Consider the following 53,701-nt stretch of genomic DNA (forward strand, 5'->3'; position numbering starts at 1 on the left):
GCGGCCGCGGGCGCCGACCAGGGCGGCGGCGTCGGGCAGGGACAGGACTCCGGCGGCGTACGCGGCCGCGATCTCGCCGATGGAGTGGCCGACGAGCACGTCCGGGCGTACGCCCCAGCGGTCCAGCAGCGCGAGCAGCGCCACCTCGATCGCGAAGACGGCCGGCTGGGCGTACTCGGTGCGGGCGAGCAGCTCGGGGTCGGCCAGGGCGTCGGCGAGCGGGGTGTCCAGCTGGATGTCGAGGTACCAGGCGGCCTCGTCGAAGGCGCGCGCGAAGACCGGTTCGGTCGCGTACAGCGTGCGGCCCATGTCGACGCGCTGGGAGCCCTGGCCGGTGAACAGGAACGCGACCTCACCGGGGCCGGCGGCGGCGGTGAGGTCGAGGTTCCGCAGTCCCTGCTCGGCCGAGGCCCGGTCGGTGGCCAGGACCACCGCGCGGTGGGTGAAGTGCGTGCGGGTGGTGGCCAGGGAGAAGCCGAGGTCGGGCAGGTCCGCGTCGAGGTGGCCGAGCAGCTTGGTGGCCTGGGCGCGCAAGCCCTCCGGGGTGCGGGCGGAGATCGGCAGCAGGGTGATGCCGGCCCGCGCCGGCGCCGCGGGGATCGGGGCGGCGGCGGGGGCCTGCTCCAGGATCAGGTGGGCGTTCGTGCCGCTCATCCCGAACGAGGACACGGCGGCGCGCCGGGGGCGCCCGGTCTCCGGCCACGCCTGTTCCGCGGTGAGCAGCGACACCGCCCCGGAGTCCCAGTCCACGTGTGGGGACGGGGCGTCGACGTGCAGCGTGCGCGGGAGCACGCCCTCGCGCAGCGCGAAGATCATCTTGATGACGCCGCCGACACCGGCGGCGGCCTGCGCGTGCCCGATGTTGGACTTGAGCGAGCCGAGCCACAGCGGCTGCTCCCGGTCCTGCCCGTACGTGGCCAGCAGCGCCTGCGCCTCGATCGGGTCGCCGAGAGTGGTGCCGGTGCCGTGCGCCTCCACGGCGTCCACTTCAGCGGTGTTCAGGCCGGCGTTGGCCAGCGCCTGCCGGATGACCCGCTGCTGGGCCGGGCCGTTCGGGGCGGTGAGCCCGTTGGAGGCGCCGTCCTGGTTGACCGCGGAGCCGCGGATGACCGCGAAGATCGTGCGCCCGGCGGCCTGGGCGGTGGAGAGCCGCTCCACGAGCAGCATGCCCACGCCCTCGGCCCACGCGGTGCCGTCGGCCGCGGCCGCGAACGGTTTGCAGCGTCCGTCGGGGGCGAGGCCGCGCTGGCGGGAGAAAGCCAGGAAGGAGGCCGGGCTGGCCATCACGGCGACGCCGCCGGCGAGCGCCATCGTGCACTCGCCCTGGCGCAGCGCCTGCGCGGCCAGGTGCAGCGCGACCAGCGACGACGAGCAGGCGGTGTCGACGGTCAGCGCGGGTCCCTGCAGACCGAGCGCGTAGGACACCCGGCCGGATGCCACGCTGGCGGCGTTGCCGGTGAGCAGGTATCCCTCGAGGCCGTCGGTGGCGTCCTGCAGACGCGGGCCGTACTCCTGGGTCTCGGCGCCGACGAAGACACCCACCCGCTGCTCCCGCAGCGACGAGGGGACGACGCCGGCCCGTTCGAGGGCCTCCCACGAGGTCTCCAGCACGAGCCGCTGCTGGGCGTCCATGGCGAGCGCCTCGCGCGGGTTGATGCCGAAGAAGTCCGCGTCGAAGCGGCCGGCGTCGTAGAGGAAGCCGCCCTCGCGGGTGTAGCTGGTGCCGGGCTGGTCCGGGTCGGTCGAGTAGAGCGTGTCGAGGTTCCAGCCGCGGTCGGCCGGGAACTCGCCGATGGCGTCGGTGCCGTCGGCGACCAGGCGCCACAGGCCCTCGGGAGTGTCGGCGCCGCCGGGGAATCGGCAGGCCATGCCGACGATCGCGATCGGCTCGTCGAACTGGCCCGGGGTGATCGCGGTGGCCGGTTCGGGGGCCAGGCCGAGCAGTTCGGCGTGCAGGTGGCGGGCGAGGGCGGCCGGCGTCGGGTAGTCGAAGGCCAGGGTGACCGGAAGGGCCAAGCCGGTCGCCGCGGTCAGGCGGCTGTGCAGTTCGACGGCGGTCAGCGAGTCGAAGCCGGCTTCGAAGAAGGTGTCCTGGGCGGCGACCGGTTCGCCGGCCGGGCGGCGCAGGGCGGCCGCCGCGAGCTCGGTGACCAATGCGGTGAGGAAACGGTGCGCCTCCGGCGTCCGCATGCCGGCCAGGCGTTCCCGCAAACCGGTTCCGGCCGTCCCGAATTCCTCGGACGAACTCATCATCACGCGCCCACCATTCGGCGAAAGAACAGCAATAGCCCAAACTATTTCGGCAGGCTAGGGCCGTTCCGTTGCGCGTCGATCCCCTAAGCGACCCCTAGCAATTCGTCGAGCATTCCGGGGGTGGCCGCGCTCGCCAGGGCGAGGCCGTCGGCGACCGCGACGTCACGGATCTTGTAGCCGCCCCGGCCGGCGCCGACCATGGCGACGAACGTGGCGATGCCGGCGCGCCGCTGGAAGACCGACTGGTCGATGCTCCAGCCGAGGATGCCGGCCCGGTCGAGCAGCACGGTGCGGCGGTTGTACGTTCCGTACCGGGTGACCAGGTACTTCCCGTGCAGGCCGGATCCCAGGTTCCGGTACGCGTCGACCGCCCCGGCGATGGCCAGCGGCACCAGGACGGCGGCCGAGATCCAGGCGATGTGCAACAGCACGTCGGTGACCAGCGCGCCGAGCAGCACGAGTGGCGCCTCGAGCAGCAGCACACCGCCGAGACCCCAGGACAGCCGCCGGCGCAGGGCGGCCCGGGGTGCCCCGGTGAGCTCCAGGCCGTACAGCAAATCGGGTTTTTCTGGCAAGATGCCCGCAGCGACCCGGAACGCCTCGGATCTCGGCGCCGGTGGCAGCAGCGCGCTGCGGTTCGAGGTGGATCTGTCCTCGGACGTGCCGAGTCCGATGGCGATCGCGTTGAGCCGGGCGCCGCGGGCCCATCGCAGCGGTTGCGGCTCGCTGATCTGCACTCCGCGCAGCCGCGCCCGGTCGAGCCAGACCGACCGGGTGCTGAACAGACCGCGGCGCATGTCGATCGCGTCGCCGGCCACCTCGAGGCGGTAGCCCCACCAGCCCTCGACGAAGGTGCTCAGTGAGGTGATCGCGCCGAGACCGAGAACGATCAGCACGGGCAGCACGATCGCCGCCCACAGCGGCATCCCGGTCAGGCCGGACCAGATGTCCCGCAGGAATCCCACGTCGGCCGGGTTGATCCGGAGGGAGTCGAGGAGCCGGAAGAAGCCGCCCACGACCACGCCGACGCCGGCCACACCCCAGACGCTGAGCGGGGCGTAGCACAACCAGCGCCACGTCAGCACGGCCAGCGCGGTGTCGGGCGCCGCGTCGCCGGGGTCGAGCAGGCGGCGCAACGACTCGGCCCGTGCGACGCCGACCCCGTCGAGGACGACCTCGCGGCGGCCGGCGCCGGCCTGCGCGCCCGGGTTGATCCGGACGACACGCAGCCCGAGCAGCTGGTGGATCGGGGTGGCGGTGAGGTCGACGCTGCGGATCCGGTCGCGCGGCACGGTGCGGTGGCGGCGCAGCAGCAGGCCGGAGCGCAGCTCGACCCGGTCGCCGTCGAGCCGGAACCGGGTGGTGGCCAGCCGGACGGCGAACACGGCGGCGATGACGACGAAGGTGAGGACGATCGCGCCCAGCGTGATGACCGCGGCCAGGTCCAGGTCACCGCCGGTGAGCAGCAGCGTGAGCAGGGTGGAGCCCAGGGGTGGGAGCAGCCAGGTGAGGCTGACCGCGACCATCCGCGGCTCCAGGCGCTCCCAGGTCACTGGCCGTCCCCGGGAACGGCCTGGGCCCGGGTCGCGAGGGTCTGCGCGAGCTCGGCGGCCAGCGCGCGGTCCAGGCCCTGGATGTGGACCGGCCCGGCCGCCGACGCGGTGGTCACGACGAGGCCGGCCAGCCCGAACAGGCGCTGGATCGGCCCGCTGGCCGTGTCGACGGTCTGGATGCGCGCCATCGGCGTGATCCGCCGGCGCTGCCACCACCAGCCCGACAGGGCGTGCACGGCGTCGTCGGTGACCTCCCAGCGGTGCACGCGGTAGCGCCACCATGGCATGACCACGACGTACGCGAGCGCCAGCGCGCCGGTGATCGCCAGGCTCAGCCCCAGCCAGGTTCGTGCCGGCGCGATCAGCGCGGTCAGCAGCGCCAGGACGGCGACCGGGGGTGTCGCCACCACCCAAGCCTGCACGATCCACCAGCGCACCGCACGGCGGTCGAGCCGGTTCCGGGGGGCTTTCACGCCAGCGAGCATAAAGGCTTCCCGACAACTGGGGTATCCGAGTCGTCTAGGGGTTGTCGCCCTTTCGGGAGCCCGGTAGTCATTCCCGCAGCCGGTTGCTCGAATTCGCGAGAGGCGAACCGTCGGTGAATGCTTCGGAAACAATGCGAATCGCATGCTGGCAGCCCGAATGGGTCGCCGGCATTTCGCACCACGACCAATTTCTGGGACAGCTGGAGCAGATAGCGGCGGCCGCGGCGGGCGACGGCGCGAGCCTGCTCGTGACGCCGGAGATGTCGGCGACCGGATATCACCTGGCCCGGGGCCAGATGGCGGAGCTGGCCGAGCCCGCCGACGGCCCGCTGACCGCGGCGGTCGCGCGGATCGCGGCCCGGCACCGGCTGGCGGTCGTCTACGGCTGGCCGGAACGTGACGGAAGGGCCGTCTACAACAGCGTCCAGCTGGTCGGCGCGGACGGCACGGTGGCGGCCCGGTACCGCAAGACGCATCTGTACGGCGAGTTCGACAGGTCGTCGTTCGCGCCCGGTGACGACCTGCTGGTGCAGGCGAAGGTCGGTGCGTTCACGGTCGGCCTGATCGTCTGTTACGACGTCGAGTTCCCCGAGACCGTGCGGGCCCACGCCCTGGCCGGCACCGAGCTGCTCGTGGTGCCGACCGCCCTGGTCCGGCCGTGGGAGTTCGTGGCCCGCACGATCGTGCCGGCGCGTGCGTTCGAGAGTCAGCTGTTCCTGGCGTACGTCAACTGGCACAGCCCCAGCGCGGACGGGTACTGCGGGCTGAGCACGGTGGCCGGACCGGACGGCCGCGCCTGGTCCCGGCCGAGCGGCCCGCTGCTGATCGCCGACCTCGACCGGGGCGCGCTCGCCGCTGCCCGGCAGGCCACGCCCTACCTGGCCGACCGCCGTCCCGAGCTGTACGGCGGTGTGCGGTGACCACCCTGTACGACGCCCCGCCGGTCACCATGCTCGGGCCGGACTTCCCGTTCGGCTACGACCGCTGGCTGTCCCACCCCGCGGGGCTGGGGCAGGTGCCATCGGACATGCACGGCACCCCGGTGGCGGTGGTCGGTGGCGGGATCTCCGGGCTGGTCGCCGCGTACGAGCTGATGCGCCTGGGCCTGCGGCCGGTGGTGTTCGAGGCCGAGCAGCTCGGCGGGCGGATGCGCACGGCCCGTTTCCCCGGCCATCCGGACACCGTGGCCGAACTGGGCGCGATGCGATTCCCCGCGTCGTCGACAGCGCTGCTGCACTACGTCGAGCTGCTCGGGCTGCCGACGCGCCCGTTCCCCAACCCGCTGGCGCGGGCGACGCCGCACACCGTGGTGGACGTCAACGGGTCGCGCCATGTCACGCGTACCGGTGACGACCTGCCCTCGGTCTACCACGAGGTGAGCGAGGCCTGGCAGAAGACCTTGGAGGAGGGCGCGGACCTGGCCGCCATGGACGCCGCGATCCGGCACCGGGACGTCGCGACCATCAAGGCGCTGTGGAACCGGCTGGTCCCGATCCTCGACGACCAGTCGTTCTACGGGTTCCTGGCGTCGTCGCCGTCGTTCGCCTCGTTCCGGCACCGGGAGTTGTTCGGCCAGGTCGGCTTCGGCTCCGGCGGCTGGGACACCGATTTCCCGAACTCGATGCTGGAGATCCTGCGGGTCGTCTACACCGGGGCCGACGACGATCACCACGCGCTGGCCGGTGGCGCCCAGCGGCTGCCGATGGGGCTCTGGGAGCACTCTCCCGCCGCGATGGCGCACTGGCCGCGTGGCACGTCGCTGGCCACGCTGCACCCGGACGGCCCGCGCCCGGCGGTCACCCGGTTGTCGCGGGCACGCGGCTGGATCCGGGTGGAGACGGACGGCGCTGCCGGTGAGTTCACCGCCGCGGTGCTGACGCCGCAGGTGCGGTTGCTGACCTCGCGGATCGACACCGACGAGAGCCTGTTGCCGACCGAGGTGTGGACGGCGATCGAGCGTACCCACTACATGGGCGGGTCGAAGCTGTTCGCCCTGGTGGACCGGCCGTTCTGGCACGACCTCGACCCAGCGACCGGTCGCCCGGTGATGGGCATGACGCTGACCGACCGTACGCCGCGCGGTGTCTACCTGTTCGACGAGGGCCCGTCACGCCCGGGCGTGATGTGCCTGTCGTACACGTGGAACGACGACTCGCTGAAGGTGTCGGCGCTACCGCCGGCCGAGCGTCTCGAGGTGATGCTGCGCCACCTGCGCCGCATCTATCCCGGCGTGGACATCGCCGGCCGCATCATCGCCGCCCCGATCGCCGTGACGTGGGAGAACGAGCCGCACTTCATGGGCGCGTTCAAGGCGAACCTGCCGGGGCACTACCGCTATCAGCGCCGGTTGTTCACCCACTTCATGCAGGACGCTCTTCCCCGTGACCGGCGTGGGGTGTTCCTGGCCGGCGACGACGTCTCGTGGACCGGCGGGTTCGCCGAGGGAGCGGTCACGACCGCGCTCAATGCGATCTGGGGAGTGGTGCACCACCTGGGTGGCCGTTCCCATCCGGACAACCCGGGCCCGGGTGACGTCTTCGCCGAGCTGGCGCCGATCGACCTGCCGTATCAGTGACCACGCTCAGCGTGTCACGCCGCGGAGGGCGGATGCCGCATGGTGGCCAGGCGCCGCTGCACCCGCTGCACGGCGGCCCGCATGACGGGCGATCTCGTGGCGTGTGCCGCGGCGTGGGGAGAGTCCGGTCCGTGGCGGTCGAGCATGTCGGCGACACGTTGCTCGACGTTCATGGTGACCCCGTTCGGCCCGACCGTCTGGTCGGCGTACAGCAGAGCGTCCGACACCGGCGACTGCTCGTCCGGGAACGTCTGCATCTCCTCGGCCAGTCCGCGGGCCTCGGCCACGCATCGGGCTGCCGAGTGATGGGCGACCAGCCCGGCGATCCGTGCCGGCCAGCCGGCCGCGGCGAGGTGACGCGCTCCGTCGAGGGGGTGGAAGCCGGTCTGGTGCAGTGCCGGGGCGTAGCCGATGTCGTGCAGCCAGGCCGCGATCAGCAGGACCTCACCGTCAGCGGCGGAGAGGACCGTTCCCCGGACCTCCTCGGCCCGTCGTGCCACCCCGATCGTGTGCCGCCAGCGCTCGGGCAGACCCGCCAGCAGTGTCTGGGCGAGATCACGGGCACGATGGACGTCTCCGACAGGTCCAAGAACACGAGTCACAGCGCACAAGGTAACCGCGCCATCACCCCGGCGGGTGAACGTGTGGTGAAGAGCGGTGCCACTCCCCCGGTCTCGCGTCGGCGGAGAAACCGCAGCAGCTTACGGCCAGGCCACGAAGGTAACGGCTATCGCGGCCACGGCGACCCCACCGCACAACATCAGGCCGATGGTGGTCAACCGACGATGCCGTGGCGCATCGGCGGCGATCGGCTGCTCCAGCGCGAGCCAGGTCGTGCCGCCAAGTCGCTCTGGAGATAGCCCGCAACGCGGAACGGCTCATGGACCTGATCCACGCCAGCCACTCCCCCGCTCCCGGATCATCACGCCGCCATCCCTCCGGGCTCAGCGGCGGGGCTTGACCAGGGCGCGCCGCAGGTCGCACATCTCGACGTCGAAGTTGTCGGCGGTCGTACGCAGCCGGGAGAACATCGCGTCGGGGCCGGCGATCCAGATCTTGTCGACGCCGTGCTCGCGCAGCGCGGCGACGGTCTCGGGCCAGCGGATCGGCTGGACGAAGCCGTCGAGCAGACTTTCCCGCAGCTCCGGCACCCCCGTGATCAGCGAACCGTCCAGGTACGACACGATCGGCAGCCGGGGCGCCGTGATCGGATACCGCTCGTACACCGTCGCCATCGCCGCGCGGACATCGGTGAACAGCGACGAGTGCGCGGGCGGCCTCATCGTGTAGAGCGAGTACCCCCCGGCCTCGCCGATCGCGGCCTTGAACGACTCCAGCTCGGTGGCTCGCAGCGACACCATGTGGAAGTCCGCGTCGAGCCGGCCGGAGATGTCGTGCCAGCTCAGCGAATCCAGCAGGGCGGGCAGCCGGTCCGGTGGGATCCGGGTGAACGAGTGGGTGACGACGTCCTGGTGCGCGGTGGCGAAGCAGGCCCGCTCGGTCCGGGCGATCTCGTCGACCAGGCGCACGGTGTCCTGGAACGACAACGCGCCGCTGTAGGCGAGCACGGAACGCTCGCCGAAGCTGGGGCCCACGCAGAACGACGGCGTGGCGCCGAGGCGCTCGGTGGCCCACTCGGCCAGGGCTAGGCACGCCACGAACACGGCCACCTGCACCGGCTCGGCGTAGTCGTCGTCGGCCGGGGCGTCGGCGAGCGCGTCGGCCAGGTGGTATCCCAGGGCGTCGTTCGCCTCGGCGAGGCGGCGCCGGGCGTACGGATGAATCATCAGGAAGGTTCCGAGGTCACGCCGCCGGATCGGTGACAGGGCGGGGAAGACGATCGCCGAGCTCACACAGTCACCGCGAGTTTCTCCAGGGCCTTGCGGTCGGGCTTGCCGTTGCGGTTGAGCGGCAGGCGCTCCACCACGACGACGCGGTTGGGTTGCTCGTAGGTGGGCAGGACCGCGCAGATCCGCTCGCGCCAGTGGGCCGCGTCGGCGCCGCTCTCGTCCTCCACGAAGAACACCAGCGAGCTGCCGCGGCGGTCGTCCGGCACCGCGATGACCTTGGCCGAGCAGGCGGCCTGGCCGGCGACCCGTGCCTCGATCAGCTCCGGATAGAGCGTGTAGCCGTTGCGGTGCACCGCGAGCTTGCGGCCGATGACGAACAGGTTGCCGTCCTTGTCGAGCTTGCCGAAGTCGCCGGTGCGCCGCCAGCCGCGCGCCGCCGGGGCGATCCCGCCGTCGGCGTCGAGGTAACCCTCCATGAGGTCGGGCGAGTCGACCTCGATCTCGCCGATCTCGTCCGCGCTGAGCACCACGCCCTCGTCGTCGACGATGCGCACGCCCATGCCCCGTACCGGCCGGCCGGTCGCCACCGGGTTGTCCTCGGTGGCGAACGCGACGTTGCCCAGCTCGGTGCTGCCGTAGCTGTCCAGCAGCGGTTTGCCGCACATCGCGACGTACCTGTCGACCAGGGCGGGCTCCAGCGGCGCGGCGCCGCTGCAGAACAGCCGGACGGTGCGCAGCTCGCCCATCGGATCCGGTCGCCGGTTGACGATGTTGGCGATGCTGCGGTAGGTCGAGGGCGTCGCGTCGAGGACGGTCGCACCGGTCTGCGCGGCCATCCGCAGGGCCCGGTCGGTCCGCCGGTAGGGGGCGATGACCAGCGAGCACCGCACCAGCCAGGCGATCATGACCATGGACAGCCCGTACTGGTGGGAGAACGGCAGCAGCGGCAGCAGCACGTCGCCGGAGCGGTGGCCGATCTGCTCGGCGTTGCGCTCGAGGTTCTCCAGGAAACGGGCGCCGGTCTTGACCACGCCCTTGGGCACGCCGGTGGAGCCGGACGACCACATGATCAGTCCGTCCGGCCGGGCGCGCCAGGTGTCCAGGTCCAGCGGTCCGCGCAGATCCGGCGCGGGCTGGGCGGCGGCCGCGGCCAGCAGCTCGTACAGGTAGACGATCTGCCCGTCGCGCGGTGGCACGGAGTCGTCGTCGACGACGCTCAGCGCGGCTCCGGTGAGCTGCTGGATGCGGGTGGTCTCGTCGGCTTTGTCCTGGTGATCGACCAGGACGATGGACGCGCCGGCGTGGGCCAGGCCGAGGAACACGGTGACCCAGGCCGCCGAGTTGTCCGCCTTGAACAGCACCCGGCTGCCGGGACGGACACCACGGGCGGTCAGGACCGCGGCGACCCGGGCGGCCGAGCACTCGAGGTCCACGAGGGTCTGTGCGGAGTCGGGCGCGAAGACAGTGGCGGTCATCTGCCGTCCTTAGGACGATTTCAGGTCAGGGGGAACTTCAGCTGACCCGAGGCGATCGGGTTGACGTAGTCGGCGCTGGTCATCCCGGCCTTCCTCATGGCCAGGCCGGTCAGGCCCTCGAAGATGGCCCGGCGCGCGTTCATGGTGGTGGTGTAACCGGGGTCCAGGTGCGGGGCGACCTCGACGACGTCGATGCCGATGACGTTGGTCTCGGCGCAGATGCGCCGGAACGCCGGGAACAGCTCGCGGGGGGTGAGGCCGCCGGGCTCGGGGGTGCCGGTGCCGGGGGCGTACGCCGGGTCGAGCACGTCGATGTCCAGCGAGAGGTAGACGAACTCGGGGCCGTCGAGGATCTCCTCGATGACCTGGTCCAGGACGGCGGTGAAGCCGCGCCGCTCGATCTCGACCATGAAGTGGGTCCGCAGCCCCTGGCGGCGCATCCAGTTGAACAGCTGGTCGTCGGGGCCGGTGGGGGTGCGCAGACCGACCTGGACGAAGTTCTTGCCAGGGATCCGGCTCTCCTCGATGAGCCGCCAGATCGGGGTGCCGTGGGTGATCCGGTGGCCGAAGATGTGCTCGTGGCAGTCGGGGTGGGCGTCGAAGTGGACGACGCCGACCTTGTCCGGGCCGTACATCTGGGCCAGGGCGCCGACGCTGGCGATCATCAGCGAGTGGTCGCCGCCGAGGATGACCGGGATCGCACCGGCGCCGGCGACCTCGCGGACGGTCGAGGCGATCGAGGGCAGTGACTTCTCGACACTGAAGATGTCGATCGGGGCGTCGCCGTAGTCGACCACCTTGAGGCTGGTGAACGGGCTCACCCGGGTGCTCGCGTTGACCATCAGCTCCGGAGTGTTGAACAGGTAGCGCTCGTCGGAGCGCATGGCTCGCGGCCCGTACGCGGCGCCGCGGTGCCCGGAGGAGGAGTCCAGCGGGACGCCGAAGACCGCCACGTCCACCCCTCCGGCGCGCAGGTCCTCCGGTTCCAGGCAGATCGGCGTGCCCATGAAGGTGGGGATGCCGGTGTAGGCGGCCTGCAGAAAGGTGCGGCGCAGGTCGATCGGGCCGGGTTCGCGTGACGGTGCCTGGGACCTGTCGATCGGGATGCGCCAGGGTTCGTCCGCGCCGTTCTCCGTCACGTCCTCTTCCTCACCGTTCATTCGTCTGATGTCCGTTGTTCCGAAGCCAGGGGCACGCTACGCAGCCATCGATAAAGGGCCCACCCCAGCGCTCCCCCTACCGACCCGGACGCGGTTCCAGAAGAGCCGCCACATGGCCTCTTTAAGGTTGTGGACACATTGGCGTAGCCGAGCGGAAAACCATGGTTAAGCGAGATATTCCCACGAACACAAACACCCGCAACAGAAGTGAAGAAATACTCACTCAACCAAAAGATGCGCTGGCCAGGACGCATGCACGCTCACCCGCGACCGCGCCTTTATCCCGATGTATACGATTTATGCTGCGCGCCTTATGTCCGGCCTGCCGGTTATGTGGCGACCGGGAGCGCATCCGCTTCGTTGCTGTCATCCTCGGGCGAGTGACATACTGCTGCCGTCGATCACGGCGCGCCACGGCATTCCCGTAGCCGCAATTCTTCAAACGTCGGACGCACAATGCTGTGCCCGCATGACGCTTTTCACCCTAACCGGTTCAGCGCATTACAGTGCCCAGGGAAACGGGCAGTGACTTCGGGGAGAAGCCACCCATGGTGTTTGTCGAACGGCACGATCAACTTGCCGGTTTTGCGACCGCCCTGGCGGCGTGCGCGGAGGGCCACGGCCGGCTGCTGGCCGTCACCGGCCCGATGGCCAGTGGCAAGACGTCCCTGCTGGGCGAGTTCGTCCAGCGCGCCGCGGCGGCGGGCTTCGTCACCATGCAGGCCACCGGCGCGCGCGCCGAGCGAGCGCTGCCGCTGAGTGTCATCAACCAGCTGTGCCACGAACTGCCGGTTCCGGAGTCCGACCGGATCCTGCTGATCCGCGAGGCGCACCGGATCGCGGTCCGCCATTCCCGTGGCACCCTGGTGCCCGGGCAGAGCCTGCCCACCATGCTGCACAACGTGTGCTCGGCGCTGCAAGCCACCAGCCGGGACCTGCCCGTGCTGATCACCGTCGACGACCTGCACCACGTCGACCCGCTGTCGCTGCACTGCCTGGTCTATCTGGCCCGGCGCATCCGCAGTGCCCGGATCCTGCTGGTGGTCTCCAGCGGTGAGCTGGTCGAGCCGACCGAGACGCACCTGCACGCCGAGCTGATGGAGCTGGCCGCCGACCACCAGGTCGTGCTGCCCGCGCTGACCAGGGCCGGGATCGGCGAGCTGCTGGCCCATGCGCTCGGTACCGCGCCGAGCGCCGCCCTGGTGGACGCGTGCGCCGGCGCCTCCGGCGGGAACCCGCTGCTCGCCCGCACGCTGATCGCCGACCTGACGACGCTGAAGACGCTCGACCAGGCCGCGCAGATCTCCCCCGGCCGCTCATACCTGTCGGCCATCCGCCGCTACGTCGAGCGTTGTGAACCGCGGATCCGCCAGGTGCTGGCCGCGGCCGCGGTCCTCGACGACTACCCGCACGCCGCCGCGCTGGCGCTGGCCCGTCTGGCGGAGGTCGACACCGCGACCGCTGGACGCGCCCTGCGCGGCCTCGAGCGCGCCGGCCTGCTCGCCGATGGGCGCCTGCCGCACCCGGCGGCCCGCCAGGCGGTGTTCGACCAGCTGCCCCCGGAGACGCTGACCGGCCTGCACCTGCGCGCCGCGCTGCTGCTGCACGAGGAGGGCGCGGCGCCGCTGCCGATCGCCCAACACCTGCTCGCCGCCGGGCAGGCACCGGACTGGGCCGGGCCGGTACTGCTGGAGGCGGCCGACAGCCTGCTCACCGGTGGTCAGGTCGAGCGGGGCCTGGCCGTCCTGCGCCTGGCTCACGACGGCGCCACCAGCACCCGTGAGCGGGCCGCTCTCAAGGTCGCCCTGATGCAGGCCGAGTGGCGCACCGACCCGGCCACCGCCGGTCATCGGCTCGGCCGGCTCGCCGCGGCCGCGCGCGACGGTGAACTGGGGGTGGAGGCTCAGGTCACCACCGCGCACTGCCTGCTGTACCTGGGTCACACCGCCGAGGCCGTGCAGGTCATCGACGGGCTCACCGCGCTGGACACCACGCCGGAGCAGGCCGCCGACATCCGGTTCCTGACCGTGTGGGCCCGCTACACCTACCCCGGGTTGTTCACCGACGAGCCGGCCGAGCCGCGGGCACCCCGACGCCGCGGCGCCGAGTTCATGGTCAACAGCCGCGACGCGCTCGCCCACGCCCTGGAGACCGTGCTGGTCAAGGGTCCGAACAGCGCCGCGGTCGTCACGGCCGAACAGTTCCTGCCGCGTTTCTCGCTGGGTCCCGGCACTCCGGCCGCGATCACCGCGGCCCTGGCCATCCTGGTCTACGCCGACCACGTGGAGACCGCCACACTGTGGACCGACCGGCTGCTCATCCAAGCCGGTGAGCGCGGTGCGCCGAGCTGGCAGGCGATGCTCTACGGCATCCGCGGCGACATCGCGCTGCGGGCCGGGCACCTGGCCGACGCGCGACGCTACGCCGAGGCAGCGCTGGCCCACATGTCCGCGCCGAGCTGGGCCACCGCCATCGGGGTGCCGCTGGGCACGCTGATCACGGCCTGCCTGGGGTTGGGTGATCTGGAGGCGGCGGGGCGCCACCTCGACCGGCCGGTGCCCGACGAGATGTTCCAGACCGTCTGGGGGCTGTCCTACCTGCACGCCCGAGGTCACTACTACCTGGCCACCGGGCGGGCCGAGGCCGCCCTGGACGACTTCACCACCTGCGGCGACCTGATGGCCCGCTGGTCCCTCGACCTGCCCACCATCGCCGGCTGGCGGGTGTGGGCGGCCGAGGCCCACCTCGCGCTCAAGCAGCCGGACCGCGCTCGCGCACTGGCCGAGTCCCAGCTCACCCAGCTCGGCGCGGAGCCGAGCCGGACCAAGGCGGCCGCGCTGCGGGTGCTCGCCGCGACGGTGCCGCCGGCCCAGCGACCGGCCCTGCTGCGCGACGCCACCGAGATGTTCCGCGGCTGCGGCGACCGGCTCGGGCTGGCCTACGCGCTGGCCGACCTGAGCCGGGCGCAGCGAGCGCTCGGCGACTTCCAGCGGGCCCGGCTGACCGTCCGGCGCGCCTACGACGTCGCCGGCAGCTGCCGGGCCGACGCACTGCGCAAGGTGCTGTTGCCCGACGTGGACAACGATGCGCTGGAGAATGCCGACGCGAGTGATACCGAGGCGTTCCACGCGCTCAGTGACGCCGAGCGGCGGGTCGCGGCGCTGGCCGCCCAGGGCAGCACCAACCGGCAGATCGCCACCAAGCTGTACGTCACCGTCAGCACCGTCGAGCAGCACCTGACCAAGGTGTACCGCAAGCTCAACGTCACCCGCCGCGCGGACCTGCTGGTCAAGTTCGGCGCGCTGATCGGCGACGTCGTTTAGCCAAGGATCCGGCGCAGCTTCCCGGGCGGGGTGCCGCGCAGGCGCCACTCCCTCGGGTATCCGACCGACACCTCCTCGAAGCGGACCCCGTCGTACGTCGTGGTCCGCGGGATGTGCAGGTGCCCGTAGACCGAGACGGTGGTGCGGAACCGTACGTGCCAGTCGGCCGTGCGCTCGGTTCCGCACCACTGGGCGAACTCCGGGAAGCGCAGGATCCGGGTCGGCTCGCGCACCATCGGCCAGTGGTTGACCAGTACCGTCGGCAGGCCGGGATCGATCGCCGCCAATCGTTTCTCGGTTGCCTCCACGCGCGCCCAGCACCACTGTTCACGGCTGGCGTACGGGTCGGGGTGCAGCAGTATCTCGTCGGTGCAGATCACGCCGGTCTCGTGTGCGTAGGCCAGCGACTCGGCCTTGGAGCGCTGACCGGGCAGCCGGAACGAGTAGTCGTAGAGCAGGAACAGCGGCGCCACCACCGCCGGGCCGCCGGCCCCCTCCCACACCGGGTACTCGTCCTCCGGGGTGGACACGCCCAGCTCGCGGCACGCCGCCACCAGCCGCTCGTAGCGGGCCACGCCCCGCGACTGCTCCGGGTCCTCGCGCGGCGTCCACAACTCGTGGTTGCCCGGCGACCAGATCACCTTGGCGAAACGGCCGGCCAGTAGTCTCAGCGAGCTGACCACGTCGGCGAAGATCTCACCCACGTCGCCGGCGACGATAAGCCAGTCGCCGTCGTCCGTCGGGTGGATCCCCTCCAGGACGTCGCGATTCTCCCGGTACGCCACATGTAGATCGCTGATCGCGAACAGAGCCGGCATCGGGCCAGGTTAGACACCGCCTCCAGCGCCGCGCACCCCTACCGGACCCCGGCTGTCCATCGGTCGATGGACAGCTGTCCCTCCGCCGGTCGTCGCGCCCGGCGCCCGCCGGCGGCCAGGCTGGCCCGGTGACAGATGCGGTACGAGTACGCGGCCTGCGCAAGATCTATCACGGCCGGCCGGCGGTCGACGGCGTCGACCTGGACATCGCTGATGGTGAGATCTTCGCGCTGCTGGGCCCGAACGGCGCCGGCAAGACGACCACGGTGGAGATCCTCGAGGGGTTCCGCAGGCGGGACGGCGGCGAGGTGTCCGTGCTGGGCGCCGACCCGCAGCGAGCGCCCCGCAGCTGGCGCTACGGCATCGGGCTGGTGTTGCAGAACGCCTCGGACATGGCCGACATGACGGTGGCCGAGACGGTGCGCCATTTCGCGCGCTACTACCCGGACCCGCGGCCGGTCGACGAGGTGATCGACCTGGTCGGGCTGACCGAGAAGGCCGGGCGCAAAGTACGCACGCTCTCCGGCGGCCAGCGGCGCCGCGTCGACGTCGCCATCGGCGTGGTCGGACGCCCCCGCCTGCTGTTCCTGGACGAGCCGACCACCGGCTTCGACCCGGAGGCGCGCCGGCAATTCTGGGCTCTGACCCGCACGCTGTCGGCCCAGGACGGCACCACCATCCTGCTCACCACCCACTACCTGGACGAGGTCGAGGCACTCGCGCACCGCGTGGCGGTCCTGGCGGCCGGGCGCATCCGTGCCACCGGGACCCCTCGTGACCTCGGCGGGCGCGACACGACCGATGCCACGGTCAGCTGGATCGAGAACGGCGAGCACCGGAGCACCACGACGGCCAAGCCGACCGGCGTGGTGTCCGAGCTGGCCGACCGGTTCGGCGGCGAGATCCCGGGCCTGCTGGTCACCCGCCCGTCCCTCGAGGACATCTACCTCGATCTGATCGGAAGTTCACGATGAGCGTTTCTCCCGTAGGCCTCTCCGCCGCACGCGCCGGGGTCGAACTGCGCCAGTTCTTCCGCGAGCGCACCGCGATGATCTTCACGTTCGCGTTGCCGGTGGTGCTGCTGACGCTGCTCGGCTCGATCTTCGACAAACAGGTCGCGGTGGCCGGCATCCCGTCCAGCCAGCTGCTGGCGGCCGGCATGATCGCCGGCGGGATCGGCTCGACCTGCTTCGTCAACCTGGCCACCAGCATCGTCAGCGACCGGGAGGACGGCACGCTCAAGCGGCTGCGCGGCGTGCCGATGCCCCCCATCGCCTACTTCACCGGGAAGATCGTGCTCGTGCTGGTGACCGCCGTCGCCGAGGTGATCCTGGTCCTCGCCGTGGGCGCGGCCTTCTTCGACCTGCCGCTGCCCGACGACCCGCGGCGCTGGCTGACCTTCACCTGGATCTTCCTGCTCGGCGTGACCGGGTGTGCGCTGCTGGGCACGGCGATGAGCAGCGTGCCCCGATCGGTGCGCGGAGCGGCACCGATCGTCAACCTTCCGTTCCTCGTCCTGCAGTTCGTCTCCGGTATCTTCATCGTGCCGATCACGAATCTGCCCGGGCCGTTGCAGCAGATCGGCGCGCTGTTCCCGCTGAAGTGGATGGCGCAGGGCTTCCGTTCGGTGTTCCTGCCGGAGGCGGCCGCCGCCACCGAGCCGGCCGGGACCTGGGAACACGGGCGGATCGCGGTCGTGCTGGCGGTGTGGTGCCTCGGAGGTCTGATCCTGTGCCTGACGACGTTCCGCTGGCAGGGCCGGAAGGACGGTTGAGCCGCGGCCCGGACGAGTGGCTGCGCTTGCTGCCCCTGTGGGACGCCTACTTCGTGCTGGTCGCGGCGGCCACGGCCGGGGCGGTGGCCATCGCCGGCGAGCCGCTGCCTCGCCGGGCAGCGGCCATCGCTCTGATCGCTCTGCTGGCTGCGGCACACCTGACCGCCGGCCGGCGCCTGATCCGGGCCGGCCACGCCGCGGTGATCTACCAGCTCGCGGTGGTCGCGGTGTTCGCGGTCGCGGTCGGGCTGGTCACCCGCAGCGCCGTCCTGCTGTTCGCCCTGTGCGCCCCGGCGTTCATGACCACCGGGCCGTTCGTCGGCGCCCTGGTCGTCGTGGTCCTGAACCTGATCTGGATCCGGTCCTCCCCGTTCAGCATGCTCGGCCTCGCCGCCGCCACGCTGAGCATTCTGCTCGGGATCTGGGCCAGCAAGATCATCCGGCAGAGCACCGAACGGGGTGCGCTGATCCGGGAGCTGGAGGAGACCCGGGCCGAGCTGGAGCGGGTGTCGTACGAAGCCGGGCGGGCCGCCGAGCGCGAGCAGGTCGCCGACGCCGTGCACGACACCCTGGCCCAGGGCCTGTCCAGCACCATCATGCTGCTGCAAGCGGCCCGGGCGGCCCTGGCCACCGACCCGGCACGGGCAAGCCGGCATCTGGAGCTGGCCGAGAGCACGACCCGGGACAACCTGGCCGACGCGCGGGCGCTGATCACCGCCCGGCCCCTGCCCGAGGCGACCGGCGGGTCGCTCGCCGACGCGCTGCGGCGGGAGGCCGGGAAGCTGCGCGACCTGACCGGGATCGAGGTCACCCTGGAGGTGGCCGGCGCCTTCACCACCGCCCTCGACGTGGAGCTGCTGCGCCTGGCCCAGGAGGCGCTGAGCAACGTGCGCAAACACGCCGGGGCGAGCCGGGTCGCGATCCTGGTCACCGAGGAGGACGGACGGGTCCGGCTGGAGATCAGCGACGACGGTCGTGGCTTCTGCGCGGCGCGGACCCCGGACGGGCACGGCCTGCCGCTGATGCGCCGCCGGCTGCACGAGGCGTCCGGTTCACTGGTGATCGACTCGGCGCCGGGTGTGGGGACGCGGGTCCGGATAGAGGTGCCGGCATGACCATCAGCGTGCTGCTGGTGGACGATCACACGGTGATCCGGGCCGGTATCCGGGCGCTGCTGCACGACGAGGACGACCTGGTGATCGTGGGTGAGGCGGCCACCGGCGCGGAGGCCGTACGCGCCGCCCGGGCCCTGGCGCCGGACGTCGTGCTGATGGACCTGCGGCTGCCCGCCGGCGACGGGGTGACCGCCACCGCAACGATCCGCGCCGCGCTGCCGCGCACCCGGGTGGTCATCCTGACCACCTACGAGACCGACGGTGACATCCTGCGCGCCGTCGAGGCGGGCGCAGCGGGATACCTGCTCAAGGACACCTCACCGGCGGAGCTGGCCCAGGCGGTGCGGGCCGCCGCGCGCGGTGAGACCGTGCTGTCCCCGGCGGTCGCCGCCCGGCTGCTCGACCGGGTGCGCAAGCCGAGGCCGGAGACGCTGTCGAAGCGGGAGGTGCAGGTGCTGCGCCTGGTCGCGCTCGGGCGTACCAACGCCGACATCGGCAGGGACCTGTTCATCACGGAGGCGACCGTGAAGACGTACGTCGTGCGGATCTTCTCGAAGTTGGGGGTCTCCGACCGCACCGCCGCCGTGATGGCGGCGGTGCAGGCCGGAATCCTCAGCTGACCGCGACCAGCTCGGATCCGGCCGTGACCGGCCGGCGCCGCGCCTCGATCAGCCGCAGCAGCGGCGGCGCCATCAGCGTCGTGACCAGCGCCATCAGCACCATCACGGTGTAGACGGTGGAGCTGATGAGGCCGGCCTGCAAGCCGATGGAGAGCACGACCAGCTCGGTCAGGCCGCGGGTGTTCATCAGCACGCCGAGCGTCACCGCGTCGGTCCAGCTCTCCCCCACCAGCCGCGCCGAGACCGCTGTCCCGCCCAGTTTGCCCAGCGCCGCCACCACGATGACCAGAGCCACCACACCCCACACCGCGGCTGTGCGTAAACCCTCGACGTGCGTCGACAGTCCGCTCATCACGAAGAAGACCGGCAGCAACAGGTACGACACGACCACGTCGAGCCGCTCGTGCACCGAGCGGAGCCAGGCCTCGCGGCGCGGCATGATCGCGCCGGCCAGGAACCCGCCGAAGATCACGTGGATGCCGGCCTGGTCGGCACACCACGCCGCGAGCAGCATGACCAGCAGCGCCAGCCAGATCGGCACGTCGCCGAGGCGGGCCAGCAGCGGGCGGACCGCGAAGATCATGACCGCCACGAAGATCACCGACAAGACGATCGTCCGGATGCCGCCGCCGGGTCCGCCGGCCCGGCCCAGCGCGAGCACGAACGCGAGCAGGCACCATGCGAACGCGTCGTTGATCGCCGCCGACACCAGGCTGATCGTGCCGACCCGGGTGCCGGCCAAGCCGGTGTCCTTGAGGATGCGCGCGAGCACCGGGAACGCGGTGATCGCCATCGCCGCGCCGATGTACAGGCAGAAGACGAGCTTGTTCACCGAGCCGCCGTAGGCCGGGTAGAGCGCCACGGCGAGCACGAGCGCGAGCGCGAGCGGCACGACGATCGACGCGACGGCCGTGGTCACGACCCGGGTGCCGTGCCCGCGGAGCCGGCGCAGGTCGAGCTCCATGCCGATCATGAACATGAACAGCACCAGACCGACCTGGGCCAGGATGCCGAGCGCACTGACCACCGGGGCCGGGAACAGCCAGCGGCTCGCCTCCGGGGCGAGCAGCCCGAGCAGGCTCGGGCCGAGCACGATGCCGGCGACGATCTCGCCGATCACCGGCGGCTGGCCGATGCGCCCGAGCAGCCGGCCGAACACCCAGACGGTCAGGATGATGGCGGCCAGGGCCAGCAGGGTGGCGACCTTGGGATCGCTCATCGCGACGGTACCCAGGCGTCCTCGACGACGCCGGCCTCGAGGTCCTCCTGGTAGATGGCGGCCAGGCGCATCAGCTCACCGTCGGCGCGCCACTTCTCGACCTGGGCCAGGAACGCCGGGTCGGTGCTGTCGTCGGCCATCACGGTTGCGATCAGCTGGCCGGAGATCCGCTCGACCAGGCGGACGTTCTCGGCGAACTGCGCGTCGAACTCCTCGGTGGTCATGTCCGCGACCAGACCGATGTGACAACGCTTCATGAAGCCGTAGTCGTAGAAGCTGGCGAACGTCCGGGTGTTGGCCGAGGTGTCGACCGCGTCCCACTCCCGGAAGAAGCGCTGCACGTGGTCCATCGCGCCCTGGAAGCGGGCCAGGCCCCAGACCAGCTGCGGGTGGTCGACCAGCTGGCGGATCTTGTCGTGGAAGTAGAGCAGCGACGGCACCGCCCAGTAGACCGCGGTGTCCCAGACCACCTTGGCCTGCATCACCCGGGCGTTGCCCATCAGCGGGTACTGGTTGGTGTAGATCTTGAACCAGCCCTCGCCGATGGTCAGGTACATCTGGTTGTGGATCGCCGCGAGCTCGGTGATGTCCTCACCGGCCAAGTCCCGGGTGACCAGGTCGGTGATGAGACCGTTGCTGATCGAGATCATGTCGAAGCCCGGCGAGTAGAACGGGTCCAGGAACATCCCGGCCTCGCCGGTCAGCGCCCAGCGGTCGGCCGAGTAGACCTGCTGCACCGCGTACGGGTAGTTGCGCAGCACCCGGAAGTCCTGCAGCTTGTCCTGGTGCTGCTCGACGACCCGGGCGCACTGCGGCTCGTGCTCACGCAGCCATTCCATGGCCCGCTCGAACCGGTTCATCGTGTCGAACGGGTGCAGGCGCGGGTCGGCGACGATACCGATGCTGATCGCATCGGACGCCAGCCGGATCAGCCACACCCAGTACCCGGGGCCCATCAGGTGGTTGGTGGACAGCTCGCGGCGGCCCGACCGGATACGGCCCTGCCACTGCGGATCGTCCGACCAGTCGTTGATGTCGATCGGGTGCCCGATCCGGAACCACACCGAGCCGGCCTTGTGCTCGGACTCCTTGCTCAAGCCCAGCTTGCGCTTGAGCAGCGAATACCGGCCGGTCGCGTCGAGCGCCCAGCGAGCCTCGACCTGCCGCGCGCGGTCGTCGTCGTTGGGGGTGAACGTCACCAGGTGCCGGCCGCCCGGACGGAGCTCGACGTCGTCGACCTTGCCGTAGACGAACTGCACACCCCGGCCGGCCAGGTCCTTGGCCAGGAAGTTCTCCAGCCGCCCGCGATCCAGCTGAAAACTGCTGACCGCGTACGGCGGCAGCACCGCGTGCCCCACCTCGGACCGCACCGCGATGTCATCGTTGCCCTCGGCGCTGAAGAACATCCGGATGCCGAACTTGTCCAACTGGTCGTTGTCCAGGTGCTCGCGCAGGCCCAGCACGTCACGCAGGTACCGGCCGCCGATCTCGACGGTCGACTCGCCCACCTTGTGGGCCGCCTCGGGCACCGGGTGCTGCTGCCGCTCGATCACCAGGATGGTGGTCTCCGGGCGGGCGCGCTTGATCTGCAGCGCCAGCGTCAGGCCGGCCGCGCCGCCGCCCAGGACCGCCACGTCGTACTGGCCGATCTGCTCTTCCATGGTTTTCTCCCTGCTCGATCAGGCCGGCTGAGAGCCGAAGAGTTCCGCGGACCGGGTGGCGAGCATGGTGTCGCCGGTGACCTTGAGACGGCCGGTCATGAATGCGCGCATCGCGTCCTGCTCGCCCTGCGCGACGCCGATCCACGTCGCGGTGTCAGTGGTGAAGGTGGTGTCGGGGCTGTCCACGCCGCCCGGGATCAGCCGGCCTTCACCGTCGGTGATCTCGAACGCCCACACGCCCGGATCGGCGTCGGTGATGTGCCACTGAATGGTCTTGGTCATCCCGGCCGCGGCGGTGCGGTTGTAACGCGCCGGCAGAGCCTCGAAGAACTCGTTGACGTCCATCGGAGACGCCCCTTCTGCTGACGGGCCGGGACGCCAGGTGCCGCAAGGCCGGCCCCACCTTCCACGGCCACCGCAGGAAGTTGCCACCGATGCATCGGGGCGTTATCCCCTACCCGGCCCCTACCGGAGCCGGACAGTACCTACACGCAAGCGGAGCGGGCCCCGACGACTGCGACGCGGCGCAGCGCCAGCGGATCCGCACGATCTACTGCCGGATAGAAGTTCGTCGTTCGTTAACCGGGTTATTCATCGACGGGGGCCACAGTAGGAATCCGTGGCTGACGACCGGGCGGCCGGTTTCTCGCTCGGTATGCGCCAGCGGCTCGGGCTGGCCGCGGCGTTGCTGGTCCGCCGCGACTGCTGATTCTGGACGAGCCGTCGAACGGCCTGGACCCGTCCGGCCAGCGACATGTCCATCGGGTCCTGACCGACCTGGCCGCGGGCGGCGCGAGCGTGGTCCTGTCCAGTCATCGGATGGACGACGTGGAGTCGCTCTGCGACGAGGTGACCATCCTCAACGTGGGACGAGTCGCCTTCTCCGGCCCGCTGAGCAAACTCGCCGATGAGGGTCGTGAGCTGGATTACCGTATCGTCACCCCCGACCGTGGCCGGTGAGGGCGACCGGCTGTTCGTCACGCCGGGCGAGTTCCGGATCACCACCGTGGAACAGGCCGGCCCGACCGTGTTCACGGTCCTGCGCCGCACGCCCCCGGAGTGAGCCGGCCCGGGTCGCGCACTTCGCGAACGGTTGCACCGCCTACGGCGCCAGGATCCGGGGCGGTCACCATTCACCGGGGGTGACACCGGGTTCGTCACGGGCGGGGCCGGAGCGGTCGGCTCGCCGGCCGGCCGGACCGCCCGGCTCCTCGGCGCCGTGGACGCGGAGATCACCGGTCGGAGCGGGCTGCGTGATCAACTGGCGTCGATGATCGAGGAGCCGTAAACGTATTTGCGGCCGCCGATAGGGTCGATCCGTGACCAAGGCACTGTCGGTGTTGCTGTTCATCCCGTTTCTGGTCCTGACGGTGCTGGCGTTCGCCGCGGTCATCCGGCGCCTGCTCGGGGTCCGCGTCGGCCCCGCCCGCACGCTGCTCGCCGCGCTGCTCGCGACCGTCGTCACCGCACCGGTCCTGGCCCTGCTGGCTCCGCCGGACCCGGACCAGGTCACCGCCGGCGAGGGCACGCTGCTGGTCCTCGCCGCGGCCAGCATCTCCGCGCTGATCGCGATGGTCTTCGTGGTCGTCCTGGAGGTGCTGCTGCCGGCCGGGACCCTGCCGGGGCCGGTGGAGACCTGGCGGAACACGCGGCGGCGGATCGACCGGGCCCGGCGGTACTCGACGATCGTGCGGATCGCCCTGCGCCACGGGCTCGGCCGGTTCCTGCGCGGTCAGGGGCAGGGTCCGGAGTCGGCGGCGGCCCGGCGACGGCTGGCCCGGTCCCTGCGCGACGCCCTCGACGAGGGCGGCGTCACGTTCGTCAAGGTCGGTCAGCTGCTGTCGACCCGCCGTGACCTGCTGCCGCCCGAGTTCGTCGAGGAGCTGACCGCCCTGCAGGACCGGGCCGCGCCGGTGCCGTGGTCCGCGATCACGCTCGACACGTCGGCGTTCGCCGAGGTCGACCCGGAACCCCTCGCCGCCGCGTCGGTGGCGCAGGTGCACGCCGCCCGCCTGGCCGACGGCACGCCCGTGGTGGTCAAGGTGCGCCGGCCCGGGATCGCCACGATCGTCGAGCGTGACCTGGACATCCTGCTGCGGCTGGCCGGCGTCCTGGAGGCGCGCACCCCGTGGGGCCGCTCGCTGGGGGTGCGCCGGCTCGCGCTCGGGTTCGCCGACGCGCTGCGCGAGGAGCTCGACTTCACGGTGGAGCGCGACAACCTGCAGACGATGGCGGCCGCCCTGGCGAGCTCGCCGCGGCGCGGGGTCGAGGTGCCCGAGGTGTTCGCCGAGCTCAGCTCCGACCGGGTGCTGGTGATGCGCCGGCTGCCGGGCACCCCGCTCGGCGCGGCCGCACCGGTGCTGGACCGGCTCGACGACGAGCGGCGGCAGGAGATCGCCGCCGGGCTGCTCGACAGCCTGCTCGACCAGGTCCTGGTGCACGGCGTCTTCCACGCCGACCTGCACCCGGGGAATCTCCTGGTCGCGCCGGACGGGCAGCTCGGCATGCTCGACCTGGGCTCGGTCGGCCGCCTCGACGCGGTGACCCGCTCGGCGGTCGGGCGACTGCTGGCCGCGGTCGGCCAGGGTGACGCGGTCGGCGCCACCGACGCGCTGCTCGACCTCGCCGACCACGGTGGTGAGGTCGACGAGCGGGACCTGCAGCGGGCGCTCGGCATGCTGCTGGTCCGCTACGCCGCTCCGGGCAGCAGCGCCGGGGTGGCCGCCGTCTCGGCGCTGTTGCGGACCGTCACGGCGTACGGGCTGGGGATTCCCGCCCCGGTCGCCGCGGTCTTCCGGGCCTTCGCCACCCTGGAGGGCACGCTCGGTCTGCTGCGCCCCGGGTTCGACCTGCTCGCCGCCGCCCGGGACTCCGGCCGCCGGCGGATCACCGAGACGTTCGCGCCGCGTGTTCTCGAGGAGGAGCTGCTCGCGCTGCTGCCGCTGATGCGCGGCCTTCCCCGCCGGCTGGACCGGATCGGCGACGCGGCCGAGAACGGGCGACTGCGCCTCAACGTCCGCCTGTTCTCCGACGACCAGGACCGCCGCCTGGTCACCGGGCTGATCCATCAGGCGCTGCTCACGGTCATCGGCGCGGCCGCCGGGGTGATGGCGGCCATGCTGCTGGGCAGCGGCGACGGCCCGCGGGTGACGGCGACCATCGGCCTGTTCCCGATCCTCGGTTACGGCTTGCTGATCATCTCGATCGTCCTGATCCTGCGGGTGCTGGTCATCATCCTGCGCCGTGACTAGCCCGCAGGTGCACCGACGCCCAGGTGCGGAACGGCCGCCAGACCTCGGCGAGCGTCTCCCGGTCCGCATCCGCGCCGTAACGTTCGGTGATCACCTGATCCAGGCGGCCCTCGTGCCGCGGGAAGCCGTCGGGGTGGTTGGCGCCGCGCAGCACCACCAGCTCGGCCGCGAAGGGCCCCAGGCCCTTCACCTGCCGGACCCGGTCGACGGCGCTCTCCGCAGTCAGTCCGCGCAGGTCATGGCCATCGAGCACGCCCTCCAGCGCGGCGTCGGCGACCGCGTGCAGATACTCCGTCTTGCGACCCGGCAGGTCCAGCTCCAGGGTGCGCAGCCGGGCCGGGGCGGGGAACGCGCCGCCGTCGCCGTGACGCTCGGTGATCCTCGTGCGGAGCGCGGCGGCCAGCGGGATGCGCAGCCGCTGCGACAACACACACCAGGCCGCCGCCTCGTACGGCGAATGGAAGCCGCACGGCCGCAGGCCGGGCAGCTCTCGCTGGACCGCGCCGATCACCGGATCCCGCTCGCCGACGCCCGGCCAGCCGGTCGCGTCGACGTCCAGCGACAGGAACCGCGCGACCTGCGCGGACGCCACCTCCAGGTCCCCGTCGCCGGACACGGTGATCCGTGCGACCGCCCCGTCCTGCTCGACGGCCGCGCTCACCGCCGACCAGTCCGCCTCGGACCGGAAGACCGTCCGCAGCACCGGGTCACCGGCGCGGGCGCGCAGGGCCGCCGGGGTGAACCCCTCCCAGAACGCCCGGCTGGTCGCCAGCGACCACGGCCCGAGAACATCCCGCGTCACCGTGTGTGTTCGCGCGCCGCTCTCCGGCCCGGCATGATCCGCGGCGGTGCCGACGGTGGAGCTGAAGGTCTCGTTCATGGGAACGATGCTAGAGAGACCCCCTGACAAAAGTTCGTCAGCGGAAGTCGTCCGCGTGGTCGGTGGCCCACTCGGCGAACGTGCGCGCCGGCCGCCCCAGCACGTCGGCGACGACCGTGGACGTCTCCACCGGCTTGCCGTCCGAGGCCGCCCAGGTGCGCAGGGTCGCGGCGACCACCGCCTCCGGCATCGACCGGGACATCTGCGCCCGGGCCGCCTCCTCGGTCACCTCCTCCACCGCGATCGGCCGCCCCGTCGCCGCGGCGATCGCACCGACCTGATCACGCAGGGTGAGCGACTCCGGGCCGTACACCGTATAGGCCTTTGCGGAATGGTCGCCGGTGGTGAGGGCGGCGACGGCGAGCGCGGCCAAGTCGGCCTCGTGCACAGGTGCGGAATGCGCCGACGGAAACGCGAGCCGCACGGTGCTCTCCCGCCGGACGGATCGGGACCACAGGCCGATCGTGTTGGTGGCGAACATGCCGCTCCGGAGGAAGGTCCACTCCATTCCGGACGATTCCAGGGCCTCCTCGACCACGCGGTGGCGACGGCTGATCGGGGTGTCTCTCGCGCCCGGACGGACCACCGACGCCGAGGAGAGCAGAACGACACGGCGCACCCCGGCAGCCCGGGCCGCGGTCACGAATCCGTCGATCCCGGCCGGGACGGCGTACAGGAAAACGCCGTTGATCCCGGTCAATGCCGGGACGAGCGTGTCCGGCCTCTCCAGATCCGCGGTGACGGCCTCGAAATCGGGGCTCTCGCGGCGCGTCGCCGCCCGGACCTGTTCCCCCGCCGCGAGCAGTCCGCCGAGCACCTGACGTCCCACCCTGCCTCTGGCCCCGAACACGACAATCGTCATGCGGCGATTCTCATAGTTCAACCGAGGATGAGGTCAAGGCTTCTGGGTACGCCGGGGGACATGATGGCGAAGCGGTGGGCAGCCGGGGTTCTGGCGGTAGCGGTGGGTGTGCGGCTGGCGCGGTCCCGGCGGCGGCGCTCGCTGCATCCAGCCGGTCGATCCCTGCGTGGTGAGCTGCAGATCTGGGGATGTGTCGAGCCGACCGGCTCGGCATTGCTGGATCAGCCGGGCCGCTACGACGTCACGGTGCGTATGTCCAAGGGCTGGGGCACGCGGGGCGCGCGGGCCGACGTGCGCGGCGTCGCGATCCGCGTCGAGGGCACCGATCTGCTGCTCTCCACGGTCGGGCCGGGCCGCTGGGGCCGGCGGCTGCCGATGCCGCGCCGCACTTTCGACGCCCGTTACGGATCGATCGCCGCCTATCGCACTGGTTCCGGCGGAAAGCTCTACTTGGCCGCCGGCCCGGATCCGGTGGGCCGGCCGCTGGGCCGGTCACTCGATGCGGTGGGCGAGGCCGCCACCCTTCTGCTGTACGCGATCAGGGGCGTCGCGGTGCAGCCGTTCGGCCGGGTGACGCTCGGTGAGACGCTGCCCTCGCCCGTCGACGCGGCACTCGCGTTCGACCCGATCCGGAACGCGAGCCGGGACCTGCATCCGACCGGCCTGCTGCACGGCGTCCGCGGGGTCGCCTACCGCGCAAGTCAGCGCTGGCGCGGTGTCGTTCAGTGAGTCGACCGCCTGGGTGAATTCCCTGGTGGCGGCGGCGCCACCCAGATCATGGGCGCTGATGCCGGCGCCGGTCGCCGACTCGGCGGAGCATTCGACGCTCCGCGCCGTCGCCGTGCCGACGTCGGGGGTGCGGAGGCCGGTCACACCACCCATGATCACCTGCCGCGTTAGATTGTTCCCGGCACAAACAGTTGAAGGAGCAAGCATGTCGAATCCGGTCCTGCAGGTCATCACCGCCAGCACGCGCGACGGTCGCAAGGGCGACGCGGTCGCCCGGTGGATGCGGCAGGTCGCCGAGGCGCACGGCGGTTTCGACGTCGAGCTGGTCGACCTGGCCGAGGTCGGGCTGCCCCTGCTGGACGAGCCGAACCACCCGCGGCTGGGTCAGTACAAGCACCAGCACACGCGGGACTGGAGTGCGATCGTGCAGCGCGCCGACGCGTACGTGTTCGTGACCCCGGAGTACAACCACTCGTTCCCGGCGTCGCTGAAGAACGCGCTCGACCACCTCTTCGTGGAGTGGAAAAACAAGCCGGCCGGGCTGGTCTCCTACGGCGGGGTGTCGGCCGGGCTGCGGGCCGCGACCGCGCTCAAGCCGGTGCTGTCCTCGCTGAAGATCGTGCCGGTGCTCGAGGCGGTGTCGGTGCCGATGTTCGCCCAGTTCCTGACCGAGGACGGCGAGTTCGTCCCGTCGGCGCAGGTCGAGGCGTCGGCGAAGACCATGCTGGACGAGCTGCTGAAGCTGGCCGGCGCGCTGCGGACCCTGCGGGCCGAGTAAGCCGCGACCGCACGCGAAGCCGACCGCGCAAACGCAAACCGGTGCGCGTTCGCCGGGATCCGGCCCGTTGGCGGCCGGCTCCCGGCGGCGGCACCTCGGTCACGGCGGAAAGCTCCACCAGCCGCCGCCGAAAGCCCACTACGGCCAGGGGTCAGGCGAAGACCTCCTCCAGGAACGCGACCAGGTCCCGCCAGCTGCGCCTGTCCGCGACCGGGTGATAGGCCGGCGTGCCCGGCAGACTGAACGCGTGATCCGCACCGGAGTAGACGGTCACCTGCCAGTCCAGATCCGCCCGGGTCCGCAGCTCGTCCTGGAACGCGACGATCGCGGAGTCCGGCACCACGTCGTCGGCACCCCCGGTGAGCACCAGCAACGCCCCGCTGATGGCCCCGACCTCGGCCGGCTCGTGTGCGATCAGGCGCCCGTGCAACGACACCACGCCGCGCAGCGCCGCACCGTCGCGCGAGAACTCGAGCGCCGCCGAGCCGCCGAAGCAGTAGCCGATCACCACGATCCGCTCCAGGTCGACCGCCGGGTCCTCGGCGACCAGGTCGTAGGCGGCCCGCACCCGGGCCCGCATCAGCGGCAGATCCCCGTAGTACTTCCCCGCCTCGGCGGCACAGTCGTCGGCGGACTCGAAGCGCCGGCCGGTGCCGTAGATGTCGGCGGCGAACGCGTAGTAGCCGAGCCGGGCCAGCATCTGCGCCCGCGCCTTCGGGTATTCCCGCAGGCCGGTCCAGTCGTGCACGACGATCACGGCCGGTTTGCGCTCGGTGATCGCCGCGTCGTGGGCCGCGTAGCCCTCCAGGGGCTGCCCGTCGTGCTCGTAGGCGACCGTCACGGTCTCGATCCGCGTGCCCGCCCCGGCCGGCACGGTGTCGACGAGTTCCTGGTGCAGTGGGGACAGCTCAGTCATGCGGCACACGCTACTGTCGCGGTTCCGCCCATCAGACCCGGGAGTCGCAATCCAGTACGGCCCGCCCGGAACCCGTACGAGGGGGGAGTAAAAGGGCGACCCGACACTGCGATAGCGTCGAGGGACGCGATGATGATCAGCGGTAGACTGACGCTCATCGATCAGATGGGGGTTGTTCGTGCCGGACCGGACACGAGTGGGGCTGCGCACCGTTCCGTTGCGTGAGCCGGCGTTCCGCACGTTCCTGGCCGGACACTTCGTCTCCCTCCTCGGTGACCAGCTCTATTTCGTGGCCCTGCCGTGGACGGCGCTGCGGCTGGGCGCCTCCCCCGGCGCGGTCGGCGCGCTGCTGGCGGCGGCGGCCGTGCCCCGCGCGGTGCTGATGCTCGGCGGCGGGGTGCTCGCCGATCGTTTCGGCGGCCGGCGCGTGATGCTCGGCAGCGACGTGCTGCGGGCGGTCGTGATGGCCGTTGCCGCGGTGACGGCGTTCTCCGGGGTGCTCGGCCTGCCGGGCCTGTTCGTGCTCGTGATCGTCTTCGGTGCCGTGGAGGCGGTGTTCCAGCCGGCGCTGACGACCATGCTGCCGCACCTGCTCCCGCCGGAGTCGCTACCGGCCGGCAACGGGTTGCGCACCCTGGCGCTGCGGTTCGCGCAGTTCGCCGGGCCGCCGCTCAGCGGGACCCTGATCGGCTTCGGGGTCGGCTGGGTGTTCGCCGCCAACGCGGTGACGTTCCTGGTCTCGGTGCTGGCCCTGCGCGTGGTGCCGGTCGCGCCGCCGGCCCCCGGCAAGGAGCGCCCACGGTTCACCGAGCAGCTCACCGCCGGCCTGCGCTATGCGCGCGGCAACCGTACGCTCGCTCGTCTTCTTCTCTTCGCGATCCTGGTGAACCTCGGGTCCGGCGGGCCGATCAATGTCGGTCTGCCGCTGCTGGCGCATGCCGAGGGCTGGGGTGTCGCCGGCCTGGCGCTGATGATGGCGGCCCTCGGCGCCGGGGCCACCGTGGGGGCGGCGCTGCTCGGGTTCGGGTTGCTGCCGGGTGCGGGCACCGGCGTCCTGATGATCGCCATGTCCACCGGGCAGGCCCTGCTCAGCGTGGTCGTCGGCCTGTCCCTGCCGCTGCCGGTGGTGGTGGCCGACCTGGCCGGGCTGGGTTTCTTCCTCACCGTGGCCGGCAGTTCGGCGATGAGCCTCGTCCAGGCGAACACCGACAAGCCGATGCTGGGCCGGGTGGGCAGCCTGATGTCGTTCGCCATCGTCGGGCTCATGCCGGTGACCTACGCGGTGTGCGGCTGGGCCGCGGGCTGGAGCGGGGTGCGCGCGGTGCTGCTGGCCGGTGGTGTGCTGCAGGTCGTCACCGTGGTCTGGGCGATGTTCTCGGCGCCGCTGCGACGGGCCTCGGTGACCGGTGACCGCATCCCGGAGGCAGACGCGGACCGCTGATCGCTCGCAGCCGACCGAAGCCGGTCACGGTGGACGGGCCGGGTCCGGCGCCAGCTCGCGCAGAGATGGCTCCCGGGGGGTAACCGAGCGCCGCCGCGACCGCCGTCACCGTGCCGCGCCGCCGCAGCTCGACCAGCGACCGCAGCTGCACGCTCGGCCAGTCCACACCCACCCCCGACCATGTAAAAAGATCAAACATTTCCCCGTACGAATGGCGAATGGACCTGCACGAGAAACGCACCCCATGATGGGCGTATGACCGTTCCCAGCACGGCGGAAGTGGTCGTCATCGGCGGCGGCGCGATCGGCGTCAGTATCGCGTTCCACCTGGCGGAGGCCGGTGTCCGGGACGTCGTGCTCGTGGAGCGCGACGGGCTCGGCGGCGGCTCCACCTGCCGGGCGGCCGGCGGCGTACGGGCCCAGTTCTCCGACCGGATCAACATCGAGCTCGGTGCGCGCAGCCTGCGGGCGTTCGCCGGCTTCGGACAGCGCCCCGGGCAGGAGATCGACCTGCACCGGGTCGGGTACCTGTTCCTTCTCTCCACCCCTGGCGACGTGGCCGCGTTCGAACGCGACGTGGCGCTGCAGAACGAGCTCGGCGTCACCAGCAGGATGATCGACGTGGCCGAGGCGAAACGGCTCTCGCCGCTGATCGCGACCGACGGCCTGCTCGCCGCGGCCTGGTCCCCCGACGACGGGCACTGCACGCCGGAGTCGGTGGTGCTCGGCTACGCCCGCGGCGCGCGCGGCCACGGCGCCACCGTGCTCACCGGCATCGCCGTGACCGGCCTCGACCTGGCCGCGGGGACGGTGCGGACCAGCCGTGGCGACATCACCGCGGGCGCGGTCGTCTGCGCCGCCGGGGCCTGGTCCGCCGCGATCGGGAAGATGGCCGGAGTGCCGTTGCCGGTCACGCCGCTGCGACGGCAGATAATTTTCACCGAGCCGCTCCCGGCCCTGACCGGAGTGGTGCCGTTCACCATCGACTTCACCAGCACCTTCTACTTCCACCGCGAAGGCCCCGGGCTGCTGATGGGAATGTCCGACCCGGAGCAGGAACCCGGCTTCCACCTGGACTACTCGGACGACTGGCTGCCCCGGTTCGCCGCCGCCGTCGGTGTCCGCGCGCCGCAACTGGCCGAGGTCGGCCTGCGCAACGGGTGGGCCGGACTCTACGAGGTGACCCCGGACCACAACGCGCTGATCGGGCGCCAGGACAACTTCCTGTACGCGACCGGCTTCTCCGGCCACGGCTTCCTGCAGGCCCCGGCGGTCGGCGAGGTCATCCGCGACCTCTACCTGGACCGCGCCCCGGTCGTCGACGTGGGCCCGCTGACCGCCGCCCGCTTCCTGACCGACGCGACGGGCCGCCCGGAGTCCCACATCGTCTGACCACCGCACCGTTCGTCTGAACGCTTCGTCCGAGCAGGAGGCGTCGGCATGATCCCGCAATGGCGCCGGCGGGCCCGGTTCGCGCAGGAACTTTCCACCATGTACGAGCGTGAGGTGCCCGCACCCACCACGCTCGCGCCTACATGCGGCGAGCCACCGACACCGTCAACTACCCCAGCACGTTGTCCCTGGCCCAGAACATCAGTCTCCTCTGACCGGCTCGCGGCGCGCCGGCTTCGGCGCCGACGGCGTGAAGCTCGGCGACGACGGCGGCGGGCTCACGCCGTACTGCGGGAAGCGGGCAGCCCGGCCCGGAGCGGCCTGGGCTTTCCCGCGTGAGGGACCACCGTCCGGCCTGGTGGTCTGTGATTGACTAGCGGGCATGACCGCCGAGCCGAGCCCGGCGACCCGGCCCCGCAACCGCAAGCAACTCATCGTCGAGGCGGCCGGCCAGGTCTTCAGTGAGCGCGGCTACCACGCGGCGTCGATGGAGGAGATCGCCGCCGGTGTCGGCATCAGTGCCGCGGCTCTGTACCGGCACTTCCCCAGCAAGTACGCGCTGTTCGCCGAGTGCGCCGACGTCATCGCCGACCGGCTGGTGGCGGCGCTCGACGAGCCCCCGGCCGACGCCCGGCTGGAGGACGTGCTCGCGGCAATCATCCGGGTGACCGTGGCGCACCGCTCGTCGGGGGGCCTGTACCGATGGGAGGCGCGTTACCTGGAGTGCGACGACAGGCGGGCGTTGCGGGCGAAATTCGGGCAGGTCGCCGCGCGGATGACCGATCTCGTTCAGCGCGAGCATCCCCGGCCCGACGGGAATCTGCGGGCGATGGCGGCGCTCGGCGCGATCGGCTCAGTGACGATGCACCACACGTCGATCGCGCAGCGCCGGCTCGAGGAGCTGGCGCTGGCGTCGGCAATGGGTGTGGTCACCGCGGATCCGGAGGCGGCCGCGGGCAGTTCCGGTGCGGTGGAGCTGCCGGCGCAGCCGGTGCCGCGCACGCGGCGGGCGGAGATTCTTGCCGCGGCGATTCCGCTGTTCGCGCGGGACGGTTTCGCGAACGTCACCAACGTGCAGATCGCGCAGGCGGTGGGACTCGCGCCGTCGGCGATCTACCGGCACTATCCCGGGAAGGTGGACATCCTGGCGGCGGCATGCCTGCAGGCAGCCGGGCTGCTGGCCCAGGCGGTGGAAAGCAGTCTGCACCGGGCGGCCGATCCGCGCGAGGCCGTGCTCGCGCCGGCCGCGGCCTATGTGGCCTACAGCTTCGAGCACAACGCGCTGACCAGCGTGGCGGAAGCCGAGATCCGGGCGCTGCCGGCCGAGTTGCAGCGACCGTTGATCGTGGCGCAGCGCGACCACCTCGCGGTGTGGGAGCAGCAGTTGCGGACCGTGCGGCCGGGTCTCGACCCGCGGCAGACCCGGGTACTGGTGCACGCCGGGTTCGGGGTGGTGGTGGCGGCCGGGCGCGCCCTCGCCTGGGCGGACACACCCGGCCACCGTGATGCCGTGACGGCGCTGATGATCGGTGCTCTGACAGGGTGACCGGCGGACGGTCAGGGACGGTTGCCGGTCGGGATGGTGATCGGGGTAAGGCTTCGACTGCCCGGCTCAGCGGGAGTTGAGGCGGGCGGCCTGGCGGGTCAGATGGTCACGTTCGGGCACGGTCGTGGCCTTGCGCGCGGCCTCCGCGTAGAGCCGGGCGGCCGTGTCCAGGTCACCGGCCCGCTCGTGCAGGTAGGCCGCGACCGCCGTGTGCCGCGGCAGCGACTCGTCGAGCGCGGCCAGCGCCGCCAGACCCGCCCGGGGCCCGTCGGCCTCACCGAGCGCGACGGCACGGTTGAGCCGGACCACCGGGCTGCCGGTCAGGCGCACGAGTTCGTCGTACCACTCGAGGATCTGAACCCAATCGGTCTCGGCGGCGGTCTGCGCGTCGGCGTGCAGGGCGGCGATCGCGGCCTGCGCCTGGAACTCGCCCAGCCGGTCACGGGCCAGCGCCGCCTGCAGAACGGTAACGCCCTCGGCGATCAACGACGTGTCCCATCTTCGGCGATCCTGCTCGGCAAGCGGGATCAGGCGGCCGTCCGGCCCGGTCCGCGAAACCCGGCGGGCGTGGTGCAGCAGCATCAGGGCGAGCAACCCGGCCACCTCCGGGTGATCGATCACGGTCACCAGTTGCCGGGTGAGCCGGATCGCCTCGGCGGCCAGGTCGACGTCCCCGGAGTAGCCCTCGTTGAAGACCAGGTAGAGCGTGCGCAGCACCGTCGCGACGTCACCGGGCTGGTCGAACCGCACGCCGGAGACGGTCCGCTTGGCCCGGCTGATGCGCTGCGCCATGGTCGCCTCCGGCACCAGGTACGCGTCGGCGATCTGCCGCGTGGTCAGCCCGCCGACGGCCCGCAGCGTGAGCGCCACCGCCGACGACGGCGTCAGCGACGGGTGCGCGCAGAGGAAGTAGAGCCGCAACGTGTCGTCGGACGCGGCGGCCGGTCCCGGTGGCGGTTCCTGATCGGCGAGGTCCTCGCGGCGGCGGCGCGCGGTGTCGGCCCGCGCCGCGTCGAGGAACTTGCGCCAGGCCACCGTGACCAGCCACCCCTTCGGGTCGCGCGGCTCGGCGGCATCGGACCGGACCGCCTCGACCAGCGCGTCCTGGACGGCGTCCTCGGCCGCCGCGAAGTCGGCTCCGCGGCGGACGAGGACCCCGATCACGCTGGGCGTGAGACTCCGGAGGAGCTCCGCGTTCATTCCGTGATCGTCGGCGCCGCGTGCAGGAACGGGCGCAGCTCCAGCCACTCGTGGATCGGCCGGCCACCGGCGCCGGGCGCCGCGGAGAGCTCGCCGGCCAGCTCGACCGCGCGCTCGTAGCTGTCCACGTCGATGATCATCCAGCCGGCGATCAGATCCTTCGTCTCCGCGAACGGCCCGTCGGTGGCCGGCGGGCGACCCGGACCGTCGTAGGAGACCCAGGTGCCCTCCGGAGCGAGGGCCTGACCGTCGACGAACTCGCCGGTCTGCTCCAGCTTCGCGGCAAAATCGTTCATGTACTTGATGTGAGCGGAGACCTCCTCCGGCGTCCATTTGTCCATCGGCACGTCGTTGACCGGTGCCGGAGCGCCGCGGTAATGCTTGAGCAGCAGGTACTTCGCCATGATGGGCTCCATTCTCGTCGTCCTTCGCCCCGGGGACGGAGCGGGCGGGCGTTTCTCGACATCCGTCCACGGAATTCTTTCTTGACCCACCCCCGGGAGTACGGGTCTAGCGTCGCCCCATGATCCGTGAGTACCTCCGCGCGCTGCCCGTCTTCGCCGGTGACCTGCCCGCCTTCGACCCGGCGTCCGCTCCGGACCGCCCCGACGAACTGTTCGTGGCGTGGCTCGTCACCGCGGTCGAGGCGGGAGTCAGGGAACCGCATGCGACCACGCTGTCGACGATCGGTCCGGACGGCGTACCCGCGGCAAGGGTGTTGATCGTGAAGAACGTGGATGAGCGAGGGTGGCAGTTCGCGGTGCACGCGACCAGCCCGAAAGGCCGTGACCTGGCCCGGCATCCGGCGGCGGCACTGACCTTCTACTGGGCGGCGCAGGCGCGGCAGATCCGTCTCCGCGGTCCGGTCCGGCGCGCGTCGGCGAAGGACAGTGCCGCCGACTTCCTGGCGCGGTCCGCCACCGCGCGGGCCGAGGCGGCGCTGGGGCGGCAGAGCCGGCCGCTCACCGACCAGCCCGTGCCGCAGGTCGATCCGGAGATCGTCATTCCCGAATGGACCCTGTACACCCTGGAGCCGACCGAGGTCGAATTCTGGCAGGGCGACGAGGGGCGCCACCACACCCGCCTGCGCTACATCCGCGCCGGCGGTGGTTGGGGCCGCGAGCTTCTCCGGCCCTGATCGAGGTAACACTCGCCGATGTGCCGGACAGGAATCGGGCGTGAGGACCTTGAAGCCGGATCGGGAGCAGCGCTTCCGGGCACTTTTCGCCGACACGTACGCGGAGGTGCTGCGGTTCGCGCAACGCCGCGTGCACCCCAGCCACGCCGAGGACGTGGTGGCCGACGCGTTCCTGGTGGCGTGGCGCCGCCTGGAGGAGGCGCCGGGCCGGGCCGGCGACCTGCGCGCCTGGCTGTTCGGGATCGCCCGGACCCTCGTTCGAGAAGAGGAACGGCCAGCCGATGGATTTCCTCACCTACGACCTGACCCTGCGTGACGGAACGATCCGTCACGATGTCAAGCCGAACCACTAGCGGCCGTCACGGGTGGTGCGGATCCTGCCGGGGAAGCCACGCGTCCGGGTCGTCGAGGCAGTGCCGGTGCACCGGCCGGGTCAGGGCCTCGACGACCGCCCGCACCACCGGGCGCCGCTCGTCAGCGCGACCGTGCGACCGTGCGGCGGTCGCGGTCGTCGGGATGATCGCGGTGGAGGGACGCCGACGGCCGCGGTGCGACGCCGGGCAAGACGATCACCGGGCCGGTACGACGGATGGCCGGGTGCCCGGGTCGAGGATTGCGGCGGGTCCCGCCGGACCGGTCAGGACGCGCGCTCGGCCGGCCTCAGGTGGCGTGGCCGTCGACCGGATCCTCGCCGGCGTGGCCGTCGACCGGATCCTCGCCGGCGTGGCCGTCGACCGGGCTGAACGCCACCAGCAGCTCGAACGTCGGCATGCCGGGCGCGGCCATGGCGTCGAACTCGGCCACCACGCCGAGAAGCGCGTCACGGAATCGGCCGGCCTGCGCCGGGGACATCCGGGCCGTGCTGTAGCTGACCACGACCCGCCGATCGTCGGGGGCCGCACGGTCCATCACCACCCGGCCGGCGCGCAGCCCGTCCATGATGGTGCCTTCCACCTGGTCGAACAGGGTGGTGACGAGCCGGCCGACCTCCTCGGCACCGGCCGCCGGCACCCCCGGGGAGCCGTTGCCGCGCTGGAAGGTGATGCTTTTCTGGCTGGCACCGTAGTGTTTCTCGATGATCCCGTTCACCACCTGGGTGGCCCGGACCTCGAGCAGGCCACGCTGCTCGAGCAGAGCCAGGTGGTAATAGATCTTCTTGACCGGCATGCCGATCGCGGTCGCCAGTTCCTTGGCGGTCCAGGAGCGGGCATGCCCGGTCATCATCAGCTCGAGCATCGACAGGCGCGCGGGATCGGCCAGAGCCTTCAGCGTCTCAACATCCTCGACAATCCGCGCGGCCATCCCTGAGCCCTTCTCGTCCGTTTTGCTACCTAGTCACACCATACTTCGATGTTCACGCCCGGCGCGATGCCAAGATGATACTCAATGCTTGACGAGCCTTGGACGTCTGAGGAAATCTGGACGTCCAGTGTGGAACCCCGGAGGGAAGCAATCATGCCCATCGAACCCTGGCTCGTCGTGCACGGGGCTCAGCTCGCTGATCAGGCGTTGACTCACCTGACGGCCGCCGCGACCGCCGCCCAGCACGAGATGCACATGCTCCTCGAGGAGATCACCGACCAGACGACGAACCTCATGCACGGCTGCAGCGTCAACGGCGCCTGCCACGAGGACCTGCTCTGACCAGTGACACGCCCCTGCGACCCAGTCGCTGGACGATGGTCGGCCGGACGACGTTCCGGCATCCGTCGGGGCGTCTTGTCCGGCCGGTCCTGCACACCGGTTCCGCCCGTGTCTTCCTGGCCGACCTGGCCACCGCCGCCCGCCTCGACCAGCCGTCCGCCGCCTCCCCACCACCGCCACCCGACGACGTGCGCGACGCCCGCCTTGCCGACGCCGGCCTGCTGGTCGAGGTGGATCGCGACGAAGCCGCCGAAATCCTCGATCAAGGCCGGGCCGCTGCCCGTGACCTGCGGACCCGAAGTTTCGTCGTGATGCCGAGCGCGTACTGCAACATGGGCTGCGGCTATTGCGGCCAGCGGCACACCCGCGGCCGGGTGTCCGGCCGGCACCGGGACGCCCTCGTCGAGCGGATCGACCGGATCTCCCGGTCCGGGCGCTACGACACGATCAATGTCCGCTGGTTCGGCGCTGAGCCGCTGATGGGCTTCGCCGTTCTGCGCGATCTCGCCACCCGGTTCACCGCCAGCACCGACGCGGCCGGCATCGGCTACACCTCGAAGATCGTCACCAACGGTGTGCTGCTGGACGCGCGCAAGCTGCGCGTGCTGCACCGGCAGTGCCGGATCCGGCAGGTCGAGGTCACGCTGGACGGCACGGCCGAGGTCCACGACGCGAGCCGCCCGGTGAAACGCGGGGGCGGATCCTTCCGGCACATCCTCACCACCATCGCGAGCGCACTCACCGATCCCGAGCTGACCGGTCTGTACTTCGTGGTCAGAACGAACGTCGGAACGCACAACGCCGCCCTCGCCGACCGTTTCGCCGCCGAGTTGGCCGAGGCCGGGCTGGCCCACGACCGGGTCACTTGTTACCCGGCGCCGATCCACTCGTGGGGCAACGACGTGACCGCGCTGACCGTCTCGCCCCGGGAGATGGCCGAGGCCGAGTTGTCCTGGTTCGCCGCGTACCAGCGGCACGGCCTGCGCTTCGGCCTGCTGCCGACCGCGGTGACCCGTGTCGTGTGCACCGCCACCAGCCGTCACAGCGAGGTGATCGACGCCGGCGGTCGCGTCTTCAGCTGCACCGAACAGCCACTGGTCGCCGCCGAGGAAGGCACCGCTCTGGGCGAGGTGACCACCCTGGACCCGGTCGGCCCGCGCCCGGCCGGCGCGTTCGACGACTGGTACGAGGCTGTGGCGGCCGGCGAGACCCCGTGCCGCACCTGCGCGATCCTGCCCCTCTGCGGCGGCGCATGTCCCAAACTGTGGCGCGACGGTCTCGCGCCGTGTCCCCCGCTGCGCGACAACGTCCGTGACCGTCTCGACCTCTACGCCATCGGATCCGGCTGCCGCCCGGGCTGACCGGCGAGCCGCTGCGACGGGCCGGCGCCACCCCGGGCCGGGCCGTGGCGCTCGACCGTGCGCCAGGCGCGGCGAGACCGGGTCACGCCTGCCGCGCCGCCGGACGACGGACCGCGGCGGCCACGGCCGGGCGGCCCGCACCGCGTTCACCCGGCCAGAGCGGGCCGGGCGGTTCGCCGCAGCAGCGCTCTGATCAGGTTGGGGACGTGCAGGGCGGTGACCGCGGACCCGTGGGAAGCTTGCACCAGGCCGCGACCGATCAGGGTGTCCAACCCGTCGATGGTGCAGTCCAGGGGACGGGCCAGCATGGTCGCGGCTTCGGCGACGCTCCAGGTCCGCTGCGGGCGGGCCAGGTCCGACAACAGCGTACGGTGACCGGGTGCCAAGTCGTCGAGGGCCTGCGCCAGAGTGTCCCCGAGGGTGATCGTCCGGCCGGGAACGGTGAGGGCGAGCAGATCGCCGGTGGGCAGGTCGGCGAGCTGGCGCGGGCTCAGCACCCTCCCCCGGCTGGCGGCGACCTCGATCGCCAGGGGCAGCCCGTCGACCCGGCGGCACAGCCGGACCGCCGCCTCACGGTCCCCCGCGTCGAGCACCAGCCCGGGCCGCACCTGGGCCAGCCGGTCGAGAAGCAGCCGCACCGCCGGATACGCCATGGCCTCGGCAGCGCCCGCCGGACCGGCCGTGCCCGGCGCGGCCGGGTCGGCGGGCATCTCGGCCGGGACCGCGAGCGGCCCGACCACCGCGACCGGGACACCGGCCAACGACCAGGGATCGCGCGAGGTGACCAGGACGTGCAGGCCGGGCCGGCGGGCCAGCAGATCCTCGACCAGGTCCGCGGTGGGGTGCTCCGGCACCCCGTCGAGGACGAGAAGCACATCACCGCGTCCCGGACCACGCCGCGGATCGATGGCTGTCACGTCCCCCGGGTCCGGCGTGAGGCCGGAGCCGGCCATCGCCTCCGTGGCGCCGGCCCAGCGGACCGGCCACCCGTTGGCGGCGGCGAGGCTCTCGGCGATGCCGGCGGCCAGGCAGGTCTTGCCCACGCCGGGCAGACCGGAGAGCACGACCGCTCGCCGCCGCCCGGCGGTGAGCGCCTGGGACAGCGCACGGACCTCGACGTCACGTCCGAGCATCGGGTGCAGCCGCGCCCCGGGCCATCCGCCACCGGGCGCCCGCACGGCCGGGGTGACCGCGGACGGCGGGGTGCCACGTCCGCTGAGACTGGACCGGACGAACAGCTCACGCATCGGCCCCTGCAGGCGCAAACCGTCGGCGAGCAGGTAGATGGTCTGCGTGCGGGCGTTGGCGCGACCCGACTCCAGATCGCGGATGGTGCGCGGGCTGACCGTCGACAGGTCCGCCAGCGCCCGCTGGGTCAGGCCGGCCCGGAGCCGGTGATACCGCAGCAACTCCGGAAAGGTGGGTTCGCCGGGCTCGGAGCCGGCGGTCCCGGGCCGCCCCACGGTCCCGGAGGACATCGGGGCACCGGGTGCCCCGGCGGGCCCGGCAAGGCCGGAGGGCTCGCGGAAGCCCGCGACGCCGGGGTGGTCGGCCGGCCCGGCCGGCGCGGACGAGTGCGACAGGCTGGCGGAGGCCGCCGGAGCGGTCAGACGGGAAGGCCCTGCGAATCCGGGGGACGCGGCACGGTGGACGGCGAGGCTGCTCGACGACGGGACACCGGCGGGCCGATTCATCCATGCCTCCTGGGACATCCAATCAGGACGGGACATCCAAATTTTCTAGGACGTTAGTCATCGCTGTCAATCGTCCGCGGAATCCGGCAAACCGGAAAAGTGCTCAGTCATTCTCCGGAACCCTGCGCTCCAGCAGATCCAGCGAGACCCCGAGAAGGGCCACCGCCAGCGGATCCGGGCGATTCACCGCCGAGAGCTCGGAGATCCGGGCGAGCAGGTTTCCCATCCGCGGCGCCGGGCGGACCCGCTCACGCCGCCGCAACAGGTCCAGGCTCAGCGCCGCCTGGGCCGCCAACAGACCCAGCAGCTCCAGATCGTCCAGCTCCCGGCGGGGGTCGTCGAGCGTGTGGCGGTCCAGCACCTCCAGCACACCTATGCACTCACCGGCCGCGATCAGTGGCGCGGCCATGATGCTGCTGGGCAGGTATCCGGTCGAGCTGGCAGCGTCGCGGGCGAACCGGTTGACGTCGCTCACGTCGTCGGCGATCAGCGTCTGGCAGCTCGACGCCACCCATCCGGCGATGCCCGTTCCGGCCGGGAACCGTTTACCGACCAGGTCGCTCTTGCCGGCCCCGGAGACCGCCGCGAACATCAGCTCGCCGGTGTCCGGATTGACCATGAAGACCGACGACGCCGCCGCGCGGTACACGTGCCGGGCCACCGCCACCACCGACTGCAACAGCTGGCGTTCGGTCAGGTCGTTACGGATGTCAGTCGTCACGGTCGCCACCTCCTTCCTCTTCGGATGCCGAGACGTTCGCGGCACAGTGATAAAGCACCGTTTTGAGCTGGAACGGGGTGAGCCACGGATGCTTGCCGAGGATCCGCGCGGCGATGCCGGCGATGTGCGGGGCGGCGAAGCTGTTCCCGGTGTTGCGGCTGGTCCCGCCTCCGGGGCTGGCGACCGTCACGCGGACACCGCGGGCGCAGAACTCCACCGGCGGCGAAGCATTGTAGAAGTAACGCATCGGGTCCGGATCGGCGTGGCTGGCGACCGACACCACCGAGGCGAAATTCCAGGGGAAACTCTCGATGGGCAGGTTGTGCGCCGCGACCACCAGAAGACATCTCCGGAAGTACGCCCGGTCGCAGAGCTCGGCGAGCCGGCCGCGAAACTCCTGACGGGTCGTCGACAGGCTCATGTTGACCACGTCGAAGCCCTCCTCGATGGCGAAGTTCAGGCCGCTCAGCAACGCCGCGACGTTGCCCGACGGACCGTCGCCGAGCACCTTGACCGAACTGAGCCGGACCCCGGGCGCCACCGAGCGGATGATGCCGGCGCAGGCCGTGCCGTGCCCGGCGGTGTCGGCCGGCGCACACTCGCGGATCCGCGGCGCCCGGCCCTCCTCGCTCACCACCTCCCAGGCCCGCTCGACCGGCCCGACCAGCGGATGGGTGCCGTCCACACCGCTGTCCAGCACACACACCCGGACACCGCCACCGTCGCCCCCGTGCCATGCCCACTCGGGGTCGACGCCGCCGAACAGGCTGGCCGGCACCGGTTCCCCACTGTCGGCGGGCAGCCCCCACGCCGGGAGCCCCGGCAGATGCGGCGGTCGCTCACGCCGCCACGGCGGTACGGTCAGCGCCATCGCCGTACCGCCTCGGCCGGGCAGGTCGCCCCGATGGTCTCGAAGCAGGCGATGGCCGCGTCGGCGTGGGCCAGCGCCTCCGGCTCCCGGCCCAGGACCCGCGCCGCGTACGCCAGGTCCACGTGCACCTCGCCCCGCAGGCACGGGTCGTCGGTGCGGGCCAGCAGCTCAGTCAGCGCAGCGGCCGGCCCCGGACGGCCGCGGGCGGCGCCGGACCGCACCGCGGTCGCCAGGCTCACCAGCCGTCCGCGGACATCCATCTCCTCGATCCGGGAGAGCAGCTCTGCCAGTTCCGCCGGGGCGTCCGCAGGTCGGAGCCGGGCGCGTTCGCGCACCGCCGAGGCCCGCAGCGCCAGCGCGATCGAACGGTGCCCGGCCTGCTCGACCACTGCGGCCGCCCGCCGGTACCGTTGCTCGGCCGCGCCGTGATCACCCGCGAGCGCGCACACCAGGCCGGCCGCCTGGTCCACGAGCACCGACCCCATCGTCAGCCGCAGATCCCGCGCCGCCGCGCCGGCCTCGCCGAGCGCCGCCCGGGCGCCACCCTCGTCCCCGGTCAGCGCAAGCGCCCGGGCCCGCGCCACGAGGACCGGGATCAGCAGGAACCGGTCGGCCGCGAACCGATCGGCGAGCTCGGCGCACCCCGCGAGCTGCTCGGCGATCGGGGTCGGCGCCCACTGGCGTACCTCGCAGAGTGCGGCCAGCAGCCTGTCCTCCTCATAGGCGTCGCCCAGCGCCCGGGCGTGCCGCAACGCCGACCGGGCGGCCCGCTCGGCCGCCCCGAACCGTCCCCGGCTCAGATGCCGCAGCAGGCGTACCTGGTCGGCCCGGCACCTGGCCAGCCGGTCGTCGCCGCCGGCCACCAGCTCCCGGCCGCTCATCAGGGCGCCCAGTTCCGGCGGCGCGGCGCCGTCGCCCAGCCGCGCGCCGACGAGCAGTCGCTGGATCAGGCAACGCCTGCGCTCGCACGCGTCGGTGGTCTGCGACGCCAGTTCGGCCACCACCCGCACCGCGCGGTGGGTGTCCCCGGCCAGCAGCAGAGCGTCGCTGAGCCGGATCGCCGCGACCGACCGAGGCGGCCCCACCGCGAGCCGGACGGCCCGTTCGAGCAGACCGATCGCCACCGGGATGTCCCGCCGGCGCAACTGCGCGGTGCCCTCCTCCAGCAGGGCCCGCGCGCCGGCGGCGGCCAGCACGTCGCGCTGCGGGTCGCCCGGGCGCAGATCGCCGAGCAGCCGCACGGCCGCTTCCAGGTGGAAGCCGGGGCTCACCCCGGCCTCGGCCAGCCGGTGGTGCCACGCCAGCCGCTGTTCCTTCTCCAGGCGCCCGTAAACCACCTCGTGCACCGGCTGCTGGACGAACAGGAACTCCTCCCCGGTCTCGCCCGCCCTGATCAGGTGCCGGGCCACCAGGGTCTCCAGCGCGCCCGGTTCGGGATCGCCGAGCAGCGCGAGGTGCCGGCCGGTGAAGGTCGAGCCGAGCACCGCGGCCCGTCCCAGCGTCTCCCGCGCCGCGTCCGGCAACTGGTCGACAACCGCGCCGACCAGCGCCGTGACGGTCGGCGGCACCTCGTCGCCGGTGCCGGCCGCCTCCACCATCAGCCGGATGAACAGCGGGTTGCCGGCGCTGTGCCGGGTGACCCGCTCCACCAGGTCCATCGTGTGCGCCACGACCTCGGCGCCGAGCAGGGCGGCCAGCCGGGCGCTGTCGGCGGGTCCGAGACCGGTCACCGCGATCACCTCGTCCGCGGCGGGCCCGGCGTACTCCGCGTCGGCCGACGACGGCCGGCCGGCCAGCACGGTCAGCACCGGCAGGTCGGCGAGCTCGACGGTGAGCCGCCCGATCAGCCGCCGCAGCGACGGCCCGGCCCACTCGAATCCGTCCCAGACCACCACGAGCGGGCGAGCGGCCGCGGCGGCGGCCAGCACGGTCCGCGCCGCCCAGGCCACCTCCTCGACCGGTGGCCGGGCCGCCCGCCCGTCGGCCAGCCCGGCCAGCACGGTGGCCAGCCGCGGGGTGGCCGCGACGAGTTCCCGCGCCGGACCACCCGGCCCGGTCAGCGCGGCCAGCACCTCACCCAGGGCCACGGCGTTCGCCTCCGGCCCGTACGACGGGCAGGTGCCCACCGCGGCCGCCGGCGCATCCCCCCACTCGGTCAGCGCATGCCGGACCAGTCTGGTCTTACCGGCGCCGGGCGGCCCGAGCACCGCGATCACCCGCCCCCGGCCGGTGCCGGCCACCGTCTCGTACGCCGCCCGCAGACGGGCCCGCTCGTCCTCCCGGTCCACCAGCGGCGGCGTGTCGTCCGCGCGGGTGGCCAGGGCCGCGCCGACCCGCCACGCCGGCACCGGCTCGGCCTTGCCCTTGAGCGCGAGCGGCGCCAGCCGGTGCAGCTCGTAGTGCGACCGGGACAGCCGGGCCACCACCTCGTTGACGATGATCTCGTCGGCGGTGGCGACCGACTGCAGGCGGGCAGCCAGGTTCACCACGTCCCCGACCACCCGCAGACCGGCCCGGGACGACCAGGTGACCAGCGCCTCGCCGGCTGCCACCCCGCAGTGCACCCGCGGCGCCGGGCCGCCCGGCGCGGCCAGGCGGCTGGTCTCGGCCCGGATCCGCTCGGCGGCCCGCAGCGCCCGCAGCGCGTCGTCCTCACGGGACCGCGACGCACCGAAGGCGGCCATGATGGCGTCGCCGATGAACTTCTCCACGGTCCCGCCGCATTCCTCGACCGCGGTCGAGCAGATCTCGTAGTACTGCTCGAGCATCCGCTGCAACGGCTCCGGATCGACCCGTTCGGCGAGCCGGGTCCAGCCGACGAGGTCCAGGAAGAGGACGACCACCAGCCGCCGGCTCACCGTCGTGCCGTCCTCACAGCATCTTGAGATCGTGCGCCACGACCTCACCCTCGGCGTCGGCAAGCCGGCGGTAGACCGAGACCAGGACGGCCGCCTCCGCTTCGGAGAGTCCGGCCAGCACCGCGCGCTGCGCCGAGCTGAGCTGGTCGATCGGGCAGCCGGCGTCACGCAGCTGAGCCAGGGGGTCGTTCATGACAGTCACCTTTCTGGAAGGACGGCGGCCAGATCCCGATCGGGAGCAGCCGGTGGGCGTAGCAATAGGCGACCAGCTCGGCCCGGTTGCGGCAGTTGAAGCGGTCGAGCAGCGAGCTGATCTCCTCTCCGACGGTGTGCCGGCTCAGGCACAGCTCACGGGCCGCCCGATCGGTGGTGTGCCCCCGGGCGAGCAGGACCATCAGCCGCAGGTCCCGCGGAGAGATCCGGTCAGTCATCGTCCCGAGCTCCTTTCCAGGCCGTACGGGCGAACAACGCCCGCACCATCACGGCGGCCATGAACGAGACGCGTCCGGGCGTGCCGGCGCGACGCTCGTACCAGAGCCAGTCGCCGTCCGGATTGGCCTCCAGGAACACGACTTCACCGTCCGGCCGTACGAGCAGGTCGAAAGCGCCGTAGCGCAGCCCCCACCGGGCGCACAGCCGGCGCACGGCGTCGGCGGCCGGCGCCGGGCACCGCACCGCCGTCACCGAGACCGTGTCCGGGGCCGTCCACGGCGCGGCGATCCCGGGCTTTCGCACCCGAAACGTGCAGAGCCCGCCGTCGAGGTGGAAGACCCGCAGCTCCTGAACGTGGCCGACGTACTCCTGCACGACCACCACATGCGCGGGCGCGTCCCCGGCGGACGGACCGGCCGCGTCGACGACCACCGGCACGTACCGCCCCCAGTTGTCCCGGTCGGCGTCGGCCAGCCGGAAGTCCGGGGTCTTCACGACGGTCCGGGCCGCGCGCAACCGCTCGACCGCGGCCGAAGCGTCCGTGGCGAGCACGGTGCGCGGGACCGGCACCCCGATCCGTCGCGCGTCGAGCAGCTGGGCGGTCCCGCGCGGCGCCGGCCCGGGCAGCGCGACCGGGGCGGCCGCGGCCAGCTGCGTGGCCAGCGAGGACCAGGCGGCCGCGGCGACCGGGGCGAGCGAGGTGTGCACGGCCAGGGTCAGCGCGCCGGTGTGCCGGGTCCACACCACCGCCGGCCGGACGAGGCGCCCGCCCGCGTCGAGCAGCCCGCTGTCCATGTCGTACGACACGGGCGCCTTTTCCAGAAGAACCACCGGGGTTTCCAGGGAATCGCGCAGGATGTCGCGAACAGCCGCGAATTCACCGCTGCCGGTCCCATTGACGAGGACCACAGCGAATTCGCCGGGCTTCGATTCCTCCATGGCCGGAATGCTATGCAGGCACGGGGCGGCCGATTGGCAGATTAGCGGCAGTTTCGAGGCAGCTTGACGCTCCGCCGCGCCGAGCCCGGCGGCGATCCCCCTACCGTCAGCGCATGCCGGAGATCCGGCGGCACGACACAGCGAGGGGAGGGATCGTGGCGAGTGACGTGGTGACAGCTGTCAATATCACCAAGCGGTACCGGCGCAAAGCCACACCGGCGGTGGACGGCGTCTCGTTCGAGATCGCGGAGGGCGAGACGGTCGGGCTGCTGGGCCCGAACGGCGCGGGCAAGACCACCCTGATCAAGATGATCTGCGGCGTGACGGCACCGTCCGAGGGCACCATCCGGGTGTTCGGCGCCGACCCGGTACGCGAGCCGGTGGCCGCCAAGACCGGCATCGGCGCGATGCACCAGACCGGTCCCTACGACGAGATGCTCTCGGCCCTGGACAACCTGCGGATCGCGGCCCGCTTTCGCGGCCTGTCCTGGCGGGCCGCCCGGCCGTGGGCGTTGGAGGTGGCCGAATACCTGGGCCTGACCGAGGCGCTGCCCCGGCTGGTCTTCCAGCTCTCCGGCGGGCAGCGGCAGCGGCTGCAACTGGTCCGGGCCCTGCTGACCCTGCCGAAACTGCTGATCCTGGACGAGCCGTCGGCCGGTCTCGATGTGGCCGGGCGCCACCAGGTGGAACGATTCGTCCGCTGGCTGCGCGACGACTTCGGCGTGACCGTGCTCTGGACCAGCCACCACATCGACGAGTTGGAGCGCAACAGCCAGCGGGTCCTGGTGATCGACCAGGGCAGGGTGCTGCGGTTCGCCCACCCGCGCGACCTGGTCCGCGAATTCGGTGGGGCGCACCTGGTGGTGACCGTCGACGACGCGGTGGCCGGCAAGGTCGTGGCCGAGTGGGCCGAGACCGCCGGGTTCACCGCGATGCCCGGCGACACCGAGGTTCGTATCGAAGGCGCGTCCGCGCGGGACGTGCTCGCCCCGCTGGCCCGGCACTGCACCGACCGTGGGGTCGCCATCGCCGGGGTGTCCACCGTGACCGACTCGCTGGAACAGGTCTTCCTGCGAATGACCGAGAACGGCCACCTGACCGACCGAACCGAGGAGCAGGTGAGCGCGGCATGACCGATCTGGCCTTCACCACCACGGCCCCGCAACCGGCGCGCCGGGCCGCCGACCTGTCAGCGGTCTTCTACCGCGAGTACGCCCTGCTGGCCCGCAACCGGGTGAACCTGATCCTCGGGCTTACCCCCACACTGGTCTACCTGCTACTGGTGAACACGTCGCTGGGCAACGTGGTCGGCGAGATCACGTACCGCGGGGTGACCTTGCCCTTCGCGGTCTTCCTGCTGCCCATGGTGCTGGCCATGTCGGTGGTGAGCGCGTCCGGAACAACCGGCATGGCGCTGTTCCAGGAGGAGATGAGCGGCGTCTCCACCCAGATCTGGTCGTGGCCGCTGCGCCGTTCCCGGTTCCTGCTCGGCAAGGTCCTGGCCGGCGTCTCGCTGGTGCTCGTCCAGTCGCTGCTGGCCCTGGTCGTGGCGGTGTTCCTGATCGACTACGGATTCTCGCCGTCCCACTGGCTGGGCCTGCTGTTCGCCCTGTTGCTGGCCGCGCTGGCGTTCAACGGCCTGTATCTGGCGGCGGCCATCCTGATCCGTGACTACCGCACGTTCATGGTGCTCACCAGCATCTCGGTACCGGTCCTGGTGTTCAGTGCGCCGTCGCTGTCGACCACCGCCCAGCTGCCGCTGGTGCTGCAGTGGATCTCGGTGATCAACCCGGTCACGTACGCGGTGAACGCCATGCGCGACACGGTTGTCCTCGGCCTCGGCCAGGCGTGGCTGAGCCTGACCGTGCTCGCGGTCCTCGCCGTGCTGGCGAACGGCCTGGCCGGGCGTGCGCTGCTGCGGCGCACGCGGGACCTGTGACCACGGCGGGGGCGGTCCGGGCGCTGGATCGGATCGCCACCGAGGCCGACCGCGCGAAGGTGTGCCTGCCCGGCACCAACCGGGCGGCCCCGCCCGGGCACACGATGGCCATGGCCCGGCGCGCCGCCGCCCGGGTCGGTGTCACCCGGGTAGCCGACATCACCCGGCTGGACTCCATCGGCATCCCTACCTACCAGGCGATCCGGCCGCTGTCGCGCACGCTCGCGGTGTCCCAGGGCAAGGGCGTGACGCCGGACCTGGCCAAGCTGTCGGCGATGATGGAGTCGATCGAGATCTGGCACGTCGAGCAGCCGATGACGCCCGCGGTGGTCGCGCCCGCGCGCGACGTCGTGCTCGGCTACGACGTGGCCGAGCTCCCCCGCTGCACGCCGAGCCTGTTCCACGACGGGTTGCCGCTGGACTGGGTGCCGGCCGTCGCGCTGGCCGACGGAACGCCGACCCTCGTGCCGACGGCCACTGTGCGGCTCAGCCTGGAGCAGCCCGACGGGTGGCGCCCGCCCGCCTTCCTCTCCTCGACCAATGGTCTGGCCAGCGGCAACACGATGGTCGAAGCGGCTCTGCACGCGCTGTACGAGATCATCGAACGCGACGCCGTGACCGCCGTGGTCGCCGGCGCCCCCGGCGACCGGGTCGACCCGCACACCCTGGCCGACCCGGTGGTCGACGGCCTCTGCGAGCGGATCGACCGGGCCGGGGTCGCGTTCGAGGTGCGGCACGTACCCTCGCGTACCGGCCTGCCCTGCTTCCTGGCCTGGGTCTCCTGCCATGACTACCCGGCCGCGATGTACGGCTTCGGCTGCCACCTGAGCCCGGCCGTCGCGGTCAGCCGGGCGATCACCGAGGCGGTGCAGACCCGGCTCGGGTACATCGCCGGCGCCCGGGACGACCTGCACGCCGACATCGACGACGGCGGGACCAGGCGCCGGCGCGAGCCGTCCGGCGCCTGCGCCCCGATCGAGGTGCTCCTGGCCGAGCAGGACACCCTGATCGACGAACTCGGCCTCGTCGTCGACCTGGCCACCGCCGCGTTCGGCGCGACGCCGCTGATGGCCGACCTGACCCGGGACGACGTGGGAGTTCCGGTGGTCAAGGTCGTCGCGCCGGGCAGCCGGGTCAGCACGGAGGTGCTGTGATGAGCCGCACGCTGGTCTATGCCGGCCCGACCCTCACGGCCGAGGAGATCCACCGTGTCCGGCCCGGCATCGAGGTGCGTCCCCCCGCCGGGCGCGGCGATCTGCTCGCCGAGGCGTGGGAGCCGGGCGACACCGCGGTGATCATCGACGGATACTTCCGGGATCGCCGTTCCGTCGGCCACAAGGAGATCCTGCACCTGCTGCGAGAGGGTGTAGCCGTCCTCGGCGCGGGCAGCATGGGCGCGCTGCGGGCCGCCGAGCTGAGCGCGTACGGGATGCGCGGCGTCGGTGCGGTGCACCGGATGTACGCCGAGGGTGTCATCGACGGCGACGACGAGGTCGGCGTCCTGCACGGTCCCGCCGACGTGGGCTATCCGGCGCTGACCGTGGCTCTGGTCAACCTCCGGCACGCCCTGGCCCGTACCGCCGCCCCCGCGGTCGCACAACGCCTGATCGCCGGCGCCAAGAGCTTGCCGTTCACGTCCCGGACCTGGGAGGAACTGGCCCGCGGCCGGGACGCCGAGGAGTCCGGCGCCCTGAGCCGTGCGCGCGCGCTGATCGAGGCCGGTCCCGGCAACGTGAAGCGGCTCGACGCTCTGGCGGCGCTGACCGTCCAGGCCACCGCGGCCGTCCCGCCGGAGGTCCCGGTCACCGGGATCACCCGGCACCAGCTGCTGGTCAGCCGCACCCGCGAGCAGTACGCGCCGGGGCGTTGGCGTTCCGACCCGGACATGCTGGACGCGGCCCGGCTGTTCGACCCGGAGTACCCGGTGTGGCACGAGCAGGTGCTGTCCGGCCTGCTGCCGGCCGACCCGGCGGTGATCCTGGGCGTCACCGAGGACGAGCCGCTGCCCGCCCCGTTGGCCGTCTGGCTCACCGCGCGGGAGCGGGCCACGCTGCCGTTCCCGCAGCAGGTCAGGCTGGTCACGGTCCGGGTCTGGCCGGTCTGGCAGTCCACCGACTGGCGGCCGGCGATGATCGAGCGCCTGCGCGCCACCGACCGCTGGCAGCGATGGCGCGACCTGGTTGCCGAGGCCGACGAGGTGGCCGACCGGACGCGCTTCCGGCAGCCCGTGCCGCCCCCGGCGGCCTGCGCGGCGATCTTCCTGCGGCACTGGCGCGGCGAGGGCCCGGCCGAGATCGCGATGGCCCGGCGCGGCTTCACCGGCCGCGAGGAGCTGGGCGGCACGGTGCGGCGGTTCTTCCCGTACGACGTGCGCCGCGCCCGCTCGCAGCCGGCGGCGCCGCGATGACCGCCGCGCTCGACCTCGCCGACCCGCACACGGCGTTACGGCACTGGCGGGAGCACACCCCGGTGCGCCGCCACCCGTCGTCCGGGCCGGGCGTCTGGTACCTGACCCGGTACGCCGACGTGCGACGAGCCCTGCACGACCCCGGCCTGGCCCGTGAGCTCGACCGGCTGCCGGCCGAGCTGGCCGCGCCGTACCGCCGCTGGGGCGGCGACCCGTTCGCCGCGCTGCGCCGCAACGTGTTCCACCTGGACCCGCCCGACCACACCCGGCTGCGCCGGCTGATCGCCCCGGCGTTCGGCGCGCGCCGGATCACCGCCGTCCGGCGCCGGGTCGAGCAGCTGGCCGGCGACCTGCTCGACGCCGCGGCGGCAGCCGGTGGACCGGTCGACGTGGTGGAGCAGATCGCGCTGCCGCTGCCGGTGCTGGTCACCACGGAACTGGTCGGGCTGCCCCGCGACGACCACCGGCTGCTGCGGCGGCTCAGCGACGAGATGCTGCGCAGCGGGGACTTCACCCGGTCCCGGCGGGCCGGCATGGATTTCACCACCTACCTGCAGGACCGGCTGGTCGCGCCCGGCGGGCTGCTGGGCGAGCTGGCCGCGGCCGAACACCGCGGCGAGCTGACCCGGCCCGAGCTGCTCTCGACCGTCTTCCAGCTGCTGATGGCCGGTGACGAGACCACCGTCGGCCTGATCACCAACGCCGTCCTGGAACTGCTGCGCCACCCGGCCCAGCTCGACCGGCTGCGTGCCGATCCGGCGCTGATCGGGACGGCGATCGAAGAGGTGCTGCGCTTCAACGGGCCGGTCGGGCACGCCAAACCGCTCTACGCGCTGACCGACCTGCGGTACGGCGGCACGACGATCCCCCGCGGCGACTCGGTGCTGCCGGTCCTGCTCGCCGCGAATCGCGACCCGGAGGCCTTCGCCGACCCGGACGTCTTCGACATCGGCCGCGCCCCGAACCGTCACCTCGGCTTCGGCCACGGCATCCACTTCTGCCTCGGCGCCGAACTGGGCCGCATCCAGGCCCGGGCCGTGGTCGGTGCACTGGTCCGCCGCTTCCCCGCCCTCGCCCTGGCCGTCGAACCGCACGAGCTGCCGCCGCAGCCGGACCTCTTCCTGCAAGGTGTCCGCCGCCTGCCGGTGTGGTTGGCAGGCCCGCCGTGACCCCACAACGACTGGCCACGCTGGCCTTCGGCCATCAACCCGCGCAGATCCTGTACGCCGCCGTCCGCCTCGGCGTTCCCGACGCCCTGGCCGGCGGCCCGCTGCCGGTCGCCGAGCTCGGCGGGGACCCGGCCGCGATGGCCCGGCTGGTCAGCGCCCTGACCCTGCTCGGCATCGTGACGCCACGGCCGGACGGCCGGGTCGCCCTGGCCGACGGCGCCCGCCCGCTCTGCGCCGACCATCCCGAGTCGATCCGGGCCGGGATACTGCTGGCCGGTGATCCGGCGGTGCTGCGGGCCTGGGCCGCGCTGCCCGACGCGGTGCGGACCGGCGGGCCGGCTTTCGAACACGCGCACGGGCGGCCGCTGTTCCAGGTCCTGGCCGAGCGGCCGGAGCTGTCCGCGCTGTTCGGGCAGACCATGCGGGAGAACTCCGGCCCGGTCGCGGCGGCGCTGCCGGCCCTGTTCGACTTCGGCCACGCCACGACCGTCGTGGATGTGGGCGGCGGCCACGGCAGCGTCCTCGCCGCGGTGCTCGCGGCGGCTCCCGGACCGCGCGGCGTGCTGTTCGACACCGTGACCGGCGCGGCCTCGGCGCCCGAGACGCTGGGCGCCCGGGTGCCACCGGACCGCTGGACCGTGCGGACCGGAGACTTCTTCGCCGGGGTCCCCGAGGGCGACGTGCTGATCCTCAAGGGGATCCTGCACGACTGGGACGACGACCGGTGCGTCCGGATCCTGAAGCGTTGCCGGGCCGCGCTGGCCCCGGACGGGCGGCTGCTCGTGCTGGAGACCGTGTTGCCGGCGTCGGCGACCGGGCCACCGGCGTACGGGCCGGTCATGGGCGATCTGGCGATGCTCGTCTGGACCGGCGGCCGGGAACGGACCGGCGAGGATTTCGCACGCCTTCTCGGCGCCGCCGGATTCACCGTGGAATCGGTCGGCGAGCCGATCGCCGGAACCGCGGTGCGATTAATCGTGGCCGTCTGAGAAATACGGACCCCACATTCGTGGGGTTGTTCGCCGGAACCGCCGGAATGCACGCTCGGAACAACCCGGAACCATCCAGGAAAGGAAATCACATGGCGTTCAACGCAGCTGACGCTCTCCGCGAGGCGGGTATTCTCAGCGGCCCGATGACCCCCGAGGTCGAGGAGTTCTTCAGCACCCTGTCGGAGTCGGAGACGCAGGTGCTGATCTCGACCAGGAACCGGCTCGCCGCCGTCCTGCCCGACGTGGTGGCGCACTCGGCCACCTGGGCCAAGCCCGAGGCCTCGGAGCAGGACTTCGACGCGGCCATGCTGTGCATGTGCGGCGCCTGGTCCGGCTCCGGCAACGCGCAGAACTGAGGCCGGGTCACGATGAGCTTCGACCCCACCCAGACCCTGCGCGACGCCGGTCTGATCAGCGGTGAGATCTCACCCGAGCTCCAGGAGTTCTACGCCGGCCTGAGTCAGGAGGAGACCGAGGTCCTGATCTCCACCCGGAACCGGCTCGCGGCGGTGCTGCCCGAGGTGTCGGCGCACAGCGCCGGCTGGACCACGCCCGAGGCCGCCGGCCAGGACTACGACGCGGCCATGCTGTGCATGTGCGGCGCCTGGTCCGGCTCCGGCAACGCGAACTGAACCCAGGTCGCCGAACCGGGGGTGCGGCCCGCCGCCCGGGCGCTCGTACGAGCACACATCAGACCTGCAGTCACACCCTAGGTACAGG

50 protein-coding genes (1 of these 50 running past the window's edge) are annotated in these 53,701 nt (G+C 72.2%); 26 read left to right on the forward strand and 24 right to left on the reverse strand.

Annotated elements, in window-relative coordinates:
* The 3 genes from ACH442_RS39215 to ACH442_RS39225 form a co-directional block, all read right to left on the reverse strand.
* Nucleotides 1-2,256: the start of a type I polyketide synthase gene (locus ACH442_RS39215; protein WP_396343190.1), read on the reverse strand. The gene continues 36,462 nt to the left of window position 1, outside the view; only the first 2,256 of its 38,718 coding nucleotides appear in the window; the start codon lies at nt 2,254-2,256; its stop codon lies off the left edge, out of view.
* Nucleotides 2,257-2,336: 80 nt separating this feature from the next.
* The gene (locus ACH442_RS39220) at nt 2,337-3,806 is read right to left on the reverse strand and encodes a PH domain-containing protein (RefSeq protein WP_396343191.1); all 1,470 of its coding nucleotides are present in this window, start codon (nt 3,804-3,806) and stop codon (nt 2,337-2,339) included.
* Nucleotides 3,803-4,279: a PH domain-containing protein gene (locus tag ACH442_RS39225; RefSeq protein WP_396343193.1), complete on the reverse strand. Its 477-nt coding sequence runs from the start codon at nt 4,277-4,279 to the stop codon at nt 3,803-3,805. Before ACH442_RS39225 ends, ACH442_RS39220 begins: the two co-directional genes overlap by 4 nt.
* 143 nt (nt 4,280-4,422) lie before the next feature.
* Between ACH442_RS39225 and ACH442_RS39230 the strand changes: the two genes are divergently transcribed.
* Both ACH442_RS39230 and ACH442_RS39235 read left to right on the forward strand, forming a co-directional pair.
* The gene (locus ACH442_RS39230) at nt 4,423-5,211 is read left to right on the forward strand and encodes a carbon-nitrogen hydrolase family protein (protein WP_396343194.1); all 789 of its coding nucleotides are present in this window, start codon (nt 4,423-4,425) and stop codon (nt 5,209-5,211) included.
* Nucleotides 5,208-6,866, forward strand: coding sequence for a flavin monoamine oxidase family protein (locus ACH442_RS39235; protein WP_396343195.1), 1,659 nt, complete (start codon nt 5,208-5,210; stop codon nt 6,864-6,866). The genes ACH442_RS39230 and ACH442_RS39235 overlap by 4 nt, the downstream gene beginning before the upstream one ends.
* A 14-nt stretch (nt 6,867-6,880) precedes the next feature.
* Here ACH442_RS39235 and ACH442_RS39240 read toward each other — a convergent pair whose 3' ends face one another.
* The 4 genes from ACH442_RS39240 to ACH442_RS39255 form a co-directional block, all read right to left on the reverse strand.
* Nucleotides 6,881-7,468: an HD domain-containing protein gene (locus tag ACH442_RS39240; RefSeq protein WP_396343196.1), complete on the reverse strand. Its 588-nt coding sequence runs from the start codon at nt 7,466-7,468 to the stop codon at nt 6,881-6,883.
* Nucleotides 7,469-7,810: 342 nt separating this feature from the next.
* Nucleotides 7,811-8,719, reverse strand: coding sequence for an ACP S-malonyltransferase (locus tag ACH442_RS39245; RefSeq protein WP_396343197.1), 909 nt, complete (start codon nt 8,717-8,719; stop codon nt 7,811-7,813).
* A complete protein-coding gene (locus ACH442_RS39250; protein ID WP_396343198.1) occupies nt 8,716-10,131 on the reverse strand; it encodes a class I adenylate-forming enzyme family protein in 1,416 nt (471 codons plus the stop codon). Before ACH442_RS39250 ends, ACH442_RS39245 begins: the two co-directional genes overlap by 4 nt.
* Nucleotides 10,132-10,151: 20 nt before the next feature.
* The gene (locus ACH442_RS39255; RefSeq protein WP_396343199.1) at nt 10,152-11,291 is read right to left on the reverse strand and encodes an agmatinase family protein; all 1,140 of its coding nucleotides are present in this window, start codon (nt 11,289-11,291) and stop codon (nt 10,152-10,154) included.
* 548 nt (nt 11,292-11,839) lie between these two features.
* On the opposite strand from ACH442_RS39255, the gene ACH442_RS39260 reads away from it, so the two are divergent.
* Nucleotides 11,840-14,614 (forward strand): AAA family ATPase, encoded by a 2,775-nt coding sequence (locus ACH442_RS39260; protein ID WP_396343200.1) that lies wholly within the window; start codon nt 11,840-11,842, stop codon nt 14,612-14,614.
* On the opposite strand, the gene ACH442_RS39265 is transcribed toward ACH442_RS39260, so the two are convergent.
* Nucleotides 14,611-15,432 carry a metallophosphoesterase family protein gene (locus ACH442_RS39265; protein WP_396343201.1) on the reverse strand — a complete coding sequence of 274 codons (822 nt, stop codon included), beginning with the start codon at nt 15,430-15,432 and terminating at the stop codon, nt 14,611-14,613. The two genes, ACH442_RS39260 and ACH442_RS39265, sit on opposite strands and share 4 nt — an antisense overlap.
* Before the next feature lie 128 nt (nt 15,433-15,560).
* On the opposite strand from ACH442_RS39265, the gene ACH442_RS39270 reads away from it, so the two are divergent.
* The 4 genes from ACH442_RS39270 to ACH442_RS39285 are packed head-to-tail and all read left to right on the forward strand — an operon-like array spanning nt 15,561 to nt 18,941.
* Nucleotides 15,561-16,406 carry an ABC transporter ATP-binding protein gene (locus tag ACH442_RS39270; protein WP_396343202.1) on the forward strand — a complete coding sequence of 282 codons (846 nt, stop codon included), beginning with the start codon at nt 15,561-15,563 and terminating at the stop codon, nt 16,404-16,406.
* Entirely contained in the window at nt 16,403-17,206 is an 804-nt protein-coding gene (locus ACH442_RS39275; protein WP_396343203.1) for an ABC transporter permease, read from the forward strand. Before ACH442_RS39270 ends, ACH442_RS39275 begins: the two co-directional genes overlap by 4 nt.
* A complete protein-coding gene (locus tag ACH442_RS39280) occupies nt 17,164-18,321 on the forward strand; it encodes a sensor histidine kinase (protein ID WP_396343204.1) in 1,158 nt (385 codons plus the stop codon). Before ACH442_RS39275 ends, ACH442_RS39280 begins: the two co-directional genes overlap by 43 nt.
* Nucleotides 18,318-18,941 (forward strand): response regulator, encoded by a 624-nt coding sequence (locus ACH442_RS39285; RefSeq protein ID WP_396343205.1) that lies wholly within the window; start codon nt 18,318-18,320, stop codon nt 18,939-18,941. The genes ACH442_RS39280 and ACH442_RS39285 overlap by 4 nt, the downstream gene beginning before the upstream one ends.
* Here the strand turns inward: ACH442_RS39285 and ACH442_RS39290 are convergent.
* The 3 genes from ACH442_RS39290 to ACH442_RS39300 are packed head-to-tail and all read right to left on the reverse strand — an operon-like array spanning nt 18,934 to nt 22,166.
* Nucleotides 18,934-20,160 carry a cation:proton antiporter gene (locus ACH442_RS39290; RefSeq protein WP_396343206.1) on the reverse strand — a complete coding sequence of 409 codons (1,227 nt, stop codon included), beginning with the start codon at nt 20,158-20,160 and terminating at the stop codon, nt 18,934-18,936. The genes ACH442_RS39285 and ACH442_RS39290 overlap by 8 nt on opposite strands.
* Nucleotides 20,157-21,821 carry an NAD(P)/FAD-dependent oxidoreductase gene (locus ACH442_RS39295; RefSeq protein ID WP_396343207.1) on the reverse strand — a complete coding sequence of 555 codons (1,665 nt, stop codon included), beginning with the start codon at nt 21,819-21,821 and terminating at the stop codon, nt 20,157-20,159. Before ACH442_RS39295 ends, ACH442_RS39290 begins: the two co-directional genes overlap by 4 nt.
* A gap of 18 nt (nt 21,822-21,839) precedes the next feature.
* Nucleotides 21,840-22,166, reverse strand: coding sequence for an SCP2 sterol-binding domain-containing protein (locus ACH442_RS39300; RefSeq protein WP_396343208.1), 327 nt, complete (start codon nt 22,164-22,166; stop codon nt 21,840-21,842).
* A gap of 474 nt (nt 22,167-22,640) precedes the next feature.
* Between ACH442_RS39300 and ACH442_RS39305 the strand changes: the two genes are divergently transcribed.
* Both ACH442_RS39305 and ACH442_RS39310 read left to right on the forward strand, forming a co-directional pair.
* The gene (locus ACH442_RS39305; RefSeq protein WP_396343209.1) at nt 22,641-22,781 is read left to right on the forward strand and encodes a hypothetical protein; all 141 of its coding nucleotides are present in this window, start codon (nt 22,641-22,643) and stop codon (nt 22,779-22,781) included.
* Between the two features lie 359 nt (nt 22,782-23,140).
* Nucleotides 23,141-25,072: an ABC1 kinase family protein gene (locus ACH442_RS39310; protein ID WP_396343210.1), complete on the forward strand. Its 1,932-nt coding sequence runs from the start codon at nt 23,141-23,143 to the stop codon at nt 25,070-25,072.
* Here the strand turns inward: ACH442_RS39310 and ACH442_RS39315 are convergent.
* On the reverse strand, nt 25,053-25,952 hold the full coding sequence (locus tag ACH442_RS39315) for a DNA-3-methyladenine glycosylase family protein (RefSeq protein WP_396343211.1): 900 nt from the start codon (nt 25,950-25,952) through the stop codon (nt 25,053-25,055). The genes ACH442_RS39310 and ACH442_RS39315 overlap by 20 nt on opposite strands.
* A 37-nt stretch (nt 25,953-25,989) precedes the next feature.
* On the reverse strand, nt 25,990-26,814 hold the full coding sequence (locus ACH442_RS39320; RefSeq protein WP_396343212.1) for an NAD(P)H-binding protein: 825 nt from the start codon (nt 26,812-26,814) through the stop codon (nt 25,990-25,992).
* 60 nt (nt 26,815-26,874) lie between these two features.
* Between ACH442_RS39320 and ACH442_RS39325 the strand changes: the two genes are divergently transcribed.
* The gene (locus ACH442_RS39325; RefSeq protein ID WP_396343213.1) at nt 26,875-27,543 is read left to right on the forward strand and encodes a hypothetical protein; all 669 of its coding nucleotides are present in this window, start codon (nt 26,875-26,877) and stop codon (nt 27,541-27,543) included.
* Nucleotides 27,544-27,748: 205 nt separating this feature from the next.
* On the forward strand, nt 27,749-28,321 hold the full coding sequence (locus ACH442_RS39330) for an NADPH-dependent FMN reductase (RefSeq protein WP_396343214.1): 573 nt from the start codon (nt 27,749-27,751) through the stop codon (nt 28,319-28,321).
* A gap of 151 nt (nt 28,322-28,472) precedes the next feature.
* Here the strand turns inward: ACH442_RS39330 and ACH442_RS39335 are convergent, their stop codons facing one another.
* Nucleotides 28,473-29,237, reverse strand: a complete 765-nt coding sequence (locus tag ACH442_RS39335) for a dienelactone hydrolase family protein (protein WP_396343215.1) — start codon at nt 29,235-29,237, stop codon at nt 28,473-28,475.
* A gap of 178 nt (nt 29,238-29,415) precedes the next feature.
* Between ACH442_RS39335 and ACH442_RS39340 the strand changes: the two genes are divergently transcribed.
* The 3 genes from ACH442_RS39340 (at nt 29,416) to ACH442_RS39350 (ending at nt 33,616) form a co-directional block, all read left to right on the forward strand.
* A complete protein-coding gene (locus ACH442_RS39340) occupies nt 29,416-30,678 on the forward strand; it encodes an MFS transporter (RefSeq protein ID WP_396343216.1) in 1,263 nt (420 codons plus the stop codon).
* A gap of 255 nt (nt 30,679-30,933) precedes the next feature.
* On the forward strand, nt 30,934-32,070 hold the full coding sequence (locus ACH442_RS39345; RefSeq protein WP_396343217.1) for an NAD(P)/FAD-dependent oxidoreductase: 1,137 nt from the start codon (nt 30,934-30,936) through the stop codon (nt 32,068-32,070).
* Nucleotides 32,071-32,452: 382 nt separating this feature from the next.
* Entirely contained in the window at nt 32,453-33,616 is a 1,164-nt protein-coding gene (locus ACH442_RS39350) for a TetR/AcrR family transcriptional regulator (RefSeq protein WP_396343218.1), read from the forward strand.
* Between the two features lie 66 nt (nt 33,617-33,682).
* On the opposite strand, the gene ACH442_RS39355 is transcribed toward ACH442_RS39350, so the two are convergent.
* Nucleotides 33,683-34,816 carry an RNA polymerase sigma factor gene (locus ACH442_RS39355; protein ID WP_396343219.1) on the reverse strand — a complete coding sequence of 378 codons (1,134 nt, stop codon included), beginning with the start codon at nt 34,814-34,816 and terminating at the stop codon, nt 33,683-33,685.
* On the reverse strand, nt 34,813-35,220 hold the full coding sequence (locus tag ACH442_RS39360; protein ID WP_396343220.1) for a YciI family protein: 408 nt from the start codon (nt 35,218-35,220) through the stop codon (nt 34,813-34,815). The genes ACH442_RS39355 and ACH442_RS39360 overlap by 4 nt, the downstream gene beginning before the upstream one ends.
* A 119-nt stretch (nt 35,221-35,339) precedes the next feature.
* Here ACH442_RS39360 and ACH442_RS39365 point away from each other — a divergent pair, with 119 nt between their 5' ends.
* Complete coding sequence (locus tag ACH442_RS39365; RefSeq protein ID WP_396343221.1) at nt 35,340-35,954, forward strand: pyridoxal 5'-phosphate synthase; 615 nt, start codon at nt 35,340-35,342, stop codon at nt 35,952-35,954.
* 40 nt (nt 35,955-35,994) lie between these two features.
* The gene (locus ACH442_RS39370) at nt 35,995-36,270 is read left to right on the forward strand and encodes an RNA polymerase sigma factor (RefSeq protein ID WP_396343222.1); all 276 of its coding nucleotides are present in this window, start codon (nt 35,995-35,997) and stop codon (nt 36,268-36,270) included.
* Nucleotides 36,271-36,614: 344 nt separating this feature from the next.
* Here ACH442_RS39370 and ACH442_RS39375 read toward each other — a convergent pair whose 3' ends face one another.
* Nucleotides 36,615-37,256 carry an ArsR/SmtB family transcription factor gene (locus ACH442_RS39375; RefSeq protein WP_396343223.1) on the reverse strand — a complete coding sequence of 214 codons (642 nt, stop codon included), beginning with the start codon at nt 37,254-37,256 and terminating at the stop codon, nt 36,615-36,617.
* Between the two features lie 153 nt (nt 37,257-37,409).
* Between ACH442_RS39375 and ACH442_RS39380 the strand changes: the two genes are divergently transcribed.
* Both ACH442_RS39380 and ACH442_RS39385 read left to right on the forward strand, forming a co-directional pair.
* On the forward strand, nt 37,410-37,598 hold the full coding sequence (locus ACH442_RS39380) for a hypothetical protein (protein ID WP_396343224.1): 189 nt from the start codon (nt 37,410-37,412) through the stop codon (nt 37,596-37,598).
* Between the two features lie 35 nt (nt 37,599-37,633).
* Nucleotides 37,634-38,959: a radical SAM protein gene (locus ACH442_RS39385; RefSeq protein ID WP_396343225.1), complete on the forward strand. Its 1,326-nt coding sequence runs from the start codon at nt 37,634-37,636 to the stop codon at nt 38,957-38,959.
* Between the two features lie 146 nt (nt 38,960-39,105).
* Here the strand turns inward: ACH442_RS39385 and ACH442_RS39390 are convergent, their stop codons facing one another.
* From ACH442_RS39390 to ACH442_RS39420, 7 genes are all read right to left on the reverse strand, one after another.
* On the reverse strand, nt 39,106-40,653 hold the full coding sequence (locus ACH442_RS39390; protein WP_396343226.1) for a helix-turn-helix domain-containing protein: 1,548 nt from the start codon (nt 40,651-40,653) through the stop codon (nt 39,106-39,108).
* Between the two features lie 103 nt (nt 40,654-40,756).
* Nucleotides 40,757-41,374: a GAF domain-containing protein gene (locus tag ACH442_RS39395; RefSeq protein ID WP_396343227.1), complete on the reverse strand. Its 618-nt coding sequence runs from the start codon at nt 41,372-41,374 to the stop codon at nt 40,757-40,759.
* The gene (locus ACH442_RS39400) at nt 41,364-42,245 is read right to left on the reverse strand and encodes a S8 family serine peptidase (RefSeq protein WP_396343228.1); all 882 of its coding nucleotides are present in this window, start codon (nt 42,243-42,245) and stop codon (nt 41,364-41,366) included. Before ACH442_RS39400 ends, ACH442_RS39395 begins: the two co-directional genes overlap by 11 nt.
* Entirely contained in the window at nt 42,236-45,103 is a 2,868-nt protein-coding gene (locus ACH442_RS39405; RefSeq protein ID WP_396343229.1) for an AAA family ATPase, read from the reverse strand. Before ACH442_RS39405 ends, ACH442_RS39400 begins: the two co-directional genes overlap by 10 nt.
* 13 nt (nt 45,104-45,116) lie before the next feature.
* Nucleotides 45,117-45,296, reverse strand: coding sequence for an aroma-sacti cluster domain-containing protein (locus ACH442_RS39410; RefSeq protein WP_396343230.1), 180 nt, complete (start codon nt 45,294-45,296; stop codon nt 45,117-45,119).
* Nucleotides 45,268-45,534: a response regulator transcription factor gene (locus ACH442_RS39415; RefSeq protein WP_396343231.1), complete on the reverse strand. Its 267-nt coding sequence runs from the start codon at nt 45,532-45,534 to the stop codon at nt 45,268-45,270. Before ACH442_RS39415 ends, ACH442_RS39410 begins: the two co-directional genes overlap by 29 nt.
* Nucleotides 45,527-46,474: a hypothetical protein gene (locus ACH442_RS39420; RefSeq protein WP_396343232.1), complete on the reverse strand. Its 948-nt coding sequence runs from the start codon at nt 46,472-46,474 to the stop codon at nt 45,527-45,529. The genes ACH442_RS39415 and ACH442_RS39420 overlap by 8 nt, the downstream gene beginning before the upstream one ends.
* Before the next feature lie 155 nt (nt 46,475-46,629).
* On the opposite strand from ACH442_RS39420, the gene ACH442_RS39425 reads away from it, so the two are divergent.
* From ACH442_RS39425 to ACH442_RS39460, 8 genes are all read left to right on the forward strand, one after another.
* Nucleotides 46,630-47,607 (forward strand): ABC transporter ATP-binding protein, encoded by a 978-nt coding sequence (locus tag ACH442_RS39425; protein ID WP_396343233.1) that lies wholly within the window; start codon nt 46,630-46,632, stop codon nt 47,605-47,607.
* On the forward strand, nt 47,604-48,413 hold the full coding sequence (locus ACH442_RS39430) for an ABC transporter permease (RefSeq protein WP_396343234.1): 810 nt from the start codon (nt 47,604-47,606) through the stop codon (nt 48,411-48,413). Before ACH442_RS39425 ends, ACH442_RS39430 begins: the two co-directional genes overlap by 4 nt.
* Nucleotides 48,410-49,567: a YcaO-like family protein gene (locus tag ACH442_RS39435; RefSeq protein WP_396343235.1), complete on the forward strand. Its 1,158-nt coding sequence runs from the start codon at nt 48,410-48,412 to the stop codon at nt 49,565-49,567. Before ACH442_RS39430 ends, ACH442_RS39435 begins: the two co-directional genes overlap by 4 nt.
* Nucleotides 49,567-50,820: a TfuA-like protein gene (locus ACH442_RS39440; protein WP_396343236.1), complete on the forward strand. Its 1,254-nt coding sequence runs from the start codon at nt 49,567-49,569 to the stop codon at nt 50,818-50,820. The genes ACH442_RS39435 and ACH442_RS39440 overlap by 1 nt, the downstream gene beginning before the upstream one ends.
* Nucleotides 50,817-51,989: a cytochrome P450 gene (locus tag ACH442_RS39445; protein ID WP_396343237.1), complete on the forward strand. Its 1,173-nt coding sequence runs from the start codon at nt 50,817-50,819 to the stop codon at nt 51,987-51,989. The genes ACH442_RS39440 and ACH442_RS39445 overlap by 4 nt, the downstream gene beginning before the upstream one ends.
* Nucleotides 51,986-52,978, forward strand: coding sequence for a methyltransferase (locus tag ACH442_RS39450; RefSeq protein ID WP_396343238.1), 993 nt, complete (start codon nt 51,986-51,988; stop codon nt 52,976-52,978). Before ACH442_RS39445 ends, ACH442_RS39450 begins: the two co-directional genes overlap by 4 nt.
* Before the next feature lie 92 nt (nt 52,979-53,070).
* Nucleotides 53,071-53,337: a StsA-related sactipeptide RiPP gene (locus ACH442_RS39455; RefSeq protein ID WP_396343239.1), complete on the forward strand. Its 267-nt coding sequence runs from the start codon at nt 53,071-53,073 to the stop codon at nt 53,335-53,337.
* A 12-nt stretch (nt 53,338-53,349) separates the two neighbouring features.
* Complete coding sequence (locus ACH442_RS39460; RefSeq protein WP_396343240.1) at nt 53,350-53,613, forward strand: StsA-related sactipeptide RiPP; 264 nt, start codon at nt 53,350-53,352, stop codon at nt 53,611-53,613.
* The last annotated feature ends 88 nt before the right edge of the window (nt 53,614-53,701 follow it).

This window comes from Actinoplanes sp. NPDC020271 (assembly GCF_044388125.1).
Lineage (GTDB): Bacteria > Actinomycetota > Actinomycetes > Mycobacteriales > Micromonosporaceae > Actinoplanes.

What these genes read in the sequence shown, in the direction of transcription:
- ACH442_RS39325 (WP_396343213.1), top strand. Translation starts at nt 26,875, where the DNA reads ATGATGGCGAAGCGGTGGGCAGCCGGGGTTCTGGCGGTAGCGGTGGGT.
- ACH442_RS39385 (WP_396343225.1), top strand. Translation starts at nt 37,634, where the DNA reads ATGGTCGGCCGGACGACGTTCCGGCATCCGTCGGGGCGTCTTGTCCGG.
- ACH442_RS39455 (WP_396343239.1), top strand. Translation starts at nt 53,071, where the DNA reads ATGGCGTTCAACGCAGCTGACGCTCTCCGCGAGGCGGGTATTCTCAGC.
- ACH442_RS39285 (WP_396343205.1), top strand. Translation starts at nt 18,318, where the DNA reads ATGACCATCAGCGTGCTGCTGGTGGACGATCACACGGTGATCCGGGCC.
- ACH442_RS39360 (WP_396343220.1), bottom strand. Translation starts at nt 35,220, where the DNA reads ATGGCGAAGTACCTGCTGCTCAAGCATTACCGCGGCGCTCCGGCACCG.
- ACH442_RS39320 (WP_396343212.1), bottom strand. Translation starts at nt 26,814, where the DNA reads ATGACGATTGTCGTGTTCGGGGCCAGAGGCAGGGTGGGACGTCAGGTG.
- ACH442_RS39330 (WP_396343214.1), top strand. Translation starts at nt 27,749, where the DNA reads ATGTCGAATCCGGTCCTGCAGGTCATCACCGCCAGCACGCGCGACGGT.
- ACH442_RS39445 (WP_396343237.1), top strand. Translation starts at nt 50,817, where the DNA reads ATGACCGCCGCGCTCGACCTCGCCGACCCGCACACGGCGTTACGGCAC.
- ACH442_RS39305 (WP_396343209.1), top strand. Translation starts at nt 22,641, where the DNA reads ATGGACGACGTGGAGTCGCTCTGCGACGAGGTGACCATCCTCAACGTG.
- ACH442_RS39430 (WP_396343234.1), top strand. Translation starts at nt 47,604, where the DNA reads ATGACCGATCTGGCCTTCACCACCACGGCCCCGCAACCGGCGCGCCGG.
- ACH442_RS39350 (WP_396343218.1), top strand. Translation starts at nt 32,453, where the DNA reads ATGACCGCCGAGCCGAGCCCGGCGACCCGGCCCCGCAACCGCAAGCAA.
- ACH442_RS39290 (WP_396343206.1), bottom strand. Translation starts at nt 20,160, where the DNA reads ATGAGCGATCCCAAGGTCGCCACCCTGCTGGCCCTGGCCGCCATCATC.
- ACH442_RS39275 (WP_396343203.1), top strand. Translation starts at nt 16,403, where the DNA reads ATGAGCGTTTCTCCCGTAGGCCTCTCCGCCGCACGCGCCGGGGTCGAA.
- ACH442_RS39415 (WP_396343231.1), bottom strand. Translation starts at nt 45,534, where the DNA reads ATGACTGACCGGATCTCTCCGCGGGACCTGCGGCTGATGGTCCTGCTC.
- ACH442_RS39420 (WP_396343232.1), bottom strand. Translation starts at nt 46,474, where the DNA reads ATGGAGGAATCGAAGCCCGGCGAATTCGCTGTGGTCCTCGTCAATGGG.
- ACH442_RS39355 (WP_396343219.1), bottom strand. Translation starts at nt 34,816, where the DNA reads ATGAACGCGGAGCTCCTCCGGAGTCTCACGCCCAGCGTGATCGGGGTC.
- ACH442_RS39250 (WP_396343198.1), bottom strand. Translation starts at nt 10,131, where the DNA reads ATGACCGCCACTGTCTTCGCGCCCGACTCCGCACAGACCCTCGTGGAC.
- ACH442_RS39255 (WP_396343199.1), bottom strand. Translation starts at nt 11,291, where the DNA reads ATGAACGGTGAGGAAGAGGACGTGACGGAGAACGGCGCGGACGAACCC.
- ACH442_RS39390 (WP_396343226.1), bottom strand. Translation starts at nt 40,653, where the DNA reads ATGAATCGGCCCGCCGGTGTCCCGTCGTCGAGCAGCCTCGCCGTCCAC.
- ACH442_RS39365 (WP_396343221.1), top strand. Translation starts at nt 35,340, where the DNA reads ATGATCCGTGAGTACCTCCGCGCGCTGCCCGTCTTCGCCGGTGACCTG.
- ACH442_RS39315 (WP_396343211.1), bottom strand. Translation starts at nt 25,952, where the DNA reads ATGAACGAGACCTTCAGCTCCACCGTCGGCACCGCCGCGGATCATGCC.
- ACH442_RS39375 (WP_396343223.1), bottom strand. Translation starts at nt 37,256, where the DNA reads ATGGCCGCGCGGATTGTCGAGGATGTTGAGACGCTGAAGGCTCTGGCC.
- ACH442_RS39460 (WP_396343240.1), top strand. Translation starts at nt 53,350, where the DNA reads ATGAGCTTCGACCCCACCCAGACCCTGCGCGACGCCGGTCTGATCAGC.
- ACH442_RS39380 (WP_396343224.1), top strand. Translation starts at nt 37,410, where the DNA reads ATGCCCATCGAACCCTGGCTCGTCGTGCACGGGGCTCAGCTCGCTGAT.
- ACH442_RS39400 (WP_396343228.1), bottom strand. Translation starts at nt 42,245, where the DNA reads ATGGCGCTGACCGTACCGCCGTGGCGGCGTGAGCGACCGCCGCATCTG.
- ACH442_RS39300 (WP_396343208.1), bottom strand. Translation starts at nt 22,166, where the DNA reads ATGGACGTCAACGAGTTCTTCGAGGCTCTGCCGGCGCGTTACAACCGC.
- ACH442_RS39410 (WP_396343230.1), bottom strand. Translation starts at nt 45,296, where the DNA reads ATGAACGACCCCCTGGCTCAGCTGCGTGACGCCGGCTGCCCGATCGAC.
- ACH442_RS39260 (WP_396343200.1), top strand. Translation starts at nt 11,840, where the DNA reads ATGGTGTTTGTCGAACGGCACGATCAACTTGCCGGTTTTGCGACCGCC.
- ACH442_RS39440 (WP_396343236.1), top strand. Translation starts at nt 49,567, where the DNA reads ATGAGCCGCACGCTGGTCTATGCCGGCCCGACCCTCACGGCCGAGGAG.
- ACH442_RS39345 (WP_396343217.1), top strand. Translation starts at nt 30,934, where the DNA reads ATGACCGTTCCCAGCACGGCGGAAGTGGTCGTCATCGGCGGCGGCGCG.
- ACH442_RS39265 (WP_396343201.1), bottom strand. Translation starts at nt 15,432, where the DNA reads ATGCCGGCTCTGTTCGCGATCAGCGATCTACATGTGGCGTACCGGGAG.
- ACH442_RS39335 (WP_396343215.1), bottom strand. Translation starts at nt 29,237, where the DNA reads ATGACTGAGCTGTCCCCACTGCACCAGGAACTCGTCGACACCGTGCCG.
- ACH442_RS39295 (WP_396343207.1), bottom strand. Translation starts at nt 21,821, where the DNA reads ATGGAAGAGCAGATCGGCCAGTACGACGTGGCGGTCCTGGGCGGCGGC.
- ACH442_RS39230 (WP_396343194.1), top strand. Translation starts at nt 4,423, where the DNA reads ATGCGAATCGCATGCTGGCAGCCCGAATGGGTCGCCGGCATTTCGCAC.